Origin of the sequence: Pseudomonas mucoides (assembly GCF_015461845.1) — a bacterium.
Classification (GTDB): Bacteria; Pseudomonadota; Gammaproteobacteria; order Pseudomonadales; family Pseudomonadaceae; genus Aquipseudomonas; species Aquipseudomonas mucoides.
On record NZ_JACOPW010000009.1, the window covers coordinates 171,376 to 229,046 of the forward strand.

Sequence of the window (57,671 nt, forward strand, 5' to 3'; positions counted from 1 at the left end):
GTACAACCGGCTTGCGGGCAGGCTTAGGACCCTTGCCTTTCGCCGCGTCCTTGCGCTCCTTGGCCGCCTGCTGGTTGCGGGCGAACGCCGCCGCCTTGGCCTGTTCACGCTTGTCCCACGGGTTACCGCCATCGCTGGCACGCGGTGGCAGGCCGGTGTGCTGGGTCAGGATCTTGGTGGTCTTTTCCCCTGCAACCTTGTGACTGCCAGCCGGTGTCGAGTTCTTGCGACGGGCGCTCTGGTAGCTGTCGGTCGCCGGTTGATGCAGCGGGATCAACTGGTTCTTGCCCGGCCCGATCAGGTCGGCGCGGCCCATGCGGGTCAGCGCTTCACGCAGCATCGGCCAGCCTTTCGGGTCGTGATAACGCAAGAACGCTTTATGCAGGCGACGCTGCTCTTCGCTCTTGACGATGGTCACGGCGTCGCTCTTGTAAGTGACCTTGCGCAGCGGGTTCTTGCCCGAATGGTACATCGCGGTGGCGGTGGCCATCGGCGACGGGTAGAACGCCTGCACCTGGTCGGCGCGGAAGCCGTTGCCCTTGAGCCACAGGGCCAGGTTCATCATGTCTTCGTCGGTGGTGCCCGGGTGGGCGGCGATGAAGTACGGAATCAGGTACTGCTCTTTCCCGGCTTCCTTGGAGTACTTCTCGAACATGCGCTTGAACTTGTCATAGCTGCCAATGCCGGGCTTCATCATCTGGTTGAGCGGACCTTCCTCGGTGTGTTCCGGGGCGATCTTGAGGTAACCACCGACGTGGTGGGTCACCAGCTCCTTGACGTATTCCGGCGACTCGACCGCGAGGTCGTAGCGCAGGCCGGAAGCGATCAAAATTTTCTTCACGCCCGGCAAGGCACGGGCGCTGCGGTAGAGCTGAATCAACGACGAGTGATCGGTGTTCAGGTTCGGGCAGATGCCAGGGAACACGCACGAAGGCTTGCGGCACGCGGATTCGATTTCCGGGCTCTTGCAGGCGATGCGGTACATGTTCGCGGTCGGGCCGCCGAGGTCGGAAATGACGCCGGTGAAACCCGGCACCTTGTCGCGGATCTCTTCGATTTCGCGAATGATCGACTCTTCGGAGCGGTTCTGAATGATCCGGCCTTCGTGCTCGGTGATCGAGCAGAAGGTGCAGCCGCCGAAGCAGCCACGCATGATGTTCACCGAGAAGCGGATCATGTCGTAGGCCGGAATCTTTTCCTTGCCGTACGCCGGGTGCGGGATGCGCGCATAGGGCATGCCGAACACGTAGTCCATTTCTTCAGTGGTCATCGGAATCGGCGGCGGGTTGAACCAGACATCGACGTCGCCATGCTTCTGCACCAGCGCGCGGGCGTTGCCCGGGTTGGTTTCAAGGTGAAGCACGCGGTTGGCGTGAGCGTACAGAACGGCGTCGCCACGGACTTTTTCTACCGACGGCAGACGAATCACGGTCTTGTCGCGGGTCATCTTCGGGCTGGCCAGGATCTGTACGACCTTGGCTTCAGTCGGATCTTCAACCGGCCCTTTTTCCTGCTCGATGGCGCAGGCCTGGGTGTCCTGGGTGTTCACGTACGGGTTGATGATCTTGTCGACCTTGCCCGGACGGTCGATGCGCGTGGAATCGACTTCGTACCAGTCTTTCGGCGTATCACGACGGATGAACGCGGTGCCGCGCACGTCGGTGATGTCTTCGATCTTGTGACCGTAGGACAGACGCTGGGCGACTTCGACGATCGCACGCTCGGCGTTGCCGTAGAGCAGGATGTCGGCACAGGCGTCGATCAGGATCGAGTTGCGCACCCGGTCCTGCCAGTAATCGTAGTGGGCGATGCGGCGCAGGGACGCTTCGATGCCACCGAGCACGATCGGCACGTGGTTGTAGGCTTCCTTGCAGCGCTGGCTGTAAACCAGGCTCGCACGGTCCGGCCGCTTGCCCGCCAGGCCACCGGGGGTGTAGGCGTCGTCAGAGCGGATTTTCTTGTCGGCGGTGTAGCGGTTGATCATCGAGTCCATGTTGCCGGCCGCGACACCGAAGAACAGGTTCGGCTCGCCGAGCTTCATGAAGTCGTCTTTGGACTGCCAGTTCGGCTGGGCAATGATCCCGACGCGGAAGCCTTGCGACTCCAGCAGCCGGCCGATGATCGCCATGCCGAACGACGGATGGTCAACGTACGCATCACCGGTGACGATGATGATGTCGCAGGAATCCCAGCCAAGCTGATCCATCTCCTCCCTGCTCATCGGCAGGAATGGCGCTGGACCGAAACATTCGGCCCAGTACTTGGGATAGTCAAATAACGGCTTGGCTGTTTGCATGACGATGACCGGTGTTGAGATGAAAAATCGCGGGCGCGGAATATAGCACAAAAAATAACCAATTCCGACGGCTATGGTCGGAAATTAGTGTCGACCCAATCGCGAGCAAACCCGCTCCCACAAGAACGTTGAGATCCCTGTGGGAGCGGGCTTGCCCGCGAAGAGGCCCTCTCAGGCACAACACAACTTACTCGTCGTCGAAGTTATAGCTGCCCGGCGCCAGGTTTTCGAAGCGGGTGTACTTGCCGATGAACGCCAGTCGCGACGTGCCGATCGGGCCGTTCCGCTGTTTACCGATAATGATTTCGGCGATGCCTTTGTGCTCGGTTTCCGGGTGATATACCTCATCCCGGTACACGAACATGATGACGTCAGCATCCTGCTCGATCGCTCCGGATTCCCGGAGGTCGGAGTTGATCGGACGTTTGTTTGGTCGTTGCTCCAGGGAGCGGTTGAGCTGAGACAACGCCACCACCGGGCAGTTGAATTCCTTGGCCAGGGCTTTCAAGGAACGGGAGATCTCGGAAATCTCGTTGGTCCGGTTGTCACCGCCGGAACCTGGAATCTGCATCAATTGCAGGTAGTCGATCATGATCAGGGCGACATCGCCGTGCTCACGCACCAATCGACGGGTTCGCGCACGCATCTCCGACGGGCTGATACCGGCCGTATCGTCGATGAACAGTTTGCGGTCGTTGAGCAGGTTGACCGCCGAGGTCAGGCGCGGCCAATCGTCGTCGTCGAGGCGACCGGCCCGGACCTTGGTCTGGTCAATACGGCCCAGGGACGACAACATACGCATGATCAGCGATTCACCTGGCATCTCGAGCGAGTAAACCAGGACGCACTTGTCGCTGCGCAACACGGCGTTTTCCACCAGGTTCATCGCAAAGGTGGTTTTACCCATGGACGGACGGCCGGCGACGATGATCAGGTCGGACGGCTGCAGGCCGCTGGTCTTCTCGTCGAGGTCGGTGTAGCCGGTGGACAGGCCGGTGATGGCGTTGTCGGTGTTGAACAGGGTGTCGATGCGGTCGATGGCCTTGGTCAGCAGGTCATTCACGCTCACCGGGCCGCCGGTTTTGGGCCGGGCCTCGGCGATCTGGAAGATCTGCCGTTCAGCTTCGTCGAGAATCTCTTCAGCCGTGCGGCCTTCCGGATTGAAGGCACTGTCGGCAATCTCGGTAGCGATGCCGATCAGTTGGCGCAATGTCGCCCGCGCACGAACGATCTGTGCGTAAGCCTTGATGTTGGCGACGGACGGCGTGTTTTTCGCCAGTTCGCCAAGGTAACCGAGACCACCGACCTGCGAGGTCTGACCTTCCTTGTCCAATTGCTCGGCAAGGGTCACGACGTCGATCGGGGAGTTCTGGTCGGCGAGCTTGGCGATCGCGCGGAAGATCAGGCGGTGGTCATGTCGATAGAAGTCGCCATCCGACACTTGATCGAGCACGCGTTCCCAGGCGTTGTTGTCCAGCATCAAACCACCGAGCACGGCCTGTTCGGCCTCGATGGAGTGCGGCGGCACCTTCAGGGAAGCGGTTTGCAGATCGTATTGCTCAGGTGCGGAGATATCGTTCATGGCCACTTGAATTGAGTGTGTGAAAATCAGGAACTGCAGAAAGACAAAGGGCACGACCTGTAAACAGGATCGTGCCCGATGTTACCGGCAAGCACCCGAGGGTGCCAGCCGACAAGTACTAGTTAAGCTGCTACCACGACAACGCGTACGGTGGCTTCAACTTCAGCGTGCAGGTGCACGGCTACGTCGAATTCGCCTACGTTGCGGATGGTGCCGTTCGGCAGACGAACTTCGCTTTTTGCAACTTCAACGCCAGAGGCGGTCAGTGCATCAGCGATGTCGTGGGTGCCGATCGAACCGAACAGCTTGCCTTCGTCACCAGCGGTGGCAGTGATAGTCACTTCCAGCTCAGCCAGTTGGGCGGCACGGCTTTCAGCCGAAGTTTTACGGTCTGCTGCGGCTTTTTCCAGCTCAGCGCGACGCTCTTCGAACGCGGCCAGGTTGGCAGCGGTCGCAGCGGTAGCTTTGCCGTAAGGCAGCAGGTAGTTACGACCGTAACCAGCCTTAACGTTCACTTTGTCACCCAGGTTGCCCAGGTTGGTGACTTTTTCCAGAAGGATCAGTTGCATGTGAAAATCCTCTTAACTTTTAACCTTCACCGTTCGCGTTATCGGCATCTTTCGGTGCCGAACGACCGCGAAAATCAATCAGGCTGTCGACGATGGCCAAGACCACCAGCAACGGATAGATCAGCTGCATGAACAGCAACAGCGTGACGTACAACCCCACCAGCCAGAACCTGGCCAGTCGCTTTTGCGCCACCAGCCCGTGAATCAGGGCCAGCCCGGCGAACACCAGCGGTACGCTGCACAACGGCGTTAACATGGCCATCTGCGGACCAATGTTCGGCCCCAGAAGCATGCACGCCAGCAGCAACATCGCCGGCAAAAACGGGAATCGGATGGCGCGAAACTCGCGACCAAAACCACCCGGGTTGTACAACAACGCCTGCCAGTAGCGCCCGACAAGCAGGCTCAGCACACTGACGATTTGCAACAAGGCCGCAATCAGGCCGGTCAGGACCGGTGCAATCAGGGACGCAAAATGCGCTTGCTCGTCTACCGACAACTTCTCGTAGACATCACCGAGTAGCGACGGCATGACTTTTATCAAAGCCTGCGCCAGCATCTCGATTTGGGGACCAAACGTCGCCCCCAGCACCACCGAAAACACCACTCCCATCGCTATGCTGACCAGCAGCACGCGGTCCCAGGATTCGCTTGCGCGCAAAACCAACGCAAGGCTCGAAGAACCCAGCAGCACCAGAAGTGCCCGAGGGTCATCCGAGTAAAGCCACCAGATCAACGCCGGCAACATTCCCAGGGCAAGAACGCCAAGGGCGTCCTTCAATCCGCGCCGCAGAAGCACAAGGCATCCCGCGGCAGCACCCAACCAATACAACAACGGCAATGTTACGCATCCAGCCACTACGAGAGTGGCCTGCATGCGGCCGCGCATGATGAACTCAGCTATGGCGCGCATGCATTCAATCCTTTGCTACGTGTCGACTGCCCGGTCTCAGCGGCCGTGGCTGTCGGTGTAGGCCAGCAGGGCCAGGAAGCGGGCGCGCTTGATAGCGGTGGCCAGCTGACGCTGATAACGTGCTTTGGTACCGGTGATGCGGCTTGGAACGATTTTGCCGGTCTCGGATACATAAGCTTTCAGAGTGTTGAGATCTTTGTAATCGATCTCTTTCACGTCTTCAGCGGTGAAGCGGCAGAATTTACGACGACGGAAGAAACGTGCCATGTAATAGGCTCCTCAAAAGGTCCGTGGATTACTCGTCAGCGTTATCGCTGTTGTCGCTGTCATCACTATCAGCGCTTTCAGCGCCTTCGTGCTCAGGACGGTCGCGACGCTCACGGCGCTCACTGCGGTTTTCTTCAGCCTTGAGCATCTCGGATTGGCCGGTAACGGCTTCTTCGCGACGGATGACCAGGTTACGGATCACTGCATCGTTGTAGCGGAAGTTGTCTTCCAGCTCGGCCAGGGCCTTGCCAGTGCATTCAACGTTCAGCATCACGTAGTGAGCCTTGTGAACATTGTTGATTGCGTAGGCCAGTTGACGACGGCCCCAATCTTCCAGACGGTGGATTTTGCCGCCGTCTTCTTCGATCAGCTTGGTGTAACGCTCTACCATGCCGCCGACTTGCTCGCTTTGATCCGGGTGGACCAAAAAGATGATTTCGTAATGACGCATGAATGCTCCTTACGGGTTGTAGCCTGCCGCTCAAAAGCGGTCAGACAAGGAGTGAATGACACTTATGGACTTGCTTGCGATAGACACATGCGTGCCTGCCGTCACAGCAAGGGGCGCAATTGTAGAGAAGGGACAGGAGAGGCGCAAGGCAATTGGTGATTATTTGAACAGTTCGTTCATACCACCAATCCTCGCCCCACCACAAACCACTGTGGGAGCGAGCTTGCTCGCGATGAGGGCTCAACATTCAATATTTATGCTGAATGTTACTCCGTCATCGCGAGCAAGCTCGCTCCCACAGGGGATTTGCAGCAGATCAGGACTTTTTGGCGGTCCCGGCAGCCTTGACGCTGCGCTGACGCTGGGCTTCGAACAGGCAGACGCCCGTCGCCACGGAGACGTTGAGACTGCTGACGCTGCCCGTCATCGGCAAGTGCACCAGGTAGTCACAAAGATCGCGGGTCAGGCGACGCATGCCGCTGCCTTCTGCGCCCATGATCAAGATGGTCGGGCCAGTCATGTCTTGCTGATACAGGCTCTGCTCAGCTTCACCCGCCGTTCCGACAACCCACAAACCACGCTGCTTGAGCTTTTCCAGGGTGCGCGCCAGGTTGGTCACGGCGACCAACGGAATCACTTCCGCCGCACCACAAGCCACTTTACGCACCGTTGGGGTCAGCGTCGCTGATTTGTCCTTGGGTACGATCACTGCCAGCGCACCGGCCGCATCAGCCGAACGCAGGCAGGCGCCGAGGTTGTGCGGATCGGTCACGCCGTCGAGCACCAGCAACAGCGGTGCGCCTTCGGTACGATCCAGCAGCTCGTCGAGCATTGCCTCACCCCAGACCTGGCTCGGACTCACGTCCGCCACCACGCCTTGGTGCACGCCCTCAACCCACGCATCCAGCTCGCGACGCTCGGCATTGCCGACCGCAACGCGGTTTTCGGCGGCGAGCTGGATCAGCGTTTGCACGCGCGGATCACTGCGGCCTTCGGCCAGCCAGATTTGCTTGACGCGTTTCGGGTGGTGGCGCAGCAATGCTTCTACCGCATGCACGCCGTAGATCTTTTCCAACTGACTCATGGTTTAGCCTTAGGTTTACGCGCCCCGCCGCTTCTTCCGGCTGGAGCAGCACCCGCTTTTGGCGGACCTTTACGATGTTTGCTCGGTTTTGCTGGCTTGCCGCCGGGGGCATTGTCAGGCGCCGACCGTCCGGTCTTTCCCCCAGACGCCGCTTTACCGCCGCTTTTCGCTTCAGACAGCAACGCCTGTTTCATTTCACGGCTTTTACGCAGCTCGGCGTTTTTCGCCGCAGCATCGCTTGGACGATAGGCTTCGACAGCCTTTTCCTTGGCAGGACGACGACCGGTTTTTGCCGGTGCCGGTTCTGCGGCGGTTTTAGCCGCTGGAGCGGTTGTTTCGGTTCCGCGCTTCTTGCGGCCAATCGGCGCGCTGATGGTTTTTTCAGCCATCTCGAAGTCGATCTTGCGCTCGTCGAGGTCAACACGCATGACGCGCACTTCAACGGTGTCGCCCAGGCGGAAGCTGCGACCGGTACGTTCACCCGCCAAACGGTGGTGAACCGGATCGAAGTGGTAGTAATCGCCCGGCAGCGCGGTGACGTGCACCAGGCCTTCGACGTAGATATCGGTCAGTTCGACGAACAGGCCAAAACCGGTCACGGCGGTGATCACACCCGGGAACGATTCGCCCACGCGGTCTTTCATGAACTCGCACTTGAGCCAGTTCACCACATCGCGGGTCGCTTCGTCGGCGCGGCGTTCGCTCATCGAGCACTGCTCGCCGAGCTGCTCCAGCGCCGCTTCGTCGTACGGATAAATCCGCGCTTTCGGAATGGTCATCGCGCCAGCACGGCGAACGTGCGGGGTGTCCTGCTTGGAATGGATCACACTGCGGATCGCCCGGTGCGTGAGCAAGTCCGGGTAGCGGCGGATCGGCGAGGTAAAGTGGGTATAGGCTTCATAATTCAGGCCAAAGTGGCCCTGATTGTCAGCGCTGTACACCGCTTGGCTCAACGAACGCAGCATAACGGTCTGGATCAGATGGAAATCCGGACGGTCCTTGATGCTTGCCAGCAAGGCCTGGTAGTCCTTCGGCGAGGGGCCGTCCTTGCCTTTGTGCAGGGACAGGCCGAGCTCGCCGAGGAAGGCGCGCAGTTTTTCCAGACGCTCCGGTGGCGGACCATCGTGGACGCGGTACAGCGCCGGGATTTCGTGCTTTTTCAGGAATTCAGCGGTGGCCACGTTGGCCGCCAGCATACATTCCTCGATCAGCTTGTGAGCATCGTTACGAACGGTCGGACGGATCTCGGCAATTTTGCGCTCGGTCCCGAAGATGATCCGGGTTTCCTGCGTTTCGAAATCGATCGCGCCACGCACGTGACGAGCGGCCAGCAGCACTTTGTACAGCGCATAAAGCTGCTTGAGGTGCGGCAGAACGTCGTTGTACTCGCCGCGAAGCTGACGCGCCTCGGTGAGTTTCGGCGTTTCCAGCATCGCACTGACCTTGTTGTAGGTCAGGCGGGCGTGGGAGTGAATCACTGCTTCATAGAAGCAATAGTCGGTCATTTCGCCGGACTTGGAGATGGTCATCTCGCAAACCATGGCCAGACGGTCGACGTGCGGGTTCAGCGAGCACAGGCCGTTGGACAGCTGCTCAGGCAGCATCGGCACGACGCGCTCGGGGAAGTACACCGAGTTGCCGCGAACCTGGGATTCGTTGTCCAGGGCCGAACCGATCTTCACGTAGCTGGAAACGTCGGCGATCGCCACGTACAACTTCCAGCCACCGGAGAACAGGCGCAGCTTGCCCGGCTTGGACTCGCAGTAAACCGCGTCATCGAAGTCGCGTGCATCTTCACCGTCGATAGTTACGAACGGCAGATGGCGCAGGTCGATGCGCTTCTCTTTGTCTTTCTCTTCGACTTCCGGCTTGAGCTTGGCGGCTTCTTTCAAGACCGCTTCAGGCCAGACGTGAGGAATGTCGTAGGTGCGCAGGGCGACATCGATTTCCATGCCCGGCGCCATGTAGTTGCCCACGACTTCGACCACGTCGCCTTGCGGCTGGAAGCGTGGTGTCGGCCAGTGAGTGATCTTCACTTCGACGAACTGACCGATCTGGGCGTTGGCGTTGCGGCCCGGCGTGACCAGCACTTCTTGCTGGATCTTCGGATTATCCGCAACGACGAAACCAATGCCGCCTTCTTCGAAGTAACGACCGACGATGGTTTCGTGAGCACGGGAAACCACTTCGACGATCATGCCTTCACGGCGACCGCGACGGTCGAGGCCGGAAACGCGGGCCAGGGCACGGTCGCCGTCAAAGACCAGGCGCATTTGCGCCGGGCTCATGAACAGGTCGTCACTGCCGTCGTCCGGGACCAGGAAGCCGAAACCGTCACGGTGACCGCTGATGCGGCCAAGGATCAGGTCGAGCTTGTCCACCGGCGCATAAGTGCCGCGACGGGTATAGATGAGTTGAGCGTCGCGCTCCATGGCGCGCAGACGGCGACGCAGGGCTTCGATCTGGTCTTCCGTGGTCAGACCAAACTCTTCGACCAGCTGCTCGCGGTTAGCAGGCGAACCTCGATCAGCAAGGTGCTGAAGGATCAGTTCGCGGCTAGGAATAGGGTTTTCGTATTTTTCCGCTTCACGAGCGGCCTCGGGATCGAGGGACTGCCAATCGGCCATTAGAGAGTTTTCACCTTGTCTATATGCGGGTTAGTTTGGCATAGGCGTAATGAAACGGGAAATTTCAAGCTATGACAGCCCTTCTAAAGCCCTTTATCGACATCGCAACGCTGATTTAAAGACCACTGGCGAAATTTTCCAGGTTTTTTTGATGTCGGGGGTTTACAGTTAAAAAGACGCTCCGTATAGTGCGCGCCATCGACGACGCAGACGCGCTGCCGATACTGCCCAGATGGTGAAATTGGTAGACACGCCAGCTTCAGGTGCTGGTGACCGCAAGGTCGTGGAAGTTCGAGTCTTCTTCTGGGCACCAATTTCGAGCTTGAGATTAGATCAATTTCAAGGCTCACACAAAAACCCGCGAAAGCGGGTTTTTTGCATTCCAAGCTTCTGATTTATTAAATCTAAATCAGGGGTTTACAGATCAAAACGCTCTCCGTATAGTGCGCCACATCAACAGCGGCAACGCTGAAGATAAATGCCCAGATGGTGAAATTGGTAGACACGCCAGCTTCAGGTGCTGGTGACCGCAAGGTCGTGGAAGTTCGAGTCTTCTTCTGGGCACCAATTCAAATTCATGGTTACGACCTTGAATTTCACAAAAACCCGCGAAAGCGGGTTTTTGCGTTTCTGGCATCCGAAAACCTGCCCCCCCTCAAGAAACACATGACCTTGTAGCAGCTGGCGAAGCCTGCGTTCGGCTGCTGCAGGTGTTGGGTCCGCCGCTCTAGCTGGCACTTCCCGACCCAGCAAGGCGCACTTGAGAAACAATATCGTTTATCATTGTTGCAAGTTTTTGCAATGCGACAGTGAGGAACCCTGCGAATGATGTTTCGAAATACCCTACGCCGCGGCCTGACCTTCACCCTGCTCGGCCTGGTACTCGCCACCCCCCTCACCCAGGCGGCCGATCCGGTTTCCCTGACGCTCTATAATGGTCAACACAAGGAAGTCGGCGACGCCATCGCCAAGGCTTTCGAAGCCAAGACCGGCATTCATGTGAATGTGCGCAAAGGCAGCAGTAACCAGCTCGCCAGCCAGATCATGGAAGAAGGTGACCGCTCCCCTGCCGACGTAATCTACACCGAAGAATCACCGCCACTGAACAAACTCGGCGAGCAAGGTTTCCTGGCCAAGACCGACGACGCCACGCTGGCGGTTTTGCCCAAGGATTATGTTGCAGGCAACGGCACCTGGATCGGCATTACCGCTCGGGTCCGGGTGGTGGCATTCAATCCCAAGCTGATCGAGGAGAAGGACCTGCCGAAATCGGTGATGGAGTTCTCCAATCCAAAATGGCAAGGCAAGGTCGGCTTCGTGCCCACCAGTGGCGCTTTCCAGGAACAAGCGGTCGCGATCATCAAAGTGCACGGCATGGACGCAGCCGAAGAGTGGCTGACCGGCCTGCGCGCGTTCGGCAAGACTTACAGCAACAACATGGTCGCCCTGAAGGCTGTGGAAAATGGTGAAGTCGCCACGGTTCTGGTTAACAACTATTACTGGTTCGCCCTGCAACGCGAGAAAGGCCAACTGGACTCGAAACTGCATTACTTCACCGGCGGCGACGTCGGCGGGCTGATCACCGTTTCCAGCGCAGCCGTGCTCAAATCCAGCAAACACGCAAAAGAAGCCCAGGCGTTTCTGGCCTACATGGCGAGCGAAGAAGGCCAGCGCGTGATCACTCAAACCACCGCCGAATACCCGCTGCACAAAGGTATGGAATCGGATCGTGGCCTCAAGCCGTTCAGCGAACTGCAAGCACCCAATGTCACACCGGCCGATCTGGGTAACGCCGAACAAGCCCTGGACCTGGAACGCGACGTTGGCTTGAACTGATGAGCGCTTCGCCAGCCTCCCCCGCCTCACGCGGGGTGTACGTGCCTCGGCGCCAACGGCCGTCGATCTGGCTATTACTGCCAGTCCTGCTGCTGGTTGTGCTCAGTCTGTTGCCGCTGATGTATGTCGGCCTAAAAGCCTGGCAAGCCGGCTGGGCCGAAGCATTGCACCTGCTGTGGCGACCGTATGTGTTTGGGTTGCTGCGCAATACGCTGGCGCTGATGGTAGGGGTAACGCTAGCCTGCGCCTTAATCGGCCTGTCACTGGCCTGGCTGCTGGAACGCAGCAATCTGCCGGGGCGGCGATTGTGGGGCGTCATCCTCTGTTTGCCGTTCGCCGTTCCGGCGTTTGTCAGCAGTTTTACCTGGGTTTCGCTGAGCGCTCACTTTGAAGGTTTGGGCGGGGCGATTTTGGTGATGACGCTGTCCAAGTACCCGCTGATCTTTCTGCCGGTCGCGGCGACCTTGCGCAATCTTGACCCCTCTCTTGAAGAATCTGCCCGGACACTCGGACAGAATCGCTGGGGCGTGTTTTTCAGAATCACGTTGCCGCTGCTCTGGCCATCGTTGCTGGCGGGCTCACTGCTGATCGCACTGCACATGCTGGTGGAGTTCGGCGCGCTGTCGATCATCGGCTTGCAAACCTTTACCACGGCGATTTATCAGCAGTTCGAACTGGAATTCAGCAATGCCAATGCAGCGATGCTGTCAGCGGTGTTGCTGGCGCTGTGTCTGGCGTTGTTATGGCTGGAGCTGCGGGTTCGCGGCAAGGGCCGACATGTTCGTACCGGCCAGGGTGCGGCGCGGCATGCGGAACAGGTTCGATTGGGGCCCTGGGCGGGCATCGGACAGCTTTACTGCCTGGCGCTGGCGATCATCGGCAGTGGCATTCCACTGGGAATGCTGGGGTATTGGCTGGCGGTCGGCTCCTCAGCCGCATTTCCGGTCGCCGCCATCGGCGAAGCGCTGCTCTCATCGCTGGCACTCTCCCTCGGTGGCGCAGCGCTTTGCCTGGTGCTGGCCGTGCCAGTGGGCTTGCTGGTGGTGCGTTACAAAGGCCCACTGGCGATCTGGGCCGAGCGACTGCCGTATCTGCTGCATGCGTTGCCCGGCCTGGTGATTGCGCTGACACTAGTGTATTTCGCCCTGCACTATGTGCCGGTGCTGTACCAGACGTCCGCCTTGCTACTGATCGCTTATGCGTTGTTGTTTCTGCCGTTGGCTCAGGCGCCGATTCGAACGGCTCTGAACAAGGCTGCACCGCAACTGGAAGAGGCTGCACGCACACTCGGGGCTACGTCGTTCAGTGCGTTTTGCCGGATCACGCTGCCGATAATTTTCCCGGCGCTGGGGGCGGCGTTTGCGCTGGTGTTTCTGGATGCGATGAAGGAGCTGACGGCGACATTGCTATTGAGTCCCACCGGGCTCAACACACTGGCAACAGAGGTGTGGGCGCATACCGCGAATGTGGAGTTTGCGGCGGCGGCGCCTTATGCGGCGTTGTTGATAGTGGTGTCGGGGGTGCCGGTTTATCTACTCACGACTCGGATGTATCTGAGCCGTTGAGAGCGCCTTCGCAAGCAGGCTCACTCCCACACTGGATCTACTGTGAACTCACACTACGTGAACACCAGAGATCAAATGAGGGAGCGAGCCTGCTCGCGAAGGGGCCAGTCCGGACAACCGATTACGCCCTGAACTGCCCCAGACTCGCCTTCAACTGCGCCGCCAACCCATCCAGCACCTTGCCGCTGGCCGTGGTCTCCACCACTGCCTGAGCCGCTTTCTCGGCCTGCGCATGAATGGTTTCAACCCGCCCCCGCACCGCCTGCGCACCTTGCGCCTGATGCGCCGCTGCCTGAGTCGCCAGGCCAATCGCCGCATGCACCTGCTCGACCGATTCCTGCACCGACTGCTGCAACCGCGCACTGTCGCGCAGCACCAGCAAACCTTCACTGGCCTGACGCCCGGCTTGACCAATTGCCGCCACCGCTTCGCGCGCACCTTGCTGCAAGGCAACGATGTGCGCCTGAATGTCGCCGGTCGAACTCTGAGTCTTGCTCGCCAGTGCCCGCACTTCGTCAGCGACCACGGCAAATCCGCGACCGGTCTCGCCCGCACGCGCCGCTTCGATGGCCGCGTTCAGTGCCAACAAATTGGTTTGCTCCGCGATCCCGTGAATCACCGTCAGTACCACTTCGATCTGTTCACTCTGTTGCGCCAGTCGTTCGATGACTTTCGCCCCGGTGTCGACCTGCCCGGCCAGCGCCTCGATCAAGCTGCCGACTTTCGCCGAGGTCCGGGTGTTTTCATCCGTGGCCGAACGAATGTCCACCACCTGCTGCAAAGCTGCCTGCATGGCATGACTTTCAGATTGGGCTTCATCGGCCATTTGCGACAACGCTCGCAGGCTCTCAGCCACTTCATCGCGCTGCATTCCGGCGGCCTTGTCAGCTCCGGCATTACGCAGGGTCATGGCACCGATTTCCACGCCGGTACGCTGGGCCACATCGCCGGCTTCACGCACGATCGGCTGCAACTTATCCACAAAGCGATTGACCGCCGACGCCATGTCGCCGATTTCGTCCTTGCTGTTGATCTGCACACGCTTGGTCAGGTCACCCTCGCCAGCCGCCAGATCATCCATGGCGCTGATCAGCATCTTCAAGCGATTGACCACGCGCCGCCCCAGCACCACGGCCAGCAACAACAGCACGCCGCAACCGACCAGCGCCAGACCCAGACCAATGCGCCAGCGCAAGGTCGCGGCCGCTTCCTGTACGGTACCGGTGGTGTTGGCTTTCATTTCAGACGCCGTGGACTGCGCCGACTGCAAACGTGCACCCATCGCCGCGGCACTGTCGGCGGCCGCGCCTTTGAGGCTGTCGCCCACCAGTTGATCGCTGCTGGCAATCAGCGCCGAGAAACGCTTGTCCAGGGCCGCGAGGTCGGTTTCCACTGACGCGGTGGAGACCCCCATTATTACCTTGCCGATTTCCACACCATTGGGATTGATCGAGGCTTCGAGGTAATAAACCGAAGGATCGTTCTTCGCCGCATCCAGCACTTTGTCGAGCGCTCGCTCGCCCTGGCCTTTTTCAAGGAGGGCCTTGTTGATCGGGTTTTCACGATTGAGGTAGCGCGTCAGGTGCTGCCCGGTCGCATCGTCATACACCACGAACAACACATTGGGATTGCGCTGGGCCCGGCGGGCGAATTCGGACAAGGTTGGAACGTCACTGTCCCACATCGCGCGGGGGGCGACCGAGGCCAAGAGCTGCGCCATATCATTGGCGGAGTCCTTCAGGTCTTTTTCCAGCGTCGCACGCAACTGAGCCTGCTCATCCTTCAAACGCGAGGACAAACCGGCCGTAAGGCGCTGACGCGTGCTGGTCGATAGGTTGTCGAGGCTCGACGTGACTTCACGCCCTGCCTGCTCAAGTTCGCCAGAGAGCTTTTGACTGTCGACCCCCAGGCGCACACCCAGATCGGCTTCCAATGCAGTCACTGTGCTCCGGGTCAGAGCAACAGCCACCAGCACTTGCACCAAAAGGGCGATACCGAGGGTAACGAACACGGGCCGCAACAAACGGCTTTGTAACAATGAGAGAACTGCCGACACTTAAAATCCCTCTGCTTTGGCGCCATTAAATTGATGGCGCGCTGGAAGCGATGCTTTTATTCAACATCACAGCAAAGGTCATGCCGTCCAAGAGGCATAAACGACAAAGGGCCCTATTAAGGACCCTTTGTGTTTCACTTCAATGACTTATCAAGCAAACGGATGACGCAGAACGATGGTTTCGTTGCGGTCCGGGCCCGTCGAAATAATGTCGATCGGCGCGCCGATCAACTCTTCAACGCGTTTGATGTAGGCACGAGCGTTAGCTGGCAGCTCTTCCAGGGTTTTGGCACCCACGGTCGATTCGGTCCAGCCCGGCACTTCTTCGTACACAGGCTGAAGGCCTACGTAGCTGTCTGCGTCGGTCGGAGCAACGGCGTTGCCCTGCGCATCTTTGTAACCGACGCAGATGTTGATGGTTTCCAGGCCGTCGAGTACGTCCAGCTTGGTCAGGCAGATGCCCGAGATGCTGTTCACATCGATTGCGCGACGCAGGATAACGGCGTCGAACCAGCCGCAACGACGGGCACGGCCGGTGGTAGCACCGAACTCGTGACCTTGTTTGGCCAGGTGCGCACCCACTTCATCAAACAGCTCAGTCGGGAATGGGCCCGAACCTACGCGAGTGGTGTAAGCCTTGGTGATGCCCAGGATGTAATCCAGGAACATCGGACCTACGCCCGAACCGGTCGCCACGCCACCGGCGGTGGTGTTGGAGCTGGTCACGTACGGATAGGTGCCGTGGTCGATGTCCAGCAACGAACCCTGGGCGCCTTCGAACATGATGTCTTTGCCGGCGCGGCGCAGGTCGTGCAGCTCGGCCGTCACGTCCAGCATCAACGGCTTGAGCAGCTCTGCATATTCCTTGCACTCGGCCAGCGTCTTTTCGAACTCGATGGCAGGCTCTTTGTAGTAACCCACCAGCATGAAGTTGTGGTAATCCACCAGTTCACGCAGCTTGTCTTCGAAGCGCGGCATGTTGAGCAGGTCGCCAACGCGCAGGCCACGACGTGCAACCTTGTCTTCGTACGCCGGGCCGATGCCGCGACCAGTGGTACCGATCTTCAGCTCGCCACGGGCCTTTTCACGGGCCTGGTCCAGCGCCACGTGGAAGGACAGGATCAGCGGGCAGGACGGGCTGATACGCAGGCGCTCGCGCACCGGTACGCCTTTCTCTTCCAGCTTGGTGATCTCGCGCAGCAGGGCGTCAGGTGCAACCACCACGCCGTTACCGATCAGGCACTGCACGCCTTCGCGCAACACGCCCGACGGGATCAGGTGCAAGACGGTTTTCTCGCCGTCGATCACCAGCGTGTGACCCGCGTTGTGGCCACCCTGGTAGCGCACTACGGCGGCAGCATGTTCGGTCAGCAGATCAACGATCTTGCCTTTGCCCTCATCACCCCATTGGGTGCCCAGGACTACGACATTCTTACCCATAACACTTGTCCTCATTCGCGCAAACTTGGTGCCGGCAGCCGCCGGCGGGAAAACTCAAGAAGCCAGCGGCAATACTTGCCAAAGCCCGTTCTGCTGAATCAATTGCCGGTCGCAGTCCGCTTCACGGGCGGCGGCCAAAGGTTGCCCAGGCAATGCCTGAACGACACGCTGACCCTCACTGCGCAACTGGCAAACCTGCTGCCAGAGTGCCGCATCCGTACTGTCAGGCATCCAGATACCGCCAGACGGTAGCTCGATCTCAGCACGCCCCAGGGTCACCAGGGTTTTCAAGTCGGTAGAGAAGCCGGTGGCCGGACGTGCGCGACCGAAGTCGGCGCCGATGTCGTCGTAACGACCGCCTTGGGCAATGGACTGGCCAACACCCGGCACGAACACCGCGAACACCACACCGGTGTGGTAGTGGTAACCGCGCAACTCGCCAAGGTCGAAGTACAGCGGCAGATCCGGGAAACGCACGGACAGACGCTCGGCAATTGCCAGCAAGTCGTCCAGAGCCGCCAGAACAGGCGCCGGCGCACTCGCCAGACGCTCGCGGGCAGCGCTCAACACTTCACGGCCGCCACACAAATCAACCAACGCGCGCAGCATGCCGGACAAATCGGCAGGCAGGCCTTCGGTCAAGGTAATGACCTCGTCGATGGCCTTGCGTTGCAACGCGTCGAACAATTGTTGCTCGACTTCACCGGACAAACCGGCGGCGCGGGCCAGGCCACGGTAGATGCCTACATGACCGAGGTCCATGTGTACATCCGGCACATCGGCCAGTTGCAGCATAGCCAACATCAGGCTGATGACTTCCACGTCGCTGCTCGGGCTGGCATCGCCGTACAACTCGGCACCCAACTGGATCGGGCTGCGCGAGGACGACAAGGCGCGAGGCTGAGCGTGCAGCACGCTACCGGCATAGCACAGACGGCTCGGCCCTTCACGACGCAGGGTGTGCGCATCAATGCGCGCCACTTGCGGCGTGATGTCGGCGCGGAAACCCATCTGCCGGCCCGATTGCGGGTCGATGACCTTGAAGGTACGCAGGTCGAGGTCAGAGCCCGCGCCGGTCAGCAGGGATTCCAGGTACTCGATATGGGGAGTCACGACAAACTCGTAACCCCAGCTCTGGAACAGATCCAACACCTGACGACGCGCAACTTCAATGCGCGCCGCTTCTGGTGGCAGTACTTCTTCGATGCCATCTGGCAGCAGCCAGCGGTCTACCGTTGCCATTACGCCATTCCCCTATGATCCGGGCGGCAAGCCCTCGGGCGAGCCTTGAGTGAAGCAGAAAATGGTCGGCTCGTACGCAAACCACGCGCATGAACGACATGGCGAAAAGCCTTAAACCGGCTTCGCCAACCACTTTCCTCGAAAAACCTGTTGAGCCTGCATAAAAACAGCAATCAAACGTGCAGACGCAAAAAAGCCGGGAATTTCCCGGCTGCCGCATCATACACACGTTTTCCCAAAGGATCACCCCGCCCGAGGCTTTAGCCGCCAGGCGGGGGATGATTCAGGTCAACGCAGTATCAAGGCTTGGCTTTTTCCAGGTAACGGAAGAAGTCGCTGCTTGGGTCCAGGACCATGACGTCGGATTTGTTCGCGAAGCTTTCACGGTAGGCACGCAGGCTACGGTAGAAACCATAGAACTCCTGATCCTGGCCGTAGGCCTTGGAGTAGATCGCAGAGGCCTGGGCATCACCGTCACCACGAACCTCTTCAGATTCACGATAGGCTTCAGCCAGCAACACGCGGCGCTGACGATCGGCGTCGGCACGAATACCTTCGGCCAGTTCGTTACCCTTGGCGCGGTGCTCGCGAGCTTCACGCTCACGCTCGGAGCTCATGCGCTCGAACACACTGCGGTTCACTTCTTTCGGCAGATCGATAGCCTTGACCCGAACATCGACCACTTCGATACCCAGCTCTTTTTCGGCCATCTTGTTCAGCGAAGCCGTGATGTCGGTCATCAGCGCATCGCGCTCACCGGACACCACTTCGTGCAGCGTGCGCTTACCAAACTGGTCACGCAGGCCCGACTCCAGACGACGGGAAAGACGCTCGTCGGCAATTTGCTTGAGGCCAGACGTTGCGGTGTAGAAGCGCTCGGCATCTTTCACCCGCCACTTGGCGTAGGCATCCACCATGACGGCTTTCTTTTCCAGCGTCAGGAAGCGTTGCGTCGGTGCATCCAGCGTCATCAGGCGTGCGTCGAATTTACGCACCTGGTTAACGTAAGGCACTTTCACATGCAGGCCCGGCTGAACATCGGCCTGGACCACACGACCGAACTGCAGCAACACCGCACGCTCGGTCTGAGCCACGATGTAGAAGCAGTTCCAGGCAGCGATCGCCACGACGACGCCGACAATAAGGGCGATCAGCGATTTATTGCTCATCAGCGACTCTCCCTGGTACGTGCTTGCTGTTGCTGCAGATCAGCTGCTGCACGCGCATTCGCTTCATTGCTGGTGGTTGCTGCACTGGTCACCGGAGCGCTGGTGTTGCGACCACTTTCGACCATCTTGTCCAGCGGCAAGTACAGCAGATTGCTCTGGCCATTCTTGTTGCCGGTCACGAGAACCTTGCTGGTGTTGCTGAAGACTTCCTGCATGGTGTCCAGGTACAGACGCTCGCGGGTGACTTCAGGGGCCTTGCGATACTCGGCAACCAGTTTGGTGAAGCGATCGGCCTCACCCTTGGCGCGCGAGACCGTTTCGTCACGGTAGCCGTTGGCATCTTCGATGATGCGCTGGGCCTGACCACGGGCTTCCGGCACGACGCCGTTGGCATAGGTTTCAGCCTGGTTACGCGAACGCTGCTCGTCTTCACGGGCGCGGATCACGTCATCGAAAGCTTCCTGTACTTCACGCGGTGCGGCTGCGCTCTGTACGTTGACCTGTGTAATGGTGATGCCGGTGCGATAGGTATCCATGAAGCGTTGCAGACGCTCCTTGATTTCGCTGGCCATCAACTCACGACCTTCGGTCAGCACCTGGTCCATCGCAGTGGAACCCACCACATGGCGCAAGGCACTTTCGGTCGCGTGCTGCAGGCTGATTTCCGGCTGATCAACGTTCAGCACGAAGTCCTGCAGGTTGCTGATCTTGTACTGCACGGTCAGTGGCACTTCGACGATGTTTTCGTCTTCAGTCAGCATTTGACCCTGCTTGGTGTAGGCACGCTCACGCGTGACGTTTTCCAGGTACTTGCGATCGATCGGCGGGAAATAGATGTTCAGGCCCGGGCCGACGGTTTCGTAGTACTTGCCGAAGCGCAGCACCACGGCTTGCTCCTGCTCGTCGACAACGTAGACCGCGCTGTACAGCCAAACGGCCGCCAGCACGACAAGGCCGATGCCAAGAATGCCACCGAAGCCGCCGCTCTTGCCCGAACCACCGCCGTCATCACCACGTTTCTTACCACCACCGAACAACCCGTTCAGGCTTTCCTGCAGCTTTCGGAAGGCCTCGTCGAGATCCGGTGGTCCCTTGCGGTCGCCGTTATTGCGGCGCTTGCCACCCCAAGGATCCTGATTATTCGAGTTGCCACCCGGCTCATTCCAAGCCATAGCGCTCTCCATCTGATAAAGCAAAGACGCACCCACGGCGCGCCGACCAATGCTACAGAATGCCTGTCACCACGACACAACCGCTTTCTCAGGCTTTTATTGCAAAGTGTGTTGCTCGATGAAGTCATTCGGCTGCAAACCTTCGCGACTCACCAATCGATTCAACTCGATCCGTGGCAAGCGAACGGCCAGCAAGCTGGTGCCTTCTTCGTCGTGTTCTTCTTTCTGCACCGCGCCAAGTTCGAAAAACTGCGCACGCAGTCGAGCGAAGCGTTGCGGCAAGCGCAAGGTACCGATAAACAAATCACTGCCAAGCAACTCGGCAATGGCTTGCTCAAGCAATTCCAGACCCGTGCCATCACGCGCCGACAGCCAGACCCGCAGGGGTTTACCGCTTTCGTCGCGCTGGATTTGTGGCTCAACGCCTTCAAGCAAATCGAGTTTGTTATACACCTCGAGTATCGGCAAGTCCTGGGCACCAATCTCGCCCAGCACCACCATCACCTGCTCGATCTGCAACATGCGATCCGGTTCGGCCGCATCGATCACGTGCAACAACAGGTCGGAATTGCTCGACTCTTCGAGAGTAGACCGAAATGCCTCGACCAGCTTGTGGGGCAAGTGGCGAATGAAACCTACAGTGTCCGCCAGGACAATCGGCCCCAGGTCGTCCAGATCGAGACGGCGCAGGGTCGGGTCCAGCGTGGCAAACAATTGGTCAGCCGCGTAAACGTCGGATTTCGTCACGTTATTGAAGAGCGTGGATTTACCGGCGTTGGTATACCCCACCAGCGAAACGGTAGGGATATCCGCACGCATACGACCACGTCGCGACTGTTCGCGCTGGCTGCGCACTTTCTCCAGCCGGCCCTTGATCTGTCGCAGGCGAACCCGCAGCAAACGGCGGTCGGTTTCGAGTTGGGTTTCACCCGGGCCACGCATGCCGATACCGCCACCTTGGCGCTCAAGGTGAGTCCAGCCACGAACCAGGCGGGTGCTCATGTGGTCAAGCTGAGCCAGTTCTACCTGGAGCTTGCCTTCATGGGTACGGGCGCGTTGGGCGAAAATATCAAGAATCAGACCGGTGCGGTCGATCACGCGACACTCGAAAACACGTTCGAGGTTACGTTCCTGACTGGGCGTGAGGATGTGATTGAAGATCACCAGATCAGCCTCTTCGGCCTTGACCAGGTCGCGCAGTTCCTCGACCTTGCCACTGCCAATGAGGAATTTGGCGGTTGGCCGATGACGCGGCACGTTAAAAAACGCAACGGTCTCGGCGCCCGCCGAATTAGCCAGTTCCTGAAACTCCTGCGGATCTTCGCGCGCCTCAGGGTCCTGTCCATCCAAGTGAACGAGGATGACTCGCTCACCACCACCGTGGCGCTCAAAGAACAAAGGAGACTCCTATCAGGCGTTACCTGGCTCAGCGTCACCTGCTTCGGATTCGGTTGCGCTTGGCAGACGAATTGGACGAACCGGCACCACTGTCGAGATAGCGTGTTTGTAAACCATTTGGCTAACGGTGTTTTTCAGCAGGATAACGAACTGGTCGAAAGACTCGATCGTGCCTTGCAGTTTGATCCCGTTGACCAGGTAGATAGACACCCCAACTTTCTCTTTACGTAAAGTATTCAAGTAAGGGTCTTGTAGCGAATGCCCTTTTGACATGTGCCGCACTCCTTTAAGGATTCAATATAAAAAATAGGTAAACAGATGGCTTTAGCCGCCACACCCCCAAGGATAGACGGCAATTGCAAGGACTCAGCTCAATATGGAGATGGTCCCCAAGTATTTCAAGGCGCGCGGCAGATTGTCGCAATCGAGACTGTCCAGCCAGTGTAAATCAGCCCAACTGCGCAGCCAGGTGAACTGACGCTTTGCCAATTGGCGCGTGGCAATGATTCCACGCTCCTGCATCTCGGCTTGCGTCAGCTTGCCATCCAGGTAATCCCAAACTTGTCGGTAGCCTACCGCACGTATAGACGGCAACCCGGAATGCAGGTCACTTCTCTTACGCAGGGCTACGACCTCGTCAATGAATCCCTGTTCCAACATATTCGTGAATCTTTGTTTAATTCGCTCGTGCAGTACCTGGCGATTTGCAGGAGCAATGGCCAAGTTCGCGACAGTATAGGGCAATTGTTGCAGTCCCGAAGCGGCTGCTTCGGTACTTTGCACAGATTGTTTCAGTCGCAGCTCGGTCATGCTCTGACCGCTGACGCGATAAACTTCCAGCGCCCGACTGAGTCGCTGCGGATCGTTTGGATGAATACGCGCGGCAGACTCAGGGTCAATTAACGCCAATTGTTCGTGCAGCGCTTGCCAGCCAAGGCGTGCAGCCTCTTCCTCGATCTGCGCCCGAACATCGGGATCGGCCGCTGGCATGTCCGCCAGACCTTCGACCAAAGCCTTGTAATAGAGCATTGTGCCGCCCACCAGCAGCGGGATTTTTCCCCGCGCGGTGATCTCGGCCATCGCCTCCAGGGCATCACGACGAAAATCGGCGGCCGAATAGCTCTCGGCCGGGTCGAGAATGTCGATCAAACGGTGCGGGAATTCGGCCAGGATTTCTTTCGAAGGCTTGGCGGTGCCGATGTCCATGCCCCGATAGACCAGCGCCGAATCGACACTGATCAGCTCGCAGGGCAGAACCTTGGTCAGCTCGATGGCCAGGTCGGTCTTGCCCGCAGCAGTCGGGCCCATCAGGAAAATCGCTGGAGGAAGCTGGCTCATCAACGACCGCGCAAGAACAGTTTGTCCAGATCGTCCAGGCCCAATTGGGTCCAGGTCGGTCGGCCATGGTTGCATTGACCGCTGCGCTCGGTGTTTTCCATGTCGCGCAGCAGACCGTTCATTTCCGGGATCGCCAGGCGCCGATTCGCACGAACCGCGCCGTGGCAAGCCATCGTCCCGAGCAACTCATTCAGATGTGCCTGAATCCGGTCGCTGGTGCCGTATTCCATCAGGTCCGCCAAGACATCACTGACCAGTCGATTGGCTTCCGCCTGCTTGAGCAAGGCCGGGATTTGCCGAATGGCCAGGGATTCAGGTCCCAGACGCTGCAATTCAAAACCCAGACGCTGGAACAACGCCGCGTGCTCTTCGGCGCAATCGGCTTCACGCTGACTGACAGCCAGGGATTCCGGTACCAGCAGCGGCTGGCCGCTCAGGCCTTCGCTGGCCATGGCGATTTTCAGGCGCTCGTACATGATCCGCTCGTGAGCCGCGTGCATGTCCACCAGCACCAGCCCTTGGGCATTTTCCGCCAGGATGTAGATGCCTTTGAGCTGCGCCAGGGCGTAACCCAGCGGCGGAATATCGTCCTGCCCGGCTGGCAGCGCGACCGCGTTGGCCTCGGGCAATGGCGCAAAGAATTCACGGTACGCCGCCTGGGCTTCAGCAACCGGTACACCGGATTGGGGCCGTGGCGTGTATTGATACTGATAACCGGCGCCAGCGCCCGACCCGGCCGGGGTATTGAACGACGGTTGCGCCTGAGGTTGCTCCAGCAGCGCATTGGCCGCCAGACGCATTTCGCCCTGCGGGCCGAATTCGCCGGCATCGAGCCCGGTTGGACGCACGACGGCCGTCGCCACCGGTGCGGCCAGATGATCCTCGGGACGCACATCGCCCAAGGCGCGGTGCAAGGTGCCGTAAAGGAAATCGTGAACCATGCGCCCGTCACGGAAGCGAACTTCGTGCTTGGTCGGGTGCACGTTGACGTCGACACCCGCCGGATCCACTTCGAAAAACAGCACGAACGTCGGATGCCGGCCATTGAACAGCACATCGCGATAGGCCTGGCGCACCGCGTGGGCCACCAGTTTGTCGCGAACTGCGCGGCCATTCACGAAGAAATACTGCAAGTCTGCCTGGCTGCGGTTGAACGTCGGCAAGCCGACCCAGCCCCATAAATGCAGGCCATTGCGCTCGATTTCGATCGGCAGCGCCTGCTCGAGGAACCCCGAACCGCAAATCGCCGCCACACGCCGGGCGCGGGCCGCGTCGTCATGGGCTTCGTGCAGGCTGAGGATGGTCTTGCCGTTATGGCGCAGGTGGAACGCGACATCGAAGCGTGCCAGCGCCAGGCGCTTGATCACTTCTTGCAGGTGATCGAATTCGGTTTTTTCAGTCTTGAGAAACTTGCGACGCGCCGGGGTGTTGAAGAACAAGTCCCGCACTTCCACCGAGGTGCCCACCGGATGGGCGGCCGGCTGCACGCGCGGCGCCATGTCCCGGCCTTCGGTTTCGACCTGCCAGGCCTGATCGGCATCGCGAGTGCGGGACGTCAGCGTCAGGCGCGCCACGGAGCTGATCGATGCCAGTGCTTCACCGCGAAACCCGAGGCTCATGACCTGTTCGAGGTCTTCCAGATTGCGGATCTTGCTGGTGGCGTGTCGCGCCAGCGCCAACGGCAGGTCATCGGCAGAAATGCCGCTGCCATCGTCGCGCACGCGCAATAGCTTGACGCCGCCCTGCTCGACATCGACATCGATGCGCTTGGCGCCGGAGTCGAGGCTGTTTTCCAGCAGCTCCTTGATCACCGAAGCCGGGCGCTCGACCACCTCGCCGGCGGCAATCTGGTTCGCCAGTCGCGGGCTGAGCAGCTCGATGCGAGCGCTGTTGATCACGACCTGATTCATTCTTTGGCCGCCAACTCGGTGCCTGGAATGGTCAGGTGCTGACCGACCTTCAGCTCATCACTGGGCAGCTTGTTGACGCTGCGCAGCGTGGCAGGCGACACCTGATAGCGCACGGCAATCATCGCCAGGGTCTCACCCGGGCTGACCCGGTGATCACGCGGGCCTTGAACGATTTTTCCGGAGTCACGCAGCCAGGCAATGTAAGTGCCCGGTGGCGGGTTTTGCTGGAAGAACTGCCGCACGCCGCTGCTGATCGAACGCGCCAGCGCCTGCTGGTGATTCGAGGAGGCCAGTTTGGACGCTTCGTTAGAGTTGGAGATGAACCCGGTTTCCACCAGGATCGACGGGATATCTGGCGACTTCAGCACCATGAACCCGGCTTGTTCCACACGCTGCTTGTGCAGTGGCGTAACCCGTCCGATGTTGCTCAGGACTTTCTGGCCAACGTTCAGGCTGGACGTCAGCGACGCGGTCATCGACAGGTCAAGCAGCACGCCCGCGAGCATGCGGTCCTTGTCATCAAGGCTGACGTTGCCAGCACCACCGATCAGGTCAGAGCGGTTTTCACTGTCCGCCAGCCAGCGGGCCGTTTCCGAAGTCGCGCCGCGATCAGACAGGGCGAACACCGACGCACCGAAGGCAGCGGCCGACGGCGCGGCGTCGGCGTGGATCGAAACGAACAGGTCGGCGCCTTTCTTACGGGCGATTTCGGTTCGGCCGCGCAGCGGAATGAAGTAGTCGCCCGTACGGGTCAGTTCGGCGCGGAAGCCTTTCATGCCATTGACCTGACGCTGCAGTTCACGGGCGATGGCCAAGACCACGTCTTTTTCCTTCTGACCGCGGGAGCCTGAAGCACCCGGGTCTTCACCGCCGTGGCCGGCGTCGATCACCACGAGGATGTCGCGTTTGCCAGGAGGTGCAGGAGGAAGTTTGATCGCAGGCTCAACCGGCGTGACGGGCACTGCCGGCATCGTGGCGACCGAAGGGGTCGGTGTCGGAGTCGGGGCTGGCGACGGCGCGGCATCGGCAGCGTTATCAAACAGGTCGACCACCAACCGGTTGCCGTACTGGGCGTTTGGCGCCAGGGAGAAACTTTTCGGGGTCACGGCCTTTTTCAGGTCGATCACCACCCGCAGGTCAGTCGGCGTGCGTTGAGCCGAGCGCATGGCGGTGATAGGGGTATTGGAAGTGTTGACGTTCAACGGCGCGCCGAGCGTTGCACCATTGATGTCGATCACCAGCCGATCCGGAGCGGTAAGGGTGAACACGCTGTGTTGCACCGGCCCGGTCAGGTCGAACACCAGCCGTGTGTTGTCCGGCGCCCGCCACAGGCGAACACTGTTGACCTTTGCGTCGGCCACAGCGTCGACGGTCACCGCCAAAAACAACAACCCTACGGCAGCTACCATCGCGCGAAAGCGCATACCTGACCCCATCATTTAATTGGATTCCAATGCCAAAGCGGCACACCAGGCCTCGCCACGCGAGCCCCGGGATAAAATTTTCAGCGAACGCCCGCTGTCTTGCGGGCTAATGGTAATGGTCAGGTCAGGCTTTGGCAAAAAGCCTGCACCTTTATCGGGCCATTCGATCAGGCACAGCGCGTCGTCGTCGAAATAGTCGCGAATGCCGAGGTACTCCAGCTCTTCCGGATCGACCAAACGGTACAAGTCGAAATGGAAAGCGCGGATGTCGCCGATCTCATAGGGCTCGACCAGGGTGAAGGTCGGACTTTTCACGGCGCCTTCATGCCCCAGGCCGCGGATGATACCCCGCGACAACGTGGTTTTACCTGCCCCCAGGTCCCCTTCCAAAAAAATCAGACCGTGCCCTTCGGTGATTTTTGCGATGCGTGTGCCAAAGGCCGTCATCGCCTCTTCATCAGCCAGGTACAGGGTTACTTCAGACACGGTGCTTGCTCCTCCAACAACTGACGAATGGCCGGAATCAGATCACTGGCCGCCAGCCCGCGGCCATTTTTACCTTGTTGCTCACCCGCATTGGCGTGCAGCCAGACCGCCAGGCACGCGGCGTCGAACGCCTGCATGCCTTGAGCCAGCAGCGCGCCGACCAGACCGGCCAATACATCGCCCAAACCCGCCGTGGCCATGGCCGGATGACCTTGATGACACACGGTGAGACGCCCATCGGGACTGGCGATCAGGCTGCCAGCGCCTTTCAATACCACGACTGCTGTATATTTTTTGCTCAACGCATGCGCCGCCGCCGGGCGATCAGCTTGCACTTGGGCGGTGCTGATCCCGAGCAACCGCGCCGCTTCGCCCGGATGCGGCGTGATCACGCAATCCTTGGGCAAATTCACACATTCTTCGGCCAGCAGGTTCAACGCATCGGCGTCCCAGACTTGCGGCAACGGTGCATTGGCGGCCGCTGACAGCAAACTGCGCCCCCAGGACGCCTGCCCCAAGCCAGGGCCGACCACCAATACGGAAACCTTTTGCAGCAAATCCATCAACTGGTTGGCCGACGAAGTGCCCAGCACCATGGCTTCGGGAATTCTCGCCAGCGCGGCCGGTACATGCTCACTGCGGGTTGCCACGGAGACCATGCCGGCACCGCTGCGCAGGGCGCTTTGTGCGCTCAGCAGGATCGCGCCACCCAAGCCGAGATCGCCGCCGATCAACAGCACATGGCCGAATTTGCCTTTGTGCGACGTCGGCGCTCGCGGTGCAGGACGCGGCAAGTTGCCGGGCGTCAGGCGCCGAGCGCTGATCGCCGCGGCCTCGACGAGCTGCGGGTCGGCGTGTAAATCATTGAAAACCAGTTCCCCAACCACATCTGCTGCATCCCCGGTGAACAGCCCCAGTTTCAAACCGATGAAGGTCACTGTCAGGTCGGCATGCACCGCCAGACCGAGGATCCGACCGGTATTGGCGCACAGCCCTGAAGGGATATCCACAGCCACGACCGGCAGCCCGCTGGCATTGATCGTCGCGATAGCTTCAGCGTAAGGCGCACGCACTTCCCCCGTCAGACCGGTGCCGAGCAAAGCATCGAGCACGACGCCGCGCAATCCGGATTGTGCAGACCAGGGTTCGATCAGTACTTTTCCCGACACCGCCTCGGCATACGCCAACGCCGCATCCCCCTGCAAACGTTGGTGATCGCCCACCGCCAACACGCGGACCGACCAACCCGCACGGCTGGCCAGCACTGCCACCAGATAACCGTCGCCCGCGTTATTGCCGTGGCCGGCCAGCACCGTTAATTCATTCGCCGACGGCCATTGCCGGACCAGCGCCCGCCAGGTCGCCCGCGCCGCGCGCTGCATCAACTCGAAGCCCGGCGTACCGGCCGCGATCAGGCTCGCATCGAGCCCACGGACCTGCGCGGCGCTATACAGCGCGTCGGGTAAATCATCTTTAGTGTGCGGCATGCGTCTTCGGGCTCCGATGTCTGGCAGAATTATACGCACCTCAGCTCCGGTTTCTCTCGCCTCATGCCCGCAATTACCACAGACCTGCCCGCCCTCGCCCAATCCATCAAGGACTGGGGCCGCGAGCTGGGCTTTCAGCAAGTCGGCATCAGCGGCCTGGACCTGGCCGAGCATGAGCAGCACCTGGAGCGCTGGCTCGCCGCCGGCTACCACGGCGAAATGGACTACATGGGCGCCCACGGCAGCAAACGCTCACATCCGGAAGAGCTGGTGCCCGGCACCTTGCGCGTGGTTTCCCTGCGCATGGACTACCTGCCCGGCGACACCCAAATGGCGCAAATGCTGGCCCAGCCGGAAAAAGCCTACGTCTCGCGTTATGCCCTGGGCCGCGATTACCACAAACTAATTCGTAAACGCGTGCAACAACTGGCCGACAAAATTCAGGCACAGATCGGCCCGTTTGGTTTCCGCGCCTTCGTCGACAGCGCCCCGGTGCTGGAAAAAGCCATCGCCGAACAGGCCGGTCTTGGCTGGATCGGCAAAAACACCCTGGTCCTGAATCGCAAGGCCGGCAGCTACTTCTTTCTCAGCGAGTTGTTTGTCGATCTGCCATTGCCGGTCGACCCGCCCCACACCACCGAACATTGCGGCCGCTGCACCGCGTGCCTCGACATCTGCCCGACCAACGCCTTCGTCGGCCCTTACGTTCTGGATGCCAGGCGCTGCATTTCGTACCTGACCATCGAACTGAAAAGCGCAATCCCGGAAGATCTGCGGCCACTGATCGGCAACCGGGTGTTTGGGTGCGATGATTGCCAGATCGTCTGCCCCTGGAACCGCTTTGCCCGTCCGTCCGGCGAAAGCGACTTCAAGCCAAGGCACAACCTGGACAATGCGGAACTGGCCGAGTTGTTCATGTGGGACGAGGATAAATTCCTCAGCAGCACTGAAGGCTCGCCATTACGCCGGGCGGGTTATGAGCGTTGGTTGCGTAACCTGGCGGTGGGGCTGGGCAATGCGCCGTCGAGCATCCCGGTGCTGGAAGCGTTGAAGGCTCGTAGGGATTACCCGTCGGAGTTAGTGCGTGAACATGTCGAATGGGCCCTGAAACAACACGGTCTCCTGTAGCCGCTGCCGAAGGCTCGGGCCGCGTTCGGACGTTCGAGGCCGCAGAACTCGCTTTCCGGATAGACGACTGCTACGCAGCCGGACGCAGCCTTCGGCAGCGGCCACAGGAACCGTGCCAGTCTTAAGCCTCGTCGTTGTAAACGAACTTCGGCATTTCCCAGTGGAAACGAATCGCCAGCAGTCGCAGGAGGAAGCCACCAAACAGCGTGATCAGAATCGCTTGTTCACCGGGTAATTGCAGGTAGATGCAGAGCATGTAGCACCACGCCGCCGCGAACGAGACGCTGGCGTAGAGCTCTCGGCGGAAGATCAGCGGGATGTCGTTGCAGAAGATGTCGCGCAGGATGCCGCCAAATACGCCGGTGATCACGCCGCTGACCGACGCCACCAGCATGCCGTGACCCATTTCCAAAGCGGTCATGCAGCCGATCAGGGTGAACGCCACCAGGCCCACGGCGTCGAGGACCAGGAACAATGAGCGCAGGTGGCGCATCCAGCGCGCAGTGAAGACGGTCACCATGGCGGCGACCGAGGTCAGCACCAGGTATTCCGGGTGTTTGACCCAGGTCAGCGGGTAGTGGCCGAGCAGGACGTCACGCACCGAGCCGCCCCCCAACGCAGTGATGCACGCGATCAGCACCACGCCAAACCAGTCCATGCCGCGACGGCCGGCAGACAGCGCGCCGGTCATGGCTTCGGCGGTGATGGCGATCAGGTAGAGCATCAGCAACATGGCGGCGGTCCTTGCAGAAAGGCGCGCAGTCTACTCACTTCACCGAAGCCCCAAAAGAGGGCATCAGAGAATCTAGCCAATCATCAATGGTGACTGTAAAGACGCCATCGCGAGCAAGCTCGCTCCCACAGGGACGGCGCTGTACCTGTGGGAGCGAGCTTGCTCGCGATGGGGCCAGCACAGAGGCCGCCGAATCAGAACTTGATGAAATGCTTGCGGTAGTGCTGCAGCTCGGCAATCGATTCGCGGATGTCGTCCAGCGCCAAATGAGTGCTACCTTTTTTGAAGCTGTCGCGTACGTCCGGCGCCCAGCGTGCGGCCAACTCTTTGAGAGTCGATACGTCGAGGTTGCGGTAGTGGAAGTAGCTTTCCAGGGACTTCATGTGCGTATAAAGGAAGCGACGGTCCTGGCAGATGCTGTTGCCACAGATCGGCGACTTGCCCTTGGGCACCCATTTCTCCAGGAAGGCGATAGTCTCGGCTTCGGCTTCGGCCATGCTGATGCGGCTGTCGCGAACGCGCTGGGTCAGGCCCGAGCCGCCGTGTTGACGGGTGTTCCACTCGTCCATGCCGGCGAGGATCTCGTCGCTGTGGTGGATGGCGATCACCGGGCCTTCGGCCAAGGTGTTCAAGTCACTGTCGGTGACGATGGTGGCCATTTCGATGATGACGTCGGTATCAGGGTTCAGACCAGTCATTTCCAGGTCGATCCAGATCAGATTCTGCGGGTTTTGCATGTGTCGGCTCCTAGGCAATGCTGCGCAGTTTAGCCTAGGCAACCGGCGGGGCGTGCTAAACTCGCGGCCGTTTTACCTAATCGCTGCATTCTTGATACGGAACACCCATGGCCAAACGCCAACTCAATCGTCGTCAAAACTGGCGCATCGAAAAGATTCAGGGCGAACGCGCTGCCCGCGCCGCCAAACGCGAGTCCTCGGCTGTCGAGGCACTTGAGGGTGGCGACCTGGGCCCGGAACAGACCGGGCTGGTGATCGCGCACTTCGGCGTACAGGTCGAAGTCGAAGCCCTCGAGGGCGAATTGGCTGGTGAAGTGTTCCGTTGTCACTTGCGCGCCAACCTCCCGGCACTGGTGACCGGCGATCAGGTGGTCTGGCGTGCCGGCAACCAGGGCATCGGTGTGATCGTGGCGCAACTGCCACGCAAAACCGAACTCTGCCGTCCGGACAGCCGTGGCCAGCTCAAGCCTGTGGCCGCCAACGTCGACATGATCGTCATCGTCTTTGCCCCGCTGCCCGAGCCTCACGCGAACCTGATCGACCGTTATCTGGTCGCTGCCGAGCACGCCGGTATCCGGCCACTGCTGTTGCTCAACAAATTCGACCTGATCGACGAGCAGAACGCCCCGGCTCTGAATGCCTTGCTGGCGGTCTACCGCACGCTCGGTTACCCGGTGCTGGAAGTCTCGGCGCATCACGGCAATGGCATGGAGCAACTGCAGGAACAGCTGGACGGGCGCATCAGCGTGTTCGTCGGCCAGTCAGGCGTCGGCAAGTCGTCGCTGGTCAACAGCCTGCTGCCGGAAGTCGAAGCCCGCGTCGGCCCGTTGTCCGAGCTGTCTGGCCAGGGCACTCACACCACGACCACCGCGCGGTTGTTCCACTTCCCCGGTGGCGGTGAGTTGATCGACTCCCCGGGCATTCGTGAATTCGGCCTCGGCCACGTCAGCCGCGCCGACGTCGAAGCCGGTTTCATCGAGTTCAACGACCTGATCGGCACCTGCCGTTTCCGCGACTGCAAGCACGACCGCGAACCGGGTTGCGCCCTGCTCAAGGCCCTCGAAGAAGGCCGCGTGCAGCAGCAACGGATGAACAGCTACCGCTCGATCATCGCCAGCCTGCCTGAAACCAGCTACTAAACAGACGCGCCCATCGCCCCGTCACTGACGGGACGGTGGGCCGCTTGTTGCGACCTACACATTTCCCCGCTGATTAAACGTCAGACACCTCTGTAGGACTTCCGCGCGCCCGCTGGAAGGATCCGTCTCTTTAACCGCGCAGGCCTTGTTGCGGCCAATCAAGTGCATACATTCAAGCCCTCTTCGCATTCCGGCGATACCGAGGGACGACCATGCAAACCTATCATTTGTTCATCAGCCATTCATGGAGCTACCCCCACGCCCACGACAATCTCGTGCGCCTGCTCAACGCCAAACCCGGCTTCACCTTCAAAAATTTTTCAGTGCCGACGGACAACCCGATCGTCGACGCGCAGACCGACAAGCAACTGGAAACCGCCATCGAAAACAAAATCCGCCCCTGCTCGGCGGTGCTGATCATGGCGGGGATGTATTCGACCTACAGCACGTGGATCAACAAGGAAATCGAGATCGCCAAGCGGATGGGCAAGGTGATCATTGCGGTCAAGCCGTTTGGGGCAGAGCGGATTTCCACGGTGGTGCGTGATGCCGCGCACGCCGAATGTGCGTGGAACACCAACAGCATCGTCAACGCCATTCGCCTGCACACGGCGGTGTAAGCATGCGCAAGGGACTGTTCATAGGCATCAACCACTACACCCATGTGTCGCCATTGAGTGGCTGCAACAACGACGCGATGGCCATGGCCTCGGTGCTGGAGCGCCACGCCAACGGGCGTCCGAACTTCAGCAGCAAGGTCCTGACTTCGGCGGAGGAAAACCTCACTCATACGAACCTGAAGCAGCAGATCCAGAGTCTGTTTTCCGGCGATTGCGATGTGGCGCTGCTGTACTTCGCCGGTCACGGCCAATTTGATACCAGCATCGATGAAGGCCTGCTGATCCCTCAGGATTTCGGCCAAGGCGTCGAAGGCATCCGCATCAGCGACATCCTCAACTGGGCGGAAAACGCCCCCCACATCAAGAACAAAATCATCATCCTCGACTGCTGCCAGGCCGGCGCGGCGGCAGCCATGCGCGGGTTGCGCGGTGGTAGCAGCGTGATCAGCGAAGGCCTGACCATTCTCACTGCCTGCAAGAAAGACCAGGTGGCGCTCGAAGGTCGCGGCCACGGCGTGTTTACCGACCTCCTGCTGCAAGCACTGCACGGTGGAGCTGCCAATGTGCTGGGCAAGGTCACGCCGGGTAGCGTGTATTCGTTCGTCGACAACGCGTTAGGGGCATGGGAGCAACGGCCGGTGTTCAAGACCAACGTTTCGCAATTTGTGCCGCTGCGGGAAGTGACGCCGCTGATTGCCGAAGAAACCCTGCGCAAGCTCAAGGACTGGTTCCCCGAACCTAGCTACGTATTCCCGCTGGACCCCAGTTATGAACCGACCGAGGCCGCGTTCGATTCCGACAACGGCGACATCTTCAAGCAACTGCAAAAGTGCAACCGCCACAGCCTGATCGAACCGGTAGACGCCGAGCACATGTACTACGCCGCCCTGCATTCCACCGGCTGCCGCCTGACCGCCCTCGGCGCCTACTACCGCGAACTCGCGATCAAAGGACATTTCTGATGCCTGTGTTTATCAGCTACCGCCATAGCGACCGCCCCCACGCCATCGCCATCAACTCCCGCCTGATTCAGGCCAACATCAAGACCTACTTCGACGTACTGGACCCGGAATCACAGACCACTGACGACATCACCGGGGTCATCACCCGCAACATCACCGCGTGTACGCATCTGATTGCGGTGGTCTCGGGCAAGACCGCGTTGTCGTGGTGGGTGCCGTTTGAAATCGGTGAAGCGACCATCAGTAATCGACGGATCTGCTCATTCAAGACAGAACCGGCGGAACTGCCGCTGTATCTCGATAAATGGCCCAAGATCAGCACCGACAGGGATCTGGAGTTTTTCATCGATGCCTATCGAGAGGAAGTGGCGACCAAGCGCTCAATGACACTGGATTCAATCAGCGAATCCCTTTATGGCACCTACAAACGCAATGCCGAGCTGTTCCACGACCAGCTCAAGAACCGTATTCAACGGGGTTTCTGACAGGCACAAAAATTAAGCCGACATCGCTGTCGGCTTTTTTGTCGGTCACTGCTTCGGCGGTTCAGCCGGCTTCGGTGCCGGGTTTTCGAAGATATTCAGACGCTCACGAAGCTCATGGGCCGGCAGCGGCTCTTTGTCCGCCGGCAAGGCGTTCGGGTCAACTGGTTTGGCCGGCACTTCGCCCGGACCGCCCTGCCCTTGTGCTGCCGGGGCTGGTGCCGGCTCTGGCGCAGGTTCTGCACCTTGCGAGCCTTCAATGGCCTTTTGGGCTTTCTTGGTCAGTACCACGATGTCGATGCGGCGGTTGACCGGATTGAACGGGTTCTCGCGGTCGAACAGTGCCGACGAGGCATAACCGACCACCCGCGCGACCTGTTGATCCGGATAGCTGCCGGCGACCAGCGCACGGCGAGCGGCGTTGGCACGGTTGGCCGAGAGTTCCCAGTTGCCGAAATCGCCGGTACCCGAGTACGGCTTGGCATCGGTGTGACCGCTGATGCTGATCTTGTTCGGCACCGCTTTGATGGTGTCGGCCATGGCCAGCAGGATGTCTTCGAAGTACGGTTTCAAACGCGCACTGCCGGAGTCGAACATCGGGCGGTTTTCGGCGTCCATGATCTGGATACGCAAACCGTCCTGCGTGATCTCGAACAGGATCTGGTCCTTGAATTTCTGCAGCTGCGGATTTTCATCGACCTTGTTCTGCAATTCTTGCAGCAACAGTTCCAGGCGTTCCTTCTCGACCTGCTCGGCCATGCCTTCGACCTGTTCGGTGTCGACAGTGACGCGGTCTGGCTGCGGCTGGGATTTCACCTCGGGGTTGAGGGTTTTCTCCGGCGCCAGGGTTGGGGAGCCACCCAGATCGATGATGTACGGCGTGCCACTTTCGGTAAAGCCGACCGGGTCTTTGAAGTAACCGGCGATGGCGATCTTCTGTTCCGGGGTGGCGGTGGACAGCAGCCACAGCACCAGGAAGAACGCCATCATCGCCGTCGCGAAGTCCGCGAAAGCGATTTTCCAGGAACCACCGTGATGCCCGCTCGCGTATTTCTTGACGCGCTTGATGATGATCGGCTGGTTATTTTCCATACAGAGTGCTCTGTCTCACAAATACTGTTCCTTTTTGACGGTGCCTGTTGTCGCCATACGGCGTTGCCGCTCCTCGCCATAGCGAGCTATGACTCGTCTCGGCGCCTTGTCTGGCAACAACAGTCACTCGCCAAAAAAGGAACGTATTTGCAAAACAGAGCACTATCGACCGCGAACCGCTTGTTCCAGCTCAGCGAAGCTAGGACGGTGCGCCGGGTACAGAACCTTGCGACCGAATTCCACGGCCAGCGATGGCGGCATGCCGGACGCCGAGGCCACCAGCGAAGCCTTGATGGCCTCGTAGACGTTCAGTTCTTCCTTGGCATCGTGGGCCAGGGCATGGGCCAGCGGGCCAAAGAAACCGTACGCCGCGAGAATACCGAAGAAGGTACCGACCAATGCCGCACCCACGTGTACACCGATCATTTTCTGATCGCTTTCACCCAGGGAGGCCATGGTCACCACGATACCCAGTACCGCCGCGACGATACCGAAACCCGGCATGGCGTCAGCGATGCCATTCACCGCGTGGGACGGGTGATCGAGGTCTTCCTTGAGGCTGGTCAGTTCCATGTCGAACAGGCCTTCCAGCTCATGGGGAGCCATGTTGCCGGAGGACATGATGCGCAGGTAATCGCAGATGTACGCGGTCATGCGGTCATCTTTGAGCACCGCCGGGTACTTGGCGAAAATCGGGCTCGCGGCAGCATCTTCGATGTCGCCTTCGATGGCCATCATGCCTTCGCGGCGACTCTTGTTGAGGATCTCGTAAATCAGCCCCAGCACTTCAAGGTAAAAGGTGTGGTTGAAGCGCGAGCTGAACATCCCGAAGGCTTTCTTCAGAACGTTTTTGACCATGTGGCCAGGGTTGGCTTGCAGGAATGCGCCAAAGGCTGCACCACCGATAATCATCACCTCGAAAGGCTGGATAAGGGCAGCAATCTTGCCGTGGGAGAGCACGTACCCGCCGAGCACGCTCGCGAATACGACAATGATGCCGAGAATTTTAGCCATAGGTAGGAGAGCACTTACTGAGTCGGGTTCAAGGTCATATTCGGAGGTCGAAAAATCTCTTCTTCTCCTTATCGGCAAAACTGCGCCAGACTATAGGCCGTTCAAGCGAAAAGCTAATTTAGCCTACTCCGGGCATAGGTAATGCAGACGAAGATTGCGTCCAACCATGGCTAACCAGACGAACACTCCCACTCAAAAACCGACCACTCTAGAAGGCTGGGTCAAGCTTCTCGATGGCGTGCGCCTGCCGGTTCCGCAAGACAGCCATGACCGTGTCTGCAGGGCTATCGCCGATAACCGCAGCTCACTGCGTGATATCGCCGAATTGATGCAAGACAGCCCGGCCCTGGCCTTGAGCATCATTCGTGAAGCCAATCGCCATACCCACGGCAGCATGACCGAGCCTGCGGAAAACCTGGAAGTGGCGATCAATCGCCTCGGCTTGAAACGCACCGAAGAACTGCTCGCCCGCCTCCCCGCCGAACCCCAAATGCAGATCCCGCTTGCCTTGCGCCAGTTGCAATTGATCAGCCAGCACGCGACGCAACAGGCCAATGGTTTTTTTGCCAGTCGCCTGGCTCGGCTGTGGCAGGACATTCATTGGGGCAGTCTGCTGTTCCTCTCGCCGCTGTGGCCGATGGCGTTGACCTATCCGCAATTGCTCGAAGAATGGGAACTGCGGGTCATCCATAAAGGTGAGTCGGCGCGCAAGGTCGAAAAGCAGTTGTTCGGGGTGCGCCTGCTGGATATTTGCCAGGCCCTGGTGACCATCTGGCGCCTGCCGATCTGGGTAGAACAGGGTTATCGCCTGCTGCTGACCGAGCAGCGCGAACTGGTCAAAGTGCTGCGCATTGCCCGCGATAGTGATCATCCGTTGCGCCAACAAAACCGCCTCGATGACGATCCGACCCTGCGGCGCTGGCTCAATCAGCCGGCCAATACCGTGCTGCTGGCCAACGGTCTGGCACTGTCGGCGCAACAGGCGTGGGACAGCCCGCACAGCGAGCGCTGGCAATACCTGACCAGCCTTTACCTGCAAATGCCCATGGCCGACGTGCAGCAACAATTGCACCAACAGGCCGCCAACAGCGCCCGACTGCATGCCATGCCGGACCTCTGGCACCCCGCTGTTTCGCTGCTTTGGCCGTGGGGCATGAACCGGGTCCACGCCGCCTTGCTGCCGGCCCCGGCGCCGACCACAGAAGACCTGGCGAAGTGGCGCAGCCAATGCGCCGAGTTGCTGGTGGAGCCAAGCCCCTTCACCAACGCGATGCACTTGACCACCTCCGCCCGGGACGCTCTGGTCGCGTGCGGCATGCGTCGCGTCATGATCTTGATGGCTGATCGCACGCACGCCAATCTGCGGGTGCATCAGGTTGCCGGTTTGTCAGCAGAAGCGGCCGGGCTGAATTTCGCGGTGAGCCAAAGCTCTGTGCTACAACGTTTGCTCTCGCAACAGGCCCAAGTGCGCCTGACACCGGCCAACACCGCGCAGTTCTCGGCGTTGTTGCCTGGCAACCTGCGCGCGCAGTTCCGTGGCGAACACTTGATCCTGCGCTCACTGGTCAATAATGGTCGGGTGATCATGGTGGTGGTGGCGGATCAGGGCGGCGGGCCGTTCTCGGAAATCACCGTGCAAGCCTTCGGCAAAACCGCGCAGTGCATTGAGAAAGCCTTGAACACCTTTAGCCACCGCGGCCAATGACGCTGCGCTACAATCCACCCTTTTGTGCCCTGGAGACCTCACATGTCTGACTTCTCTGGCTTGCCGCTGGTGATCGAGCCGAGCGACTTGCTCCCTCGCCTCGAGGCCCGCGATCTGATTCTGGTGGACCTGACCAGCAGTGCCCGCTATGCCGAAGGGCATATTCCCGGCGCGCGTTTTGTTGATCCGAAACGCACGCAACTCGGTCAGGCGCCGGCACCGGGGTTGATGCCGCCGCAAGCGGCACTTGAAGCGCTGTTTGGCGAGTTGGGCCACAACCCCGATGCGGTGTACGTGGTGTATGACGACGAAGGTGGTGGCTGGGCCGGGCGTTTTATCTGGCTGCTGGACGTCATCGGCCACCGTAAATATCACTACGTCGACGGCGGTCTGACGGCCTGGCTGGCAGAAGGCATGCCGATGTCGATCCAGATCCCGGCCCCCGTTGGCGGCCCGGTGAAATTGACCCTGCACGACGAACCCACCGCGACCCGCGAGTACCTGCAAAGCCGACTCGGCGCCGCCGACCTGGCGATCTGGGACGCGCGCGGGCCGCTGGAGTACTCCGGCGAGAAAGTGCTGGCGGCCAAGGCCGGGCACATTCCGGGCGCCGTCAATTTCGAGTGGACTGCCGGCATGGACAAGGCGCGTAACCTGCGCATCCGCACGGACATGCCGCAGATCCTCGAACAGCTAGGGATCAGCAAAGACAAAGAAGTCATTACCCACTGCCAGACTCACCACCGTTCTGGCTTCACTTATCTGGTGGCCAAATCCCTCGGTTATCCGCGGGTCAAAGGCTACGCCGGTTCCTGGGGCGAATGGGGCAACCACCCCGACACCCCCGTAGAGATTTAAGGTTTAAGGACAGTTAATGAACAAGCGTCTGTTTATCCTCAGCCAATACCTGCTGCCCCATCACTTGCTCTCGCGACTGGCCGGCTGCATTGCCGAATGCCGCGTGCGCTGGTTCAAGAACGCCTTTACCGCCTGGTTCGCCAAGCGTTATCAGGTGGACATGTCCCAGGCGCTGGTCGAAGACCTGACTGCCTACGAACACTTCAACGCGTTCTTCACCCGCGCCTTGAAGGACGGCGCTCGTCCGCTCGACGAAACCCCGGGGGCGATCCTCAGCCCGGCCGATGGCGCAGTCAGCCAGCTCGGTCCGATCGAACACGGTCGGGTGTTCCAGGCCAAGGGCCACAGCTTCAGCGTGCTGGAGTTGCTGGGCGGTGACGCGGCCAACGCCGCGCCGTTCATGGGCGGTGATTTCGCGACTATCTACCTGTCGCCGAAGGACTACCACCGCGTGCACATGCCGCTGGCCGGCACCCTGCGCGAGATGGTCTACATCCCGGGCCGGATTTTCTCGGTCAACCAGACCACCGCCGAAAACGTGCCGGAGCTGTTTGCCCGCAACGAACGTGTGGCGTGCATTTTCGACACTGAGCGCGGGCCGATGGCCGTGGTGCTGGTGGGCGCGATGATCGTTGCGTCGATCGAAACCGTCTGGGCCGGGCTGGTCACGCCGCCGAAACGCGAATTGAAAACCTTCCGCTACGACGAAGCCGCGCGCGCGCCCATTCATCTGGAGAAAGGTGCGGAACTGGGTCGCTTCAAACTGGGTTCGACCGCTGTCGTGCTGTTCGGGCCAGACCAGGTCAAATGGGCCGAAGAACTGGCGGCCGGTTCGCCGGTACAGATGGGCCAGGGCATGGGTCTGCCTAAGGCCTGATCCGCTGATCCGCTCTTGCGAACATCTTCGGAGGGGCGGATACACACCCGGTGGCGACCGCTCTGGTTGTCCCGCGCTGATGGACATAGCTGCTACAGTCAGGTCATTCACTGCCCATTGACCGGCTGGAGTTTTTCCACGGCATGAATGAAACCAGTCCCCACCTGCTGCTAAGCGCCCCGCTCCCCGCGCAATTGCGCCTGACTTTCTGCGAAGCCACCCCACGCGACCTCAAGCGCTGGATCGCCGCCCTGCCCAAAGCCAACATCGGCGAAACCGCGCGCCAGCTCTATCAAGCCTTGGGTGAACTCAACCAACTGCTGACACCGAGTGCCAATCGCCTGCCCATGCTCGAGCTGCTCAGGCCCGAGGTGTATTACGTCTGCAGACACCTGGAGCGGCATTTCCTGCACCAGGCGATTGTTCTCGACGAGCGTTCGCGCAAGATCGCCAACCTTTGCCAGGCCCTGCAAAGTCATTTGGCGATCGGCTACAAACAGATCGTCATCCGAATCACGCCTCGTTTCAGCAAAGACCGTGCGCCACTGCTGGCGCAAGCGTTGCAACGGGCACTCCATTGCCTGAACGGTCAGTTGATCCGCGCCACTCAGCTCTACTGCCCAGTGCCGGACGGTGTGTGGCTGGAATTGCATCAGTTGTACCGGATCGGCTGCGAACACCGGTTGCAACACCTGAGCCTGCGCGATGAACTGGCCAGCCAGACGCACTCCCTGAGCATCGAACAGACTTACGCCGTCGCCCTGCTGCTGGGTGCGTCACGCTGCAATCAATTGCGCCAGAACCAGATCGCCCGCCTCGCCGAAGCGCTGGAAGCCTGGAGTCATCGGGTCAAACTACCAGCCGATGGATTGTTCGCCGTCGCGCCGGACCTCGACACTGGCCCGCGTTACCGCAACAAGTTCCGGGCCGGGCAGCAAGCCGGTTTGCTGGGGTTTGATCCGCAGCCACTGGTCGACACCATCGAAACACACTTGCAAGGCAATAAAGACGCCTTGCCCGTACCCACGGGTCTTAGCGTGGACACGCTGCAGCACCTGCACGCCGCCTGGGGTCAAGCGGCCGAGCGCAGTTTTCAGCGAACGGCCGGTCAAGGTACGTTGACGCTGTGCGTGGGGATGAGCGCACTGCACTTTTATTTGGGCGGGCAGCGCTCATTCAGCGACCTGTTGAAAAACCCTGGCCACCGGCCCGCGCAGTTTTCGGCAATGCCTGCGGCCAGTCGGGGCAGCGACCCCTGGCATCAGGCGTTCGATGCCGCGTCACAGGGCACTGCCGATGCCTTGCTGCCCTACGAAGAAATTGAATACCCGCAACTGCAAAATGACGACAGCAAAGAGGCCGACAGCAACCGGCATTTTCCGACCTATGCTCTGCCCGTCATCAATCACAGCCCCGGCGGTTATTGCCTGGCCTGGCCCAACGCGGTGCCCGCCGAGTTACAGGCCGGTGAAATGGTCGGGATTGAGGATTCAGTCAATAAAGGCTGGAGCATTGCGGTCGTGCGCTGGATTCGTCAGGTGCGCGGTGGCGGTACGCAAATGGGCATCGAGCAGGTTGCGCCCTTCGCCGAGCCTTGCGGGCTGCAATTGGTGCGCAACCGGGATGACCACAGCCAGTACTTGCGCGGGTTGTTGCTACCGCAGATCAGTGCCATCGACCTGCCCGCCACCGTGCTCGCCCCGCGTTTGCCGTTTCAGGAAGGCAGCAAGGTGCTGATCAACACCAACGGCCAGGAACGCCGGGCCGGGCTGGATCGGCGGGTGGCGAGTACCCACAGTTTTAATCAGTTTGCGTATCGGTCGCTGGAGACAAGTAGAAACGACAACGCCGCGGGGAGCGGCGTTGGGGAGGTGTTTGATTCGTTGTGGCCTTCGCTGTGAGTGTGGCCTGAAAGACCGCGATGAGGCCAGTTCAGACCGTGACGACCTCAGAGCTGCCCGTCACGGTCCCGAAAACCCAACAGGTACAGCACGCCATCCAGCCCAAGCGTAGAAATCGCCTGTTTCGCCGACTGTTTCACCAACGGCTTGGCCCGGAACGCCACGCCCAATCCGGCAATCGCCAGCATCGGCAGATCGTTGGCGCCGTCGCCGACCGCGATGGTCTGCTCCAGACGCAAACCTTCCTTATGCGCCAGCTCACGCAGCAGATCCGCCTTGCGCTGCGCATCGACAATCGGCTCGACCGCCACACCGGTCACCTTGCCGTCGACCACTTCCAGTTCGTTGGCAAACACGTAGTCGATACCCAGCTTGGCCTGCAACTGCTTGGCAAAGTAAGTAAAACCACCCGACAGAATGGCGGTCTTGTAGCCCAGGCGCTTGAGTTCGGCGAACAGGGTTTCGGCACCTTCGGTCAGGCGCAGGGACGCGCCAATCGAGTCCAGCACGCTGACGTCCAGGCCTTTGAGCAGCGCCAGGCGCTCTTTGAAGCTTGCGCGGAAATCCAGTTCGCCGGCCATCGCCCGCTCGGTGATTTCAGACACCTGATCGCCGACGCCGGCTGCCTTGGCCAGTTCGTCGATGACTTCGGCTTCGATCAGGGTCGAATCCATGTCGAACACCGCCAGCCGACGGTTACGACGGAACAGTGAATCTTCCTGGAAGGCGATGTCGACGTTCAATTCCTGCGCAACGCTGAGGAACTCGGCCCGCAGCGCCTGCGGATCGGCCGCTTCGCCCCGCACGGAAAACTCGATGCAGCCCTTGCCCTTGTCGGCCGGGGTGTCCAGCGGCATGCGCCCGGACAAGCGATCGATGTGATCGATGTTCAGGCCATATTTCGCGGTGATCGAACTCACGGCCTGCAATTGCCCGGCGGTCACTTTGCGGGTCAATAGCGTCACGATGTGGCGCTTTTTGCCCTGGTTGCCGACCCACTGCTGGTAATCCTCTTCGGACACCGGCGTGAAACGCACCTGCTGGTCGAGCTCGTAGCCCTTGAACAGGATGTCCTTGAGCACCGACTTGCCTTGCTCGGTATCCGGAATTTCAACCAGGATGCCGAACGACAGGGTGTCGTGGATCACCGCCTGACCGATGTCGAGAATGTTCACACCACCCTGGGCCAGAACGCCGGTAATGGCCGCAGTCAGACCCGGACGGTCGACTCCCGTGATGTTTATCAGGACGATTTCGCGCAAGGCGCACCCCCGCAAGTGGAAAAAAACCGCATTCTACCCACTTTCAGTGACCATCGGGCACCGTGAGCGCTTTGCCGGTCTAGGGCCTGTCGCTATACTGCGCGTCAACTTCACGGACAAAAGAGCCGAGCTCAAGTGAACCGGCCCACGCCAGTAAAAACCGATAACTTCTTTCTGCTGATCTTCCGGGCACTGCGCCATCGCCGTGTACCGATTGCATTGCGCATCGCCAGCCATAACGTGATCCTGGTCGCTCTGGCCCTGGTGATCTACGCCTGCGTGATGGGTTTGCAGTTCAAGCAGGCCATGCACGAGCAGGCCGATGCGCTGGGCGAAAGCCTGACCACGCAGACCGCCACGTCCGCCACGGAGCTGTTGGTGTCCAACGACATCCTCAGCCTCAACGTGCTGCTCAACAACCTGACCAAGAATAAACTGGTGGCCCACGCCGCCATTTATAGCGTGGATAACCGCATCCTCGCCGAAGCCGGTCAGCGCCCCAAGCACAGCCTGTTGGGCGAAGCCGAGGGCATGTACCAGAGCAAGATCACGTTCCAGGACGTGACCGCCGGGCAACTGCGCATCAGCCTGGACATGGATCAGTTCCAGCAGCCGATGACCATCAGCCTGCAAAGCATGGGCATTTTGAGTGCGATACTGCTGGCCCTGTCCCTGGCCTTGAGCCTGCGCCTGGGTCGGCACATCTCCACGCCGCTGCTGCAATTGCGCGTGTGGCTGCGCAATATCGACGAATACACCCCGGCCACCGAGCGCCAGGATGAAATCGGCGACCTTGCCCGTCAGCTGCACGCCAATTTCGCACCAGAGCCGGCCGAACCCGAGCCAGCGCCAGAACCCGAGTACGACGAGAGCGACTACGAAGACGCGGACGACAACGAACCGACCTTCGAAGTGCGCAACTTGCGTGACCCGAGTTTTGACGAAACCAAGCCTGTGGCAGCCCTCAAACCGGCGCCACGGCACATTGTCAGCACCGCTGAAGACGATGACGACGATGATGCGTTTGCCGATCTGCGTGACGAGTCGGTCGCCAGCGCGCCGAAACCGGCGGCAAAACCGGTGATCTCGAACGTGCCGCAACACAGTGCGGTCCTGGCCGTGCAACTGGGCGCCCAGGATCAACTGCGTCGCCTGCCTCGCACACGCCTGGAAGAATTGCTGAAACGCTATCGCGACTGCCTCGATCAGGCCGCTTCGCTCTACCAGAGCGAACTGCATACCCTGAACGATGGCAGCACGCTGATGCTGTTCCACACCGAAGACAGCGGCGACGACTACCTGACCAACGCCATCTGCTGCGGTGAGCTGCTGCGAGCGCTGGGCCATCAGTTGCAGATCGAAGTCGCGGACAGCGGCATCACCCTGCAATTGCAGCTGGGTCTGACGCTGGGTGAAGAGTTGTTCGGTATGAGTCAGATCGACTTGCTGCTGACCGAGTCCGCCCAGGACGCCCTGGCCCTGTCGCAACACAGCCGCAACCTGCTGCTGGTGGAACGCAAGATCAGTGACGATGCACTGATCCGTCAGCGCGCACGGATTCGTCCGATTGCCAGCCCTGAGGGGGCTTGCTGTGTGGAGCGGCTGATGGAGCCTTATCCGTCGATGCTGGAGCGGCAGTTGGCGCGGATGCATGAGCGTCGGGCGTAAGCACTAGCCCCCGCTGTAAAAAAACCCGCAGATGAGTGATTGTCTGCGGGTTTTTTGTTGTCTGTTCTGGCCTCATCGCGAGCAAGCTCGCTCCCACAGGGATCTGTTGTGGACGCCGCCTCTGTGAACGCCAGAGACCCCCTGTGGGAGTGAGCTTGCTCGCGATGAGGCCGTCAGCAGCGCCGTAGACCTCCAACCTGCAGAAACAACAAAGCCCGCACAAGGCGGGCTTTGCTTTGGATCAGTCCAGGCTTAGAACCTGAACACTTCCATATCGGTCCGGATCGGTGACGCCATCGGGATCTTCGGTTGTTTCTCTTGCTCTGTCGCCGGTGCTACAGGCTTGGCAGCTGATTTCTTTGGCGCCTCAGCAATCGGTGGCTGGTTGGCCAATGGTTTCAACGCCACCGACAATTGCTCCGCCAGACGCTGCAACAACACCCCCTGAGCCTGAACCTGCGCCGCTGTGCCGCCCGCGTGCTGTTCCTGCAAATGAATGATGCGGTTGTCGCGAACCTGGCCACGACGATCAATCAAACGCCATTGCGCATCGAGGATGGCCGGTTGCGACTCACCGGAGTCCAGGCGAGTAATCGTCAGCAGCACCTGAACATCCGGCGTGAAACCGAGGGTCGCGGGCGCCAGCACAACACGCTGACTGTCCAGACGACCGGCTACCTGACGCAGCAACAACTGATCGATGTCCGAAGACAGGCTCCCGGCCCATCGACCGTCGGTCGACGCCTGAAGGCTGCCATCGGGCTGACGCTGCAACAGGGTTTCACGTTGCAGGTAATCAGCGACGGTTACCGGGCCCAACAATACGGCCATGCCCGCGCTTTGCGCAGGCGCAACCGGACTTCCACTGTCCAGTTGATACAGCGACACCGGCTGGTGAACGCTGCAACCCGCCAGGCCTAAAACGCCAGCGAGCATCAAAATAAAAGGAAGGCGCAGAGCAGTCATCGTCCCATCCAGGTGGCCGCCACAAGGCTGACCACAGTGAAAATACTCAATAAATGTGAAGAACGCTCGGCCACGCCGGCGCTTGAAAGGCCATATCATCCGTGAATATGCGTTCCGACTCCAGCGCCAATGCGTCGATCTACGCGTTAAATCGTAGATCGAGCGGTCTAGGACGCCTAATTGAGGTTTTCGACGAGCAGCGCATCGACCCGCTGGAAGCCACGTGGCAATTTGTTACCACGACGTCCACGCTCACCTTTGTAGTGTTCGAGGTCGTCTGCTTTCAGCGACAAGGTACGTTTCCCGGCCTGCAACACCAAAGTGGCACCCTCCGGCAGCACGGCGATGTCCGTGACATATTCTTCGCGATTGGCCACGCGTTCACCGGTGATGCCGATGATCTTGTTGCCTTTGCCCTTACCTAATTGTGGCAGGTCGCTGATCTTGAAGATCAGCAGGCGACCTTCGGTCGTGACCGAGGCCAGCCAGTTGCTCTCGCGATCGGCGACCGGGCGCGGAAGAATGACTTTCGAGTTGCTCGGCAGGCTCAGCAACGCCTTGCCGGCCTTGTTCTTGGCCTGGAAATCTTCACCTTTGACCACAAAGCCATACCCGGCGTCGGAGGCGATCACGTACAGCGAATCGTCTTCCGGCATCAACACGCATTCGAAGCTCGCGCCTGGCGGTGGCGTCAGACGACCGGTTAACGGCTCGCCCTGGCCACGGGCCGAAGGCAACGTGTGCGCCGCCACCGAATAACTGCGACCGGTGGAGTCGATAAACACCGCAAACTGGTTGGAGCGCCCGGCTGCGAGGGCCTTGAAGCCGTCACCGGCCTTGTAGGAAAGCCCGGTGGCGTCGATTTCGTGACCTTTGGCTGAACGGACCCAGCCTTTTTCCGACAGCACGACCGTCACTTTCTCGTTCGGCAGCAGGTCGTGCTCGGTCAGGGCCTTGGCCTCGGCGCGCTCGACAATCGGCGAACGACGGTCGTCGCCATAAGTTTCGGCGTCCTTGATCAGCTCGGTGCGCACCAGTTTTTTCAGCTTGGCTTCGCTGCTCAGCAGCGCTTGCAGCTTGGCTTGTTCCTTGAGCAGTTCATCCTGCTCGGCACGCAGTTTCATTTCTTCCAGTCGCGCCAACTGACGCAAACGGGTGTCGAGGATGTAGTCGGCCTGGATTTCGCTCAGGGCGAAACGCGCGATCAGGGCGGCTTTTGGGTGCTCCTCGGTACGGATGATGTGAATCACTTCATCCAGGTTGAGGTAGGCAATCAACAAACCGTCCAACAGGTGCAGGCGACGCTCGACCTTATCGAGGCGGAATTGCAGGCGGCGACGCACGGTCTGCACCCGGAATTCCAGCCATTCGACCAGCAGCGCCCGCAGGTTTTTCAGCTGCGGCTTGCCGTCCAGGCCGATGATGTTGATGTTGACCCGGTAGCTCGACTCCAGCTCGGTGCTGGCGAACAGGTGCGTCATCAGTGCATCGTGGTCAAAGTTTTTGCGCGCCCCCGGGATGATCACGATGCGGCACGGGTTTTCGTGGTCGGATTCGTCGCGCAAGTCAGCAATTTGCGGCGCCTTGGACGGCTTGGCCTGCATCATCGCGGCGATCTGTTCCAGCACCTTGGCACCGGACACCTGGTGCGGCAGCGCGGTGACAATAATGTCGCCGTCTTCGATGTGGTACACGGCGCGCATACGCACCGAGCCCTTGCCGGTCTCGTACATTTTCAGCAGGTCGGCGCGCGGGGTGATGATTTCCGCTTCGGTCGGGTAATCCGGGCCCTGGATGTGTTCACAGAGCTGTTCGACCGTGGCTTTGGGCTCATCAAGCAAACGCACGCACGCCGTCGCGACTTCGCGCAGGTTGTGCGGCGGCACGTCGGTGGCCATGCCCACGGCGATGCCGGTGGTGCCGTTGAGCAGGATGTTCGGCAAACGTGCCGGCAACACCAATGGCTCGTCGAGGGTGCCGTCAAAGTTCGGGCCCCAGTCCGCCGTGCCCTGGCCCAGTTCGCTGAGCAGCACTTCGGAATAACGCGACAGCCGCGCCTCGGTGTAACGCATGGCGGCGAAGGACTTGGGATCATCCGGCGCACCCCAGTTACCCTGACCGTCGACCAGCGTGTAGCGGTAGCTGAACGGCTGGGCCATCAGGACCATGGCTTCGTAGCAGGCCGAGTCGCCGTGCGGGTGGAACTTGCCGAGCACGTCACCGACGGTACGCGCCGATTTCTTGTGCTTGGAATCGGCGTCCAGCCCCAACTCGCTCATCGCGTAGATGATGCGTCGCTGTACCGGTTTCAGGCCGTCGCCGATATGCGGCAAGGCACGGTCCATGATCACGTACATGGAGTAATTGAGGTAGGCATTTTCGGTGAAGTCAGCCAGTGACCGGCGTTCTACACCGTCCAGGCTGAGATCAAGGGAGTCGCTCATGCGGGCCTCATCGGTTCGTTGTCTGGCGCAGCAGCATGGTGCCACCGCGCTGGGTAAATTCAAGTTTGTTCAGTGCGCTCATGCCGAGCAGCACCTGCTTACCTTCCAGGCCAGGGGCGACCAGCGCGCGAACATCACGCAACACAATGTCGCCCAGTTGCAGCCGGTCGATGCGGGTTCGATAGCCCTCGCTCAGACCGTTGGCCGTGCTCAGGGTCACCCCGAAGCCTTGTTCCAGTTTCAATCCCTCGGCCACACTGGCCGGAATTGACACATCCGTCGCCCCGGTATCGAGCATGAAATCCACCGGGTGGCCGTTGATCGCGCCGCTGGCGACAAAATGCCCCTGAACGTTGCTGACCAGCTTCACTTCGATAAACCCATCGCCCTGCTCGGAACTGACCACCCCATTCGGGTTTTGCTGCCGCTCTTCCCACTGCCCGAAAAACCGCGTGGCCAGAAACAGCGCCGCGCACCAGGCCAGCACCATCAACACACGACCGGCGCGCTTGCCCGGCGGTTGTTGACTCACGGCTTGGCGCTCCAGCCACCTTCAGGCGCGGCGAAGCGCCAGACAACCGGGCGAACTTCACCATCGGTACGGGGCCCGAAATTGTTGTCGACGCCAATCCAGGCACCGTCAGCGTCAATGATCAACGCCTCTTCCAGACCGTAGTTCTGCGAATAACGGCGGTTTTCCTGCAACAACTCGGCCGCATACGACCAGCAGCGTTCGACCTTGGCCGTCTGCGGGTCGCGGCGACAGATCTGATAGGCGTTGCGCTCAAGGGTAAACAACTTGCCCTCGAACAATGACAGGTCGGAGAAGTCCCGGTTAACCGGTTTGGCATGAGGGAACTGCGGCGGCTGCATTTCCATGCCCGCTTCGCTCAGCAGCACACAGCCACCGTCGCAATCCCATACGGTCTGTTTGCGCTTGATCGTCAACAAGCCGCGGCTTTGACGTTCGGCAGCGAACCATATTTGATCGCCCGCCGGATTGATCGCCAGCCCCTCGAACAGCGCATTGAACTGCAACAGCATGCCGCTGGCACGCGCTTCGCGAACCAGCATTGGCGAGATTTTCAACCAGCTCGCCGGCCCTGTAGGGGGTACCAGGAGGACGGCCGCATGGCCTTCGCTGACAATGTAGCGATTGCCGGCGCTGTCACAGGTAATGCCTTCGAAATCCAGATCGCCGCCACGCACGAACGACGCCGCCCAGGTTCGCGCACGCAACCCCCAGGGTAATCCGTTGTCCGGCACCGGAGGTACGCCGAGGCCCACGCTTTCGGCCTGCCAGGTCGCGTTGCTGGTATCAAGGCGGTAAATCTGATCGTCGTCGCGATCCGAGACCGTCCACAGGTCCTTGCCGCACTGGGCCAGTCCCGACAGGTTGCCGCCGCGCATGCCGTCAACGGGATGCTCGGAGACCACGCGCAATTCTGGTGCCGGTTCAGCAAAGGCCAGAACCGGGGTCAGAAGCAACGCACACGCCAGGGCAAAGCCGAGCCGCATCAACCAAGAACCTCGGCCAGGTTGCCCTTGGATTCCAGCCAGGACTTGCGGTCACCGGCACGTTTCTTCGCCAGCAGCATGTCCATCATTTCCGAGGTCGCAGCGAAATCGTCCAGGGTCAACTGCACCAGACGCCGGGTGTTCGGGTCCATGGTGGTTTCGCGCAGTTGCGGCGGGTTCATTTCACCCAGACCTTTAAATCGGGTGACCTGCGGCTTGCCGCGTTTCTTCTCGGCGACCAGACGATCGAGAATGCCATCGCGCTCGGCTTCGTCCAGGGCGTAGTAAATCTCCTTGCCCAAGTCGATGCGGTACAGCGGCGGCATCGCGACGTAGACGTGACCGGCATCCACCAACGGGCGGAAGTGCTGGACGAACAACGCGCACAGCAGCGTGGCAATGTGCAGACCGTCGGAGTCGGCGTCGGCGAGGATGCAGATCTTGCCGTAACGCAGCTGGCTCATGTCCGCCGCACCCGGATCGACACCGATGGCCACGGCGATGTTGTGCACTTCCTGGCTGGCCAGCACTTCGCTGCCATCGACTTCCCAGGTGTTCAGAATCTTGCCGCGCAACGGCAGGATCGCTTGAAACTCTTTGTCTCGTGCTTGCTTGGCGGAACCGCCGGCGGAATCACCTTCCACGAGGAACAGCTCGGAACGCATCGGGTCCTGCCCGGCGCAATCGGCGAGTTTGCCCGGCAGCGCCGGTCCTGCGGTGACGCGCTTGCGCTCGACCTTCTTGCTCGCCTTGAGGCGGCGGCCGGCGTTGTTGATCGCCAATTCCGCCAGGAGCATGCCGGTTTCCGGGTTGGCGTTGAGCCACAGGCTGAACGCGTCCTTGACCACACCGGAAACAAACGCCGCCGCTTCACGGGACGACAAACGCTCTTTGGTCTGGCCGGAGAATTGCGGCTCCTGCATTTTCATCGACAGGACGAAGGCGATGCGTTCCCAGACGTCTTCCGGCGCCAGCTTCACGCCGCGTGGCAGCAGGCTGCGGAATTCACAGAATTCGCGCATCGCATCGAGCAAACCCTGACGCAAACCGTTGACGTGTGTACCACCCTGGGCCGTCGGGATCAGGTTGACGTAGCTTTCCTGAACCGCGTCGCCCCCTTCCGGCAGCCACAACAGCGCCCAGTCGACCGCTTCTTTATTACCGGCCAGGCTGCCGCAGAACGGCTCGTCCGGCAGGCGTTCGAATTCGCTGACGGCGTCGACCAGATAGGAACGCAGGCCGTCTTCGTAATGCCATTCGACTTTCTCGCCGGTGGCTTTGTCTTCAAAACTGACCAGCAGCCCCGGGCAGAGAACGGCCTTGGCCTTGAGCACGTGCTTGAGGCGGCTGATGGAGAATTTCGGCGAATCGAAGTACTTCGGGTCCGGCGCAAAGAACACGCTGGTGCCGGTGTTGCGCTTGCCGACGGTGCCGACCACTTCCAGTTCGGTTTTCTTGTAACCGTCGGCGAACGTCATCTGGTATTCGTTGCCGTCACGCTTGACGCGCACCCGGACTTCGGTCGACAAGGCGTTGACCACGGAAATACCCACCCCGTGCAGACCGCCGGAGAACTGGTAGTTCTTGTTGGAAAACTTGCCGCCCGCATGGAGCTTGGTGAGGATCAGTTCGACCCCGGACACGCCCTCTTCCGGGTGAATGTCCACCGGCATGCCACGGCCGTCATCGCTGACTTCCAGGGAGTGATCGGCGTGCAGGATGACCTGCACCGAAGTCGCATGCCCGGCCAAGGCTTCGTCGACGCTGTTGTCGATGACTTCCTGGGCAAGGTGGTTCGGCCGACTGGTGTCGGTGTACATACCGGGGCGTTTACGCACCGGGTCGAGGCCCGAGAGGACTTCGATGGCGTCTGCGTTATAAGAGCTAGCGCTGGGAGTGGCCATGGGGTCTCGTCGTCCGCCTGTAAAAAGAGTGTTCGTTTAATAAGGGGCGAGGGTTCACAGTGCAGTGAAATCGATCGCCTGATACAAATCTGCGCCGATGCCGGCAAAACTCAGCATCGCCGGCAATTGCGCGGCGAAGCCCTGGAAACCATGGTCGCCACCGGCCTGGATGCGCAAGGCGCAGGCCCGGTAATACTGCTGGGCGAGGCGATAGTCCAGCGTTTCGTCACCGGTCTGCAACCACACCTGATACCGCTGCGGGTCCCGGGGCGCCGGCACTTCCAGTTCGGCCAAAGCTGTCACGTGGTCGTGGGTCAATTCCCAGGCTTCATCGGTATACAGGTTTTTCTGCGTTCCCAGGTACCCGTCGAACATCCGGTGCGGACTGACGGCCGGGTTGATCAGCAAAGCCTTGAGGCCATGACGCTCGGCCAAGTGAGTCGCATAGTAGCCGCCGAGTGAGCTGCCGACCAGCAGTGGCCGCCCCAGCGCTTCAATCGCCTGCTCCAGCTGACCGATGGCCTCGCGCGGGTGGTGATGCAAGGCCGGAACGCGCAGTTGATCGCTCAGGCCGAGTCGGTCCATCACCTGCATCAACTGCGTAGCCTTTTTCGACGAAGGCGCGCTGTTGAAACCGTGGATATAAAGGATCGAACCTGACATTTGAGCTCCCTGTGCGTCGGGTAAAGAGGCGCAGTTTACAGGGAGTCGAGGGGATCGGGGATATCCTTGAAATTCGTGGTGCCTTTGAGGGCGCCATCGCGAGCAGGCTCACGCCTACAGGGGTATGCATTCCAATGCAGGAGTGAGCCTGCTCACGATGGCCGCCCCCGGTCTTACTGAATACTCAATAGCCGTTAGAGCCGTAATCAACCTCAAAATCAAACCCGGTGACTCGTTCCACCCCGGTTTCAATCTGCCCATCCGGCAACAACCGCAACCAGCGATACCCCGGCGCCTGCTCCCCGACCTTGAAATCATCGCTGCCCGGCTCGAACTGAATGCAGGTCGACGGCGAGGCGATCAAACGAACGCCATTACGCAGCTGATCAATCTCCTGATGCACATGCCCCCACAAAACCGCCCGCACCTGCGGAAAACGATCCAGCACTGCAAACAGCGCCTCAGGATTGCGCAAGCCGATCGGCTCCATCCAGGCACAGCCAATCGACACCGGGTGATGGTGAAAACATACCAGATGATGCCGCTCCGGCGCCTCACTCAGCGATCGAACCAACAGCTGCAACTGCTCATCCTGCAAGTACCCCGGCACCGAACCCGGCACGGCGGAATCAAGCAAGGTGACTCGCCAGTTGCCGACATCCACCACCGGTTCCAGCAATGCGCTTTTCACCGCGGCCTCGGCCATGATCTGTGGCTCATCGTGATTGCCGGGAATCCAGCGCGCCGGCGTATCGAGTTGCCCGGTCAGGTCGCGAAACTGTTGGTAGGACTCCAGCGTCCCGTCCTGAGACAGGTCGCCGCTGGCAATGACCAGATCGATATTCGGCTGCTGAAGCTGCACCAGTTCGATGACTTTTTGCAGGCTGTCCCGCGTGTTCATACCCAGCAACGTCCCGTCCGCTTCGGCGAACAGATGGCTGTCGGAGAGTTGCACCAGCAACGCCGGATCGGCGGTGGTCAATGTGGATACGCTCGGCAAGGCGTTCTCCCAAGGCAGAATCACGGGGGTGGATAGGTGCCGCAATTATGCTGGGGGACGCTCAAAAGGGGAAACCTGTGAACCTGACGCAGTTCACAACTACCGCACAACGGCGTACTCGTGGCCGCACGCCAGGCAATGGCTCAGCCACTCACCCAGAAACATATTCAGCTGGGCCTTTTCGTCCGGCTGGTGCATCGAGGCGTTGGGATAAGGATAGATGCCGCGAAAACGCCGCGCATGTTCGGCGCTGACCACTTCGGCCATGCAGGCGTCGTGGTAGACCTGCACTTCCAGCTGCGGAATCGGCAGCCACGGCAGGCTGTGCTCCTGACGCACTTGCAGGGTCGTGGTGTACGGACAGACCTGCAACACTTCCAGCGCCAGCACGCCAAGCATCTGTTCGCCATGCGTTACGGCAATGCGCCGCGCCGCCGGCTCGTCGCGCATGTCCGGCAACAGTCGCATCAAGCGCGCGTAGTTCGCCTCACAGGAAGCTTGCAGCCCCGCAAGGTCCACCCGATAGCGATCGCGCAGCTTGTTTACGACCATAACCCCCTCACTTCAGCGCGGTTTAAAGCTAACCATTGCAAGGCAATGATGCTGGCCGCGTTGGCAATTCGTCCGTCGCGCACGGCCTGCAAGGCATCTTCTAACGCCCAGACCGTGACGCGGATATCTTCAGCTTCTTCCTCCAGCCCATGCAGGCCGCCAACCCCGGTAGAGTCGCAACGCCCCAGGAACAGGTGCACGAACTCATTGCTGCCGCCCGGCGACGGGAAATATTTGATCATCGGCCAGAGCGCCCCGAACACAAGCCCAGCTTCCTCCTGCCCTTCGCGGTGAGCAACTTCTTCCGGCACTTCTTCCTTGTCGATCAGACCAGCGACCAGCTCGATCAGCCAGGGGTTGTCGGTCTTGCCCATGGCGCCGACGCGAAACTGTTCGATCAGCACCACTTCGTCACGCTGCGGATCGTAAGGCAACACACACACGGCGTCGTGGCGCACGAACACTTCACGATTGATTTCACGACTCATGCCGCCGGCGAACAACTCGTGGCGCAAGTGCACACGGTGGAGCTTGTAAAAGCCCTCGTAACACATTTCGCGCCGAACGATATCAACGGTGGTCGGAATGGCGTTGGCAAAATCAGTCATGACAATCCTCTTTACTGCAAATCCGTTACGAGGCTCCTTTTTGTTACCTGCAACCTCGACTTCGCGCCATCCTAACGCGCCTGCGACATTTGATGCAGCCCCTTTCCCGTCAGCGGGATAGACGGTGAGGGCGAAACCAACTCTAATTAGCTTAGTGGCGAACTGACTGCTTCGTTGAGAGTCGAAGCGGATAACTTTTTGCCTTTCCCTGTTTTACAAAGGACGCCCATGTCGCTTTTTAAAATCGCCTCCGTGGCCGCAATCGCCCTGACGCTGGGCGCCTGCCAGAGTCTGTTTCAGCCCAACTACCGGGCGCCGCTGGAAACTACCCGCGACGCTACCGAAACCCTGAAACCGGGTTGCACCACACCCGATTGTCCGCTGGTGAACATCGATACATTGCGCTTCCCCGCCGAACCGCAGCTGGACGGCATCGTCGAAAAACGCCTGCTGCAAATGACCCGCACCACACCGGACGCCCCGGTGGCGCCGACGCTGACGGCCTATCGCGATGAGTTTTTGCGCACCGCCGGGCCGCGCTACAGCAGTTACCTGCAAGCCAAGGTACGTGAGCAGCATGACGGCTTGGTGATCGTCGAATTTTCCAGCTACCTGGACACCGGCGGCGCTCATGGCACACCGGGCCGCAGCTTTATCAACTATTCACGCCAGCAGCACAAAGTGCTGACGCTGTCGGACATGTTGGTGCCGGGTCAGGAAGAGGCGTTCTGGAAGGCGGCGCAAGTGGCGCACAACAGCTGGCTGATCAGCACCAAGCTCGATCAGGAACCGGAGTTCGTGAAGAGCTGGCCGTTCCAGAAAACCCAGAACGTGGCGCTGACCTACGGTGGGGTGATCCTCAAGTACGAAACCAGCACCATCGCGCCATACGCGCTGGGCCATGTCGAACTGAAGATCCCCTACCCTCGCCTGAATGGCATCATCAAGCCCGAGCTGTTTCCCGGCCGTAACTGAAAGCCCGGCCCAGCACCAGCTGCAGCAGCCCTGCCAGAATCAACGACGGCAGGGTTGCGCCGATGTCCGGATACAGATTGGCCAGCAAGTGATAGGTGCTCACCCCGCCCAACCAGGCGAGCAACGCCGGCCAGCGCAATGCGGCTGACGCCACCTGAGCCGAACGCTTGCGCAGAATGAAGTGATCCACCAGCACCACGCCGAACAGCGGCGCAAACACCGAACCGATCAACAGCAGGAAGTTTTGGTACTGGGCCAATGGCGCCAGGCACGCGATCAGTGTGCAAATCACGCCGATGGCCAACGCCAGATGCTCGACTTTCAAGCGCAACAGAATCCCGCTGGAAACGGCCGCCGAGTGAATGTCGGCGAAGGCGTTTTCCGACTCGTCCAACAGGATCAGCAACAGCGGAATGCCCAGGCCTGCACCCGCCAGCGCCAGCAACAAGGCATTCACTTCACCGCTCGGCGCGAACGCCAGGGTGTAGGCCACGCCCAGGCTCATCAGCCAGAAATTACCGATAAAGAAGCCCAGCGCGGTGCCGCCGAAGACGTTTTTCGCACGCTTGCCGAAACGCGAGTAGTCGGCAATCAGCGGCAGCCACGACAGCGGCATCGCGATAGCAATGTCGAAGCCGACGGCGAACGGCATCGAACCATCACCGGCCTGCGCCCACAAGGCAGCCAGATCGGCTTTGGCGAACAGGTTCCAGGTCAGCCAGATGCACGCGGCCAGCAACAGCCAGATGCCCCACTTGCGCAGGATCTGCCGCACGAATGTCAGAGGACCGCTGACGGCCAGCAACGTCGCCAGACCACCGAAGACAATGGTCCAGAGCAGCGGATTCGACAGCAGGCTGCCTTCGCTGAACGCCCGCGCGCCGAGCAGGCTGGCGGCATCACGCATGACGATGATTTCGAACGAGCCCCAACCGATCAGTTGCAGCAGGTTCAACACGGCCGGCAGGCTCGCGCCACGTTTGCCGAGGCAGAGTTTGAGCGCGGCCATCGACGACAGGCCGGTATCACTGCCGATCACGCCGACGGCGGCCAGCAGCAGAACGCCGACCAGGGTGCCGAGGAAGATCGCCAGCAGTGAGCCGGACAGGCCCAGGCCTGGCGCGAGCAAGGCGCCGGTCTGCAGCACCATCAAGCCGATGCCGAGGGAGAACCACAGGGAAAACAGATCACGACCGCCGAAAACGCGTTTGTCGGTTGGCACGGCGATGCCAGGGGAATAAGTACTCGGTTGAATGCTCAAGGGGGTTATCTCAAATAAGAGCAGAGGCAAGTTCAAGCGGCAAGCTACAAGTTAGAAGCAATCCGCAATCCGCTTCTTCTTGCAGCTTGTCGCTTGTCGCTCGTGGCTAGATTTTCTTGTACAGCTGACTGCCTTCCTGCTTGAACCGTTCAGCCTGATCCGCCAATCCCTGGGCGACCTCGGCATCCACGGTTTCGATCCGCTGGTTGGCCGCGTACTCACGGACTTCCTGAGTGATCTTCATCGAGCAGAATTTCGGCCCGCACATGGAGCAGAAGTGCGCGACCTTGGCCGAATCCTTCGGCAAGGTTTCATCGTGATACGAACGGGCGGTGTCTGGATCCAGGCCAAGGTTGAACTGGTCTTCCCAACGGAATTCGAACCGTGCCTTGCTCAAGGCATTGTCGCGAATCTGCGCGCCCGGATGTCCCTTCGCCAGATCGGCGGCATGCGCGGCGATCTTGTAGGTGATGATCCCGGTCTTCACATCATCCTTGTTCGGCAGGCCCAAGTGTTCCTTCGGCGTCACGTAGCAGAGCATCGCGCAACCGAACCAGCCGATCATCGCTGCACCGATCCCGGAGGTGATGTGGTCGTAACCCGGCGCGATGTCGGTGGTCAGCGGGCCGAGGGTGTAGAACGGCGCCTCGTCACAGCACTCGAGCTGCTTGTCCATGTTCTCTTTGATCAACTGCATCGGCACATGGCCCGGGCCTTCGATCATGCACTGCACGTCGTGCTTCCAGGCGATCTTGGTCAGCTCGCCGAGGGTTTCCAGCTCACCGAATTGTGCGGCGTCATTGGCGTCGGCAATCGAGCCCGGACGCAGGCCATCGCCCAGCGAGAAGCTGACGTCGTAGGCCTTCATGATTTCGCAGATGTCTTCGAAATGGGTGTAGAGGAAGTTTTCCTTGTGGTGCGCCAGGCACCACTTAGCCATGATCGAACCGCCACGGGAAACGATACCGGTCACGCGCTTGGCGGTCAGCGGCACATAACGCAGCAACACGCCGGCGTGGATGGTGAAGTAGTCGACGCCCTGCTCGGCCTGTTCGATCAGCGTGTCGCGGAACAACTCCCAGGTCAGGTCTTCAGCGGCGCCGCCGACTTTTTCCAGGGCCTGATAAATCGGCACCGTACCGATCGGCACCGGCGAGTTGCGGATGATCCACTCACGGGTTTCGTGAATGTGTTTGCCGGTGGACAAATCCATGACCGTGTCCGAACCCCAGCGAATACCCCAGGTCAGTTTCGCCACTTCTTCTTCGATGGACGAACCCAGGGCGCTGT

Annotated in this window: 49 protein-coding genes and 2 tRNA genes (2 of these 51 only partly in view); 15 read left to right on the top strand and 36 right to left on the bottom strand. The window is 60.2% G+C overall.

The features are described 5' to 3' along the window. The 8 genes from H8F22_RS28210 to rnr form a co-directional block, all read right to left on the bottom strand. On the bottom strand, positions 1-2,296 hold the 5' portion of the coding sequence (locus tag H8F22_RS28210; protein ID WP_027921973.1) for a YgiQ family radical SAM protein. 8 nt of this gene lie to the left of the window's left edge; 2,296 of the gene's 2,304 nt are visible here — the first part of the coding sequence; its start codon is at positions 2,294-2,296; its stop codon lies off the left edge, out of view. Between the two features lie 187 nt (positions 2,297-2,483). Then, on the bottom strand, positions 2,484-3,878 hold the full coding sequence (gene dnaB, locus H8F22_RS28215) for a replicative DNA helicase (protein ID WP_007947521.1): 1,395 nt from the start codon (positions 3,876-3,878) through the stop codon (positions 2,484-2,486). Between the two features lie 122 nt (positions 3,879-4,000). Continuing rightward, positions 4,001-4,447, bottom strand: coding sequence for a 50S ribosomal protein L9 (gene rplI / locus H8F22_RS28220; RefSeq protein ID WP_003197251.1), 447 nt, complete (start codon positions 4,445-4,447; stop codon positions 4,001-4,003). A gap of 19 nt (positions 4,448-4,466) precedes the next feature. Then, entirely contained in the window at positions 4,467-5,360 is an 894-nt protein-coding gene (locus H8F22_RS28225) for a YybS family protein (protein ID WP_027921974.1), read from the bottom strand. 36 nt (positions 5,361-5,396) lie between these two features. Further along, complete coding sequence (gene rpsR / locus H8F22_RS28230) at positions 5,397-5,627, bottom strand: 30S ribosomal protein S18 (protein ID WP_002551829.1); 231 nt, start codon at positions 5,625-5,627, stop codon at positions 5,397-5,399. Between the two features lie 28 nt (positions 5,628-5,655). Further along, complete coding sequence (gene rpsF, locus H8F22_RS28235) at positions 5,656-6,078, bottom strand: 30S ribosomal protein S6 (RefSeq protein WP_003217491.1); 423 nt, start codon at positions 6,076-6,078, stop codon at positions 5,656-5,658. Positions 6,079-6,394: 316 nt separating this feature from the next. Further along, the gene (gene rlmB / locus H8F22_RS28240) at positions 6,395-7,162 is read right to left on the bottom strand and encodes a 23S rRNA (guanosine(2251)-2'-O)-methyltransferase RlmB (RefSeq protein ID WP_027921975.1); all 768 of its coding nucleotides are present in this window, start codon (positions 7,160-7,162) and stop codon (positions 6,395-6,397) included. Further along, positions 7,159-9,789, bottom strand: coding sequence for a ribonuclease R (rnr, locus tag H8F22_RS28245; RefSeq protein WP_194940968.1), 2,631 nt, complete (start codon positions 9,787-9,789; stop codon positions 7,159-7,161). Before rnr ends, rlmB begins: the two co-directional genes overlap by 4 nt. 226 nt (positions 9,790-10,015) lie before the next feature. Here rnr and H8F22_RS28250 point away from each other — a divergent pair. From H8F22_RS28250 to H8F22_RS28265, 4 genes are all read left to right on the top strand, one after another. Continuing rightward, positions 10,016-10,102 (top strand) — tRNA-Leu (locus tag H8F22_RS28250). 167 nt (positions 10,103-10,269) lie between these two features. After that, a tRNA-Leu gene (locus tag H8F22_RS28255) sits at positions 10,270-10,356 on the top strand. 258 nt (positions 10,357-10,614) lie between these two features. Continuing rightward, positions 10,615-11,625 carry an extracellular solute-binding protein gene (locus H8F22_RS28260; RefSeq protein ID WP_027921977.1) on the top strand — a complete coding sequence of 337 codons (1,011 nt, stop codon included), beginning with the start codon at positions 10,615-10,617 and terminating at the stop codon, positions 11,623-11,625. Next, positions 11,625-13,190 carry an ABC transporter permease gene (locus H8F22_RS28265; RefSeq protein WP_194940969.1) on the top strand — a complete coding sequence of 522 codons (1,566 nt, stop codon included), beginning with the start codon at positions 11,625-11,627 and terminating at the stop codon, positions 13,188-13,190. The genes H8F22_RS28260 and H8F22_RS28265 overlap by 1 nt, the downstream gene beginning before the upstream one ends. Before the next feature lie 121 nt (positions 13,191-13,311). Here H8F22_RS28265 and H8F22_RS28270 read toward each other — a convergent pair whose 3' ends face one another. The 12 genes from H8F22_RS28270 to H8F22_RS28325 form a co-directional block, all read right to left on the bottom strand. After that, positions 13,312-15,246, bottom strand: coding sequence for a methyl-accepting chemotaxis protein (locus tag H8F22_RS28270; protein ID WP_027921979.1), 1,935 nt, complete (start codon positions 15,244-15,246; stop codon positions 13,312-13,314). A gap of 150 nt (positions 15,247-15,396) precedes the next feature. Then, positions 15,397-16,686: an adenylosuccinate synthase gene (locus H8F22_RS28275; RefSeq protein WP_027921980.1), complete on the bottom strand. Its 1,290-nt coding sequence runs from the start codon at positions 16,684-16,686 to the stop codon at positions 15,397-15,399. A 54-nt stretch (positions 16,687-16,740) separates the two neighbouring features. After that, a complete protein-coding gene (locus H8F22_RS28280) occupies positions 16,741-17,928 on the bottom strand; it encodes an ATP phosphoribosyltransferase regulatory subunit (protein ID WP_027921981.1) in 1,188 nt (395 codons plus the stop codon). A gap of 299 nt (positions 17,929-18,227) precedes the next feature. Beyond that, positions 18,228-19,097, bottom strand: coding sequence for a protease modulator HflC (hflC, locus tag H8F22_RS28285; protein WP_027921982.1), 870 nt, complete (start codon positions 19,095-19,097; stop codon positions 18,228-18,230). After that, positions 19,097-20,269 (bottom strand): FtsH protease activity modulator HflK, encoded by a 1,173-nt coding sequence (gene hflK / locus H8F22_RS28290; protein WP_027921983.1) that lies wholly within the window; start codon positions 20,267-20,269, stop codon positions 19,097-19,099. The genes hflC and hflK overlap by 1 nt, the downstream gene beginning before the upstream one ends. A gap of 96 nt (positions 20,270-20,365) precedes the next feature. Next, positions 20,366-21,667 carry a ribosome rescue GTPase HflX gene (gene hflX, locus H8F22_RS28295; protein WP_027921984.1) on the bottom strand — a complete coding sequence of 434 codons (1,302 nt, stop codon included), beginning with the start codon at positions 21,665-21,667 and terminating at the stop codon, positions 20,366-20,368. Positions 21,668-21,679: 12 nt separating this feature from the next. Then, positions 21,680-21,940, bottom strand: a complete 261-nt coding sequence (gene hfq / locus H8F22_RS28300) for an RNA chaperone Hfq (RefSeq protein ID WP_007902656.1) — start codon at positions 21,938-21,940, stop codon at positions 21,680-21,682. A 93-nt stretch (positions 21,941-22,033) separates the two neighbouring features. Beyond that, positions 22,034-23,005 carry a tRNA (adenosine(37)-N6)-dimethylallyltransferase MiaA gene (gene miaA / locus H8F22_RS28305; RefSeq protein WP_194940970.1) on the bottom strand — a complete coding sequence of 324 codons (972 nt, stop codon included), beginning with the start codon at positions 23,003-23,005 and terminating at the stop codon, positions 22,034-22,036. Beyond that, a complete protein-coding gene (mutL, locus tag H8F22_RS28310; protein WP_228758982.1) occupies positions 23,005-24,915 on the bottom strand; it encodes a DNA mismatch repair endonuclease MutL in 1,911 nt (636 codons plus the stop codon). The genes miaA and mutL overlap by 1 nt, the downstream gene beginning before the upstream one ends. Beyond that, positions 24,912-26,324 carry an N-acetylmuramoyl-L-alanine amidase gene (locus H8F22_RS28315; RefSeq protein WP_371258934.1) on the bottom strand — a complete coding sequence of 471 codons (1,413 nt, stop codon included), beginning with the start codon at positions 26,322-26,324 and terminating at the stop codon, positions 24,912-24,914. Before H8F22_RS28315 ends, mutL begins: the two co-directional genes overlap by 4 nt. A 30-nt stretch (positions 26,325-26,354) precedes the next feature. Next, positions 26,355-26,825: a tRNA (adenosine(37)-N6)-threonylcarbamoyltransferase complex ATPase subunit type 1 TsaE gene (gene tsaE / locus H8F22_RS28320; RefSeq protein WP_059181726.1), complete on the bottom strand. Its 471-nt coding sequence runs from the start codon at positions 26,823-26,825 to the stop codon at positions 26,355-26,357. Beyond that, positions 26,813-28,312: an NAD(P)H-hydrate dehydratase gene (locus H8F22_RS28325; protein WP_194940971.1), complete on the bottom strand. Its 1,500-nt coding sequence runs from the start codon at positions 28,310-28,312 to the stop codon at positions 26,813-26,815. The genes tsaE and H8F22_RS28325 overlap by 13 nt, the downstream gene beginning before the upstream one ends. Before the next feature lie 63 nt (positions 28,313-28,375). Here H8F22_RS28325 and queG point away from each other — a divergent pair, with 63 nt between their 5' ends. Next, a complete protein-coding gene (gene queG / locus H8F22_RS28330) occupies positions 28,376-29,440 on the top strand; it encodes a tRNA epoxyqueuosine(34) reductase QueG (RefSeq protein WP_027921990.1) in 1,065 nt (354 codons plus the stop codon). Positions 29,441-29,561: 121 nt separating this feature from the next. Here the strand turns inward: queG and H8F22_RS28335 are convergent, their stop codons facing one another. Together H8F22_RS28335 and orn are read right to left on the bottom strand one after the other, a co-directional pair. Continuing rightward, positions 29,562-30,173: a trimeric intracellular cation channel family protein gene (locus H8F22_RS28335; protein ID WP_027921991.1), complete on the bottom strand. Its 612-nt coding sequence runs from the start codon at positions 30,171-30,173 to the stop codon at positions 29,562-29,564. 194 nt (positions 30,174-30,367) lie between these two features. After that, positions 30,368-30,910 (bottom strand): oligoribonuclease, encoded by a 543-nt coding sequence (orn, locus tag H8F22_RS28340; protein WP_007995036.1) that lies wholly within the window; start codon positions 30,908-30,910, stop codon positions 30,368-30,370. Positions 30,911-31,017: 107 nt separating this feature from the next. On the opposite strand from orn, the gene rsgA reads away from it, so the two are divergent. From rsgA to H8F22_RS28360, 4 genes are all read left to right on the top strand, one after another. Beyond that, on the top strand, positions 31,018-32,049 hold the full coding sequence (gene rsgA, locus H8F22_RS28345) for a small ribosomal subunit biogenesis GTPase RsgA (protein ID WP_027921992.1): 1,032 nt from the start codon (positions 31,018-31,020) through the stop codon (positions 32,047-32,049). Positions 32,050-32,261: 212 nt separating this feature from the next. After that, the gene (locus H8F22_RS28350) at positions 32,262-32,669 is read left to right on the top strand and encodes a TIR domain-containing protein (RefSeq protein WP_194940972.1); all 408 of its coding nucleotides are present in this window, start codon (positions 32,262-32,264) and stop codon (positions 32,667-32,669) included. A gap of 2 nt (positions 32,670-32,671) precedes the next feature. After that, positions 32,672-33,631, top strand: a complete 960-nt coding sequence (locus tag H8F22_RS28355) for a caspase family protein (RefSeq protein WP_027921994.1) — start codon at positions 32,672-32,674, stop codon at positions 33,629-33,631. Further along, positions 33,631-34,116: a toll/interleukin-1 receptor domain-containing protein gene (locus H8F22_RS28360; RefSeq protein ID WP_027921995.1), complete on the top strand. Its 486-nt coding sequence runs from the start codon at positions 33,631-33,633 to the stop codon at positions 34,114-34,116. The genes H8F22_RS28355 and H8F22_RS28360 overlap by 1 nt, the downstream gene beginning before the upstream one ends. A 45-nt stretch (positions 34,117-34,161) precedes the next feature. Here the strand turns inward: H8F22_RS28360 and motB are convergent, their stop codons facing one another. Both motB and motA read right to left on the bottom strand, forming a co-directional pair. Continuing rightward, positions 34,162-35,205, bottom strand: coding sequence for a flagellar motor protein MotB (motB, locus tag H8F22_RS28365; RefSeq protein WP_027921996.1), 1,044 nt, complete (start codon positions 35,203-35,205; stop codon positions 34,162-34,164). A 162-nt stretch (positions 35,206-35,367) separates the two neighbouring features. Then, on the bottom strand, positions 35,368-36,219 hold the full coding sequence (gene motA / locus H8F22_RS28370; protein WP_027921997.1) for a flagellar motor stator protein MotA: 852 nt from the start codon (positions 36,217-36,219) through the stop codon (positions 35,368-35,370). A gap of 166 nt (positions 36,220-36,385) precedes the next feature. Here motA and H8F22_RS28375 point away from each other — a divergent pair, with 166 nt between their 5' ends. From H8F22_RS28375 to H8F22_RS33320, 4 genes are all read left to right on the top strand, one after another. Continuing rightward, positions 36,386-37,924, top strand: coding sequence for an HDOD domain-containing protein (locus H8F22_RS28375; RefSeq protein ID WP_027921998.1), 1,539 nt, complete (start codon positions 36,386-36,388; stop codon positions 37,922-37,924). Between the two features lie 42 nt (positions 37,925-37,966). After that, the gene (rhdA, locus tag H8F22_RS28380) at positions 37,967-38,782 is read left to right on the top strand and encodes a thiosulfate sulfurtransferase (protein ID WP_027921999.1); all 816 of its coding nucleotides are present in this window, start codon (positions 37,967-37,969) and stop codon (positions 38,780-38,782) included. Positions 38,783-38,798: 16 nt separating this feature from the next. Further along, entirely contained in the window at positions 38,799-39,659 is an 861-nt protein-coding gene (gene asd, locus H8F22_RS28385) for an archaetidylserine decarboxylase (protein ID WP_027922000.1), read from the top strand. 143 nt (positions 39,660-39,802) lie between these two features. Beyond that, positions 39,803-41,560, top strand: a complete 1,758-nt coding sequence (locus H8F22_RS33320) for a molecular chaperone (RefSeq protein ID WP_228758983.1) — start codon at positions 39,803-39,805, stop codon at positions 41,558-41,560. 47 nt (positions 41,561-41,607) lie between these two features. Here the strand turns inward: H8F22_RS33320 and serB are convergent, their stop codons facing one another. Further along, entirely contained in the window at positions 41,608-42,822 is a 1,215-nt protein-coding gene (gene serB, locus H8F22_RS28395) for a phosphoserine phosphatase SerB (RefSeq protein ID WP_027922002.1), read from the bottom strand. A gap of 135 nt (positions 42,823-42,957) precedes the next feature. On the opposite strand from serB, the gene H8F22_RS28400 reads away from it, so the two are divergent. Further along, on the top strand, positions 42,958-44,490 hold the full coding sequence (locus tag H8F22_RS28400; protein WP_027922003.1) for an AhpA/YtjB family protein: 1,533 nt from the start codon (positions 42,958-42,960) through the stop codon (positions 44,488-44,490). Between the two features lie 252 nt (positions 44,491-44,742). Here the strand turns inward: H8F22_RS28400 and H8F22_RS28405 are convergent, their stop codons facing one another. The 9 genes from H8F22_RS28405 to H8F22_RS28445 form a co-directional block, all read right to left on the bottom strand. Next, a complete protein-coding gene (locus H8F22_RS28405) occupies positions 44,743-45,456 on the bottom strand; it encodes a PqiC family protein (protein ID WP_027922004.1) in 714 nt (237 codons plus the stop codon). Positions 45,457-45,632: 176 nt separating this feature from the next. After that, positions 45,633-47,900, bottom strand: coding sequence for a DNA topoisomerase IV subunit A (gene parC, locus H8F22_RS28410; protein ID WP_027922005.1), 2,268 nt, complete (start codon positions 47,898-47,900; stop codon positions 45,633-45,635). 7 nt (positions 47,901-47,907) lie between these two features. Next, positions 47,908-48,432 (bottom strand): retropepsin-like aspartic protease family protein, encoded by a 525-nt coding sequence (locus tag H8F22_RS28415; RefSeq protein ID WP_027922006.1) that lies wholly within the window; start codon positions 48,430-48,432, stop codon positions 47,908-47,910. Next, positions 48,429-49,418: an esterase-like activity of phytase family protein gene (locus tag H8F22_RS28420; protein WP_027922007.1), complete on the bottom strand. Its 990-nt coding sequence runs from the start codon at positions 49,416-49,418 to the stop codon at positions 48,429-48,431. The genes H8F22_RS28415 and H8F22_RS28420 overlap by 4 nt, the downstream gene beginning before the upstream one ends. Continuing rightward, the gene (gene parE / locus H8F22_RS28425) at positions 49,418-51,322 is read right to left on the bottom strand and encodes a DNA topoisomerase IV subunit B (RefSeq protein WP_194940973.1); all 1,905 of its coding nucleotides are present in this window, start codon (positions 51,320-51,322) and stop codon (positions 49,418-49,420) included. Before parE ends, H8F22_RS28420 begins: the two co-directional genes overlap by 1 nt. 54 nt (positions 51,323-51,376) lie before the next feature. Beyond that, complete coding sequence (locus H8F22_RS28430) at positions 51,377-51,985, bottom strand: YqiA/YcfP family alpha/beta fold hydrolase (RefSeq protein WP_059181734.1); 609 nt, start codon at positions 51,983-51,985, stop codon at positions 51,377-51,379. Between the two features lie 184 nt (positions 51,986-52,169). Then, positions 52,170-52,985 carry a 3',5'-cyclic-AMP phosphodiesterase gene (cpdA, locus tag H8F22_RS28435; RefSeq protein ID WP_194940974.1) on the bottom strand — a complete coding sequence of 272 codons (816 nt, stop codon included), beginning with the start codon at positions 52,983-52,985 and terminating at the stop codon, positions 52,170-52,172. A gap of 99 nt (positions 52,986-53,084) precedes the next feature. Further along, complete coding sequence (locus tag H8F22_RS28440; protein WP_027922011.1) at positions 53,085-53,537, bottom strand: DUF1249 domain-containing protein; 453 nt, start codon at positions 53,535-53,537, stop codon at positions 53,085-53,087. After that, positions 53,528-54,145, bottom strand: coding sequence for an NUDIX domain-containing protein (locus tag H8F22_RS28445; protein ID WP_027922012.1), 618 nt, complete (start codon positions 54,143-54,145; stop codon positions 53,528-53,530). The genes H8F22_RS28440 and H8F22_RS28445 overlap by 10 nt, the downstream gene beginning before the upstream one ends. Positions 54,146-54,373: 228 nt before the next feature. Between H8F22_RS28445 and H8F22_RS28450 the strand changes: the two genes are divergently transcribed. Further along, a complete protein-coding gene (locus H8F22_RS28450; protein ID WP_059181735.1) occupies positions 54,374-55,120 on the top strand; it encodes an RsiV family protein in 747 nt (248 codons plus the stop codon). Here the strand turns inward: H8F22_RS28450 and cytX are convergent. Together cytX and thiC are read right to left on the bottom strand one after the other, a co-directional pair. Beyond that, positions 55,089-56,381, bottom strand: a complete 1,293-nt coding sequence (cytX, locus tag H8F22_RS28455; RefSeq protein ID WP_059181736.1) for a putative hydroxymethylpyrimidine transporter CytX — start codon at positions 56,379-56,381, stop codon at positions 55,089-55,091. The genes H8F22_RS28450 and cytX overlap by 32 nt on opposite strands. A gap of 106 nt (positions 56,382-56,487) precedes the next feature. Then, positions 56,488-57,671 carry the 3' portion of a phosphomethylpyrimidine synthase ThiC gene (gene thiC, locus H8F22_RS28460; RefSeq protein WP_059181737.1) on the bottom strand. The gene runs 706 nt beyond the window's last position, so 1,184 of the gene's 1,890 nt are visible here — the last part of the coding sequence; the start codon falls outside the window, past its right edge; it ends in the stop codon at positions 56,488-56,490.

Bases quoted from the DNA above. Each gene is read 5' to 3' on its own strand.
- dnaB (WP_007947521.1), bottom strand. From the start codon at position 3,878: ATGAACGATATCTCCGCACCTGAGCAATACGATCTGCAAACCGCTTCC.
- rplI (WP_003197251.1), bottom strand. From the start codon at position 4,447: ATGCAACTGATCCTTCTGGAAAAAGTCACCAACCTGGGCAACCTGGGT.
- H8F22_RS28225 (WP_027921974.1), bottom strand. From the start codon at position 5,360: ATGCGCGCCATAGCTGAGTTCATCATGCGCGGCCGCATGCAGGCCACT.
- rpsR (WP_002551829.1), bottom strand. From the start codon at position 5,627: ATGGCACGTTTCTTCCGTCGTCGTAAATTCTGCCGCTTCACCGCTGAA.
- rpsF (WP_003217491.1), bottom strand. From the start codon at position 6,078: ATGCGTCATTACGAAATCATCTTTTTGGTCCACCCGGATCAAAGCGAG.
- rlmB (WP_027921975.1), bottom strand. From the start codon at position 7,162: ATGAGTCAGTTGGAAAAGATCTACGGCGTGCATGCGGTAGAAGCATTG.
- rnr (WP_194940968.1), bottom strand. From the start codon at position 9,789: ATGGCCGATTGGCAGTCCCTCGATCCCGAGGCCGCTCGTGAAGCGGAA.
- H8F22_RS28260 (WP_027921977.1), top strand. From the start codon at position 10,615: ATGATGTTTCGAAATACCCTACGCCGCGGCCTGACCTTCACCCTGCTC.
- H8F22_RS28265 (WP_194940969.1), top strand. From the start codon at position 11,625: ATGAGCGCTTCGCCAGCCTCCCCCGCCTCACGCGGGGTGTACGTGCCT.
- H8F22_RS28275 (WP_027921980.1), bottom strand. From the start codon at position 16,686: ATGGGTAAGAATGTCGTAGTCCTGGGCACCCAATGGGGTGATGAGGGC.
- H8F22_RS28280 (WP_027921981.1), bottom strand. From the start codon at position 17,928: ATGGCAACGGTAGACCGCTGGCTGCTGCCAGATGGCATCGAAGAAGTA.
- hflC (WP_027921982.1), bottom strand. From the start codon at position 19,097: ATGAGCAATAAATCGCTGATCGCCCTTATTGTCGGCGTCGTCGTGGCG.
- hflK (WP_027921983.1), bottom strand. From the start codon at position 20,269: ATGGCTTGGAATGAGCCGGGTGGCAACTCGAATAATCAGGATCCTTGG.
- hfq (WP_007902656.1), bottom strand. From the start codon at position 21,940: ATGTCAAAAGGGCATTCGCTACAAGACCCTTACTTGAATACTTTACGT.
- miaA (WP_194940970.1), bottom strand. From the start codon at position 23,005: ATGAGCCAGCTTCCTCCAGCGATTTTCCTGATGGGCCCGACTGCTGCG.
- mutL (WP_228758982.1), bottom strand. From the start codon at position 24,915: ATGAATCAGGTCGTGATCAACAGCGCTCGCATCGAGCTGCTCAGCCCG.
- H8F22_RS28315 (WP_371258934.1), bottom strand. From the start codon at position 26,324: ATGGTAGCTGCCGTAGGGTTGTTGTTTTTGGCGGTGACCGTCGACGCT.
- H8F22_RS28325 (WP_194940971.1), bottom strand. From the start codon at position 28,312: ATGCCGCACACTAAAGATGATTTACCCGACGCGCTGTATAGCGCCGCG.
- queG (WP_027921990.1), top strand. From the start codon at position 28,376: ATGCCCGCAATTACCACAGACCTGCCCGCCCTCGCCCAATCCATCAAG.
- H8F22_RS28335 (WP_027921991.1), bottom strand. From the start codon at position 30,173: ATGTTGCTGATGCTCTACCTGATCGCCATCACCGCCGAAGCCATGACC.
- orn (WP_007995036.1), bottom strand. From the start codon at position 30,910: ATGCAAAACCCGCAGAATCTGATCTGGATCGACCTGGAAATGACTGGT.
- rsgA (WP_027921992.1), top strand. From the start codon at position 31,018: ATGGCCAAACGCCAACTCAATCGTCGTCAAAACTGGCGCATCGAAAAG.
- H8F22_RS28350 (WP_194940972.1), top strand. From the start codon at position 32,262: ATGCAAACCTATCATTTGTTCATCAGCCATTCATGGAGCTACCCCCAC.
- H8F22_RS28355 (WP_027921994.1), top strand. From the start codon at position 32,672: ATGCGCAAGGGACTGTTCATAGGCATCAACCACTACACCCATGTGTCG.
- H8F22_RS28360 (WP_027921995.1), top strand. From the start codon at position 33,631: ATGCCTGTGTTTATCAGCTACCGCCATAGCGACCGCCCCCACGCCATC.
- motB (WP_027921996.1), bottom strand. From the start codon at position 35,205: ATGGAAAATAACCAGCCGATCATCATCAAGCGCGTCAAGAAATACGCG.
- motA (WP_027921997.1), bottom strand. From the start codon at position 36,219: ATGGCTAAAATTCTCGGCATCATTGTCGTATTCGCGAGCGTGCTCGGC.
- H8F22_RS28375 (WP_027921998.1), top strand. From the start codon at position 36,386: ATGGCTAACCAGACGAACACTCCCACTCAAAAACCGACCACTCTAGAA.
- rhdA (WP_027921999.1), top strand. From the start codon at position 37,967: ATGTCTGACTTCTCTGGCTTGCCGCTGGTGATCGAGCCGAGCGACTTG.
- asd (WP_027922000.1), top strand. From the start codon at position 38,799: ATGAACAAGCGTCTGTTTATCCTCAGCCAATACCTGCTGCCCCATCAC.
- H8F22_RS33320 (WP_228758983.1), top strand. From the start codon at position 39,803: ATGAATGAAACCAGTCCCCACCTGCTGCTAAGCGCCCCGCTCCCCGCG.
- H8F22_RS28405 (WP_027922004.1), bottom strand. From the start codon at position 45,456: ATGACTGCTCTGCGCCTTCCTTTTATTTTGATGCTCGCTGGCGTTTTA.
- parC (WP_027922005.1), bottom strand. From the start codon at position 47,900: ATGAGCGACTCCCTTGATCTCAGCCTGGACGGTGTAGAACGCCGGTCA.
- H8F22_RS28420 (WP_027922007.1), bottom strand. From the start codon at position 49,418: ATGCGGCTCGGCTTTGCCCTGGCGTGTGCGTTGCTTCTGACCCCGGTT.
- parE (WP_194940973.1), bottom strand. From the start codon at position 51,322: ATGGCCACTCCCAGCGCTAGCTCTTATAACGCAGACGCCATCGAAGTC.
- H8F22_RS28430 (WP_059181734.1), bottom strand. From the start codon at position 51,985: ATGTCAGGTTCGATCCTTTATATCCACGGTTTCAACAGCGCGCCTTCG.
- H8F22_RS28440 (WP_027922011.1), bottom strand. From the start codon at position 53,537: ATGGTCGTAAACAAGCTGCGCGATCGCTATCGGGTGGACCTTGCGGGG.
- H8F22_RS28445 (WP_027922012.1), bottom strand. From the start codon at position 54,145: ATGACTGATTTTGCCAACGCCATTCCGACCACCGTTGATATCGTTCGG.
- H8F22_RS28450 (WP_059181735.1), top strand. From the start codon at position 54,374: ATGTCGCTTTTTAAAATCGCCTCCGTGGCCGCAATCGCCCTGACGCTG.